This is a genomic window from Allobosea sp. 47.2.35, from assembly GCF_024655635.1.
Classification (GTDB): domain Bacteria; phylum Pseudomonadota; class Alphaproteobacteria; order Rhizobiales; family Beijerinckiaceae; genus Allobosea.
Genome location: NZ_JANLGI010000010.1, coordinates 1 through 53541, shown reverse-complemented (window position 1 = coordinate 53541; position 53541 = coordinate 1). Strand labels below are relative to the sequence as shown.

The 53541-nt window shown below is 67.2% G+C and carries 58 protein-coding genes (1 of these 58 only partly in view); 24 read left to right on the top strand and 34 right to left on the bottom strand.

Going from position 1 to position 53541, the window contains the following annotated elements; translation table 11 throughout:
• Positions 1-855 carry the 3' portion of a kynureninase gene (gene kynU, locus NUV79_RS14000; RefSeq protein WP_257733702.1) on the top strand. The gene continues 408 nt to the left of window position 1, outside the view, so only the last 855 of its 1263 coding nucleotides appear in the window; its start codon lies off the left edge, out of view; its stop codon occupies positions 853-855.
• Positions 856-865: 10 nt separating this feature from the next.
• Here the strand turns inward: kynU and NUV79_RS13995 are convergent, their stop codons facing one another.
• Positions 866-1228, bottom strand: a complete 363-nt coding sequence (locus NUV79_RS13995; RefSeq protein ID WP_257733701.1) for a gamma-butyrobetaine hydroxylase family protein — start codon at positions 1226-1228, stop codon at positions 866-868.
• Between the two features lie 160 nt (positions 1229-1388).
• On the opposite strand from NUV79_RS13995, the gene moaA reads away from it, so the two are divergent.
• From moaA to NUV79_RS13975, 4 genes are all read left to right on the top strand, one after another.
• On the top strand, positions 1389-2402 hold the full coding sequence (gene moaA / locus NUV79_RS13990) for a GTP 3',8-cyclase MoaA (protein ID WP_257733813.1): 1014 nt from the start codon (positions 1389-1391) through the stop codon (positions 2400-2402).
• 75 nt (positions 2403-2477) lie between these two features.
• Entirely contained in the window at positions 2478-3077 is a 600-nt protein-coding gene (locus NUV79_RS13985; protein ID WP_257733700.1) for a hypothetical protein, read from the top strand.
• A complete protein-coding gene (locus NUV79_RS13980) occupies positions 3067-4536 on the top strand; it encodes a hypothetical protein (protein ID WP_257733699.1) in 1470 nt (489 codons plus the stop codon). Before NUV79_RS13985 ends, NUV79_RS13980 begins: the two co-directional genes overlap by 11 nt.
• A gap of 10 nt (positions 4537-4546) precedes the next feature.
• The gene (locus NUV79_RS13975) at positions 4547-5311 is read left to right on the top strand and encodes a hypothetical protein (protein WP_257733698.1); all 765 of its coding nucleotides are present in this window, start codon (positions 4547-4549) and stop codon (positions 5309-5311) included.
• 147 nt (positions 5312-5458) lie between these two features.
• On the opposite strand, the gene NUV79_RS13970 is transcribed toward NUV79_RS13975, so the two are convergent.
• Positions 5459-7180 (bottom strand): methyl-accepting chemotaxis protein, encoded by a 1722-nt coding sequence (locus NUV79_RS13970; protein WP_257733697.1) that lies wholly within the window; start codon positions 7178-7180, stop codon positions 5459-5461.
• 207 nt (positions 7181-7387) lie between these two features.
• Here NUV79_RS13970 and solA point away from each other — a divergent pair, with 207 nt between their 5' ends.
• Genes solA through NUV79_RS13955 form a run of 3 tightly spaced genes read left to right on the top strand, consistent with a single transcriptional unit; the run spans position 7388 to position 10642 of the window.
• Positions 7388-8527, top strand: coding sequence for an N-methyl-L-tryptophan oxidase (gene solA / locus NUV79_RS13965; RefSeq protein WP_257733696.1), 1140 nt, complete (start codon positions 7388-7390; stop codon positions 8525-8527).
• A 25-nt stretch (positions 8528-8552) separates the two neighbouring features.
• Positions 8553-9455, top strand: coding sequence for a DMT family transporter (locus NUV79_RS13960; protein ID WP_257733695.1), 903 nt, complete (start codon positions 8553-8555; stop codon positions 9453-9455).
• On the top strand, positions 9452-10642 hold the full coding sequence (locus tag NUV79_RS13955; protein ID WP_257733693.1) for a multidrug effflux MFS transporter: 1191 nt from the start codon (positions 9452-9454) through the stop codon (positions 10640-10642). Before NUV79_RS13960 ends, NUV79_RS13955 begins: the two co-directional genes overlap by 4 nt.
• A 21-nt stretch (positions 10643-10663) precedes the next feature.
• Here the strand turns inward: NUV79_RS13955 and NUV79_RS13950 are convergent, their stop codons facing one another.
• On the bottom strand, positions 10664-11530 hold the full coding sequence (locus tag NUV79_RS13950) for an NAD(P)-dependent oxidoreductase (protein ID WP_257733692.1): 867 nt from the start codon (positions 11528-11530) through the stop codon (positions 10664-10666).
• A gap of 134 nt (positions 11531-11664) precedes the next feature.
• Here NUV79_RS13950 and map point away from each other — a divergent pair, with 134 nt between their 5' ends.
• Positions 11665-12417: a type I methionyl aminopeptidase gene (map, locus tag NUV79_RS13945; protein ID WP_257733691.1), complete on the top strand. Its 753-nt coding sequence runs from the start codon at positions 11665-11667 to the stop codon at positions 12415-12417.
• Between the two features lie 7 nt (positions 12418-12424).
• Here map and NUV79_RS13940 read toward each other — a convergent pair whose 3' ends face one another.
• The 4 genes from NUV79_RS13940 to NUV79_RS13925 all read right to left on the bottom strand — a co-directional run bounded on the left by NUV79_RS13940 (position 12425) and on the right by NUV79_RS13925 (position 16101).
• The gene (locus NUV79_RS13940; RefSeq protein ID WP_257733690.1) at positions 12425-13141 is read right to left on the bottom strand and encodes an ABC transporter permease; all 717 of its coding nucleotides are present in this window, start codon (positions 13139-13141) and stop codon (positions 12425-12427) included.
• Positions 13138-13848 (bottom strand): ABC transporter permease, encoded by a 711-nt coding sequence (locus NUV79_RS13935; protein WP_257733689.1) that lies wholly within the window; start codon positions 13846-13848, stop codon positions 13138-13140. The genes NUV79_RS13940 and NUV79_RS13935 overlap by 4 nt, the downstream gene beginning before the upstream one ends.
• A gap of 68 nt (positions 13849-13916) precedes the next feature.
• Positions 13917-14693, bottom strand: coding sequence for a transporter substrate-binding domain-containing protein (locus NUV79_RS13930; RefSeq protein WP_257733688.1), 777 nt, complete (start codon positions 14691-14693; stop codon positions 13917-13919).
• Between the two features lie 205 nt (positions 14694-14898).
• Positions 14899-16101 (bottom strand): MFS transporter, encoded by a 1203-nt coding sequence (locus NUV79_RS13925; protein WP_257733812.1) that lies wholly within the window; start codon positions 16099-16101, stop codon positions 14899-14901.
• A 180-nt stretch (positions 16102-16281) separates the two neighbouring features.
• Between NUV79_RS13925 and NUV79_RS13920 the strand changes: the two genes are divergently transcribed.
• Positions 16282-16956, top strand: a complete 675-nt coding sequence (locus NUV79_RS13920; protein WP_257733811.1) for a polyamine aminopropyltransferase — start codon at positions 16282-16284, stop codon at positions 16954-16956.
• Positions 16957-16974: 18 nt separating this feature from the next.
• Here NUV79_RS13920 and NUV79_RS13915 read toward each other — a convergent pair whose 3' ends face one another.
• From NUV79_RS13915 to NUV79_RS13905, 3 genes are read right to left on the bottom strand one after another with little or no spacing between them, the layout of a single operon-like run.
• Positions 16975-17754: a hypothetical protein gene (locus tag NUV79_RS13915; RefSeq protein ID WP_257733687.1), complete on the bottom strand. Its 780-nt coding sequence runs from the start codon at positions 17752-17754 to the stop codon at positions 16975-16977.
• Positions 17751-18803, bottom strand: coding sequence for an agmatinase (speB, locus tag NUV79_RS13910; RefSeq protein WP_257733686.1), 1053 nt, complete (start codon positions 18801-18803; stop codon positions 17751-17753). Before speB ends, NUV79_RS13915 begins: the two co-directional genes overlap by 4 nt.
• Before the next feature lie 22 nt (positions 18804-18825).
• Positions 18826-19338 carry a GNAT family N-acetyltransferase gene (locus NUV79_RS13905; RefSeq protein WP_257733685.1) on the bottom strand — a complete coding sequence of 171 codons (513 nt, stop codon included), beginning with the start codon at positions 19336-19338 and terminating at the stop codon, positions 18826-18828.
• A gap of 189 nt (positions 19339-19527) precedes the next feature.
• On the opposite strand from NUV79_RS13905, the gene NUV79_RS13900 reads away from it, so the two are divergent.
• From NUV79_RS13900 to NUV79_RS13890, 3 genes are all read left to right on the top strand, one after another.
• Complete coding sequence (locus tag NUV79_RS13900; RefSeq protein WP_257733684.1) at positions 19528-20613, top strand: TRAP transporter substrate-binding protein; 1086 nt, start codon at positions 19528-19530, stop codon at positions 20611-20613.
• A gap of 254 nt (positions 20614-20867) precedes the next feature.
• Positions 20868-21962, top strand: a complete 1095-nt coding sequence (locus tag NUV79_RS13895) for a TRAP transporter substrate-binding protein (RefSeq protein WP_257733683.1) — start codon at positions 20868-20870, stop codon at positions 21960-21962.
• Positions 21963-22101: 139 nt separating this feature from the next.
• Positions 22102-22485, top strand: a complete 384-nt coding sequence (locus NUV79_RS13890) for a porin (protein WP_257733682.1) — start codon at positions 22102-22104, stop codon at positions 22483-22485.
• 9 nt (positions 22486-22494) lie between these two features.
• On the opposite strand, the gene NUV79_RS13885 is transcribed toward NUV79_RS13890, so the two are convergent.
• The 5 genes from NUV79_RS13885 to NUV79_RS13865 form a co-directional block, all read right to left on the bottom strand.
• Complete coding sequence (locus NUV79_RS13885; RefSeq protein ID WP_257733681.1) at positions 22495-23121, bottom strand: uracil-DNA glycosylase family protein; 627 nt, start codon at positions 23119-23121, stop codon at positions 22495-22497.
• Positions 23118-23585 (bottom strand): hypothetical protein, encoded by a 468-nt coding sequence (locus NUV79_RS13880; protein WP_257733680.1) that lies wholly within the window; start codon positions 23583-23585, stop codon positions 23118-23120. Before NUV79_RS13880 ends, NUV79_RS13885 begins: the two co-directional genes overlap by 4 nt.
• On the bottom strand, positions 23585-24052 hold the full coding sequence (locus NUV79_RS13875; RefSeq protein ID WP_257733679.1) for a hypothetical protein: 468 nt from the start codon (positions 24050-24052) through the stop codon (positions 23585-23587). Before NUV79_RS13875 ends, NUV79_RS13880 begins: the two co-directional genes overlap by 1 nt.
• A complete protein-coding gene (locus NUV79_RS13870) occupies positions 24052-24663 on the bottom strand; it encodes a glutathione S-transferase family protein (RefSeq protein WP_257733678.1) in 612 nt (203 codons plus the stop codon). The genes NUV79_RS13875 and NUV79_RS13870 overlap by 1 nt, the downstream gene beginning before the upstream one ends.
• Positions 24664-24759: 96 nt before the next feature.
• Positions 24760-25311, bottom strand: a complete 552-nt coding sequence (locus NUV79_RS13865; protein ID WP_257733677.1) for a thermonuclease family protein — start codon at positions 25309-25311, stop codon at positions 24760-24762.
• An 87-nt stretch (positions 25312-25398) separates the two neighbouring features.
• Between NUV79_RS13865 and NUV79_RS13860 the strand changes: the two genes are divergently transcribed.
• Positions 25399-26922 (top strand): sensor histidine kinase, encoded by a 1524-nt coding sequence (locus tag NUV79_RS13860; protein WP_257733676.1) that lies wholly within the window; start codon positions 25399-25401, stop codon positions 26920-26922.
• 90 nt (positions 26923-27012) lie between these two features.
• Complete coding sequence (locus NUV79_RS13855) at positions 27013-28131, top strand: D-alanine--D-alanine ligase family protein (protein ID WP_257733675.1); 1119 nt, start codon at positions 27013-27015, stop codon at positions 28129-28131.
• 58 nt (positions 28132-28189) lie between these two features.
• Here NUV79_RS13855 and cobT read toward each other — a convergent pair whose 3' ends face one another.
• Positions 28190-29209 (bottom strand): nicotinate-nucleotide--dimethylbenzimidazole phosphoribosyltransferase, encoded by a 1020-nt coding sequence (gene cobT / locus NUV79_RS13850; protein WP_257733674.1) that lies wholly within the window; start codon positions 29207-29209, stop codon positions 28190-28192.
• Between the two features lie 115 nt (positions 29210-29324).
• Between cobT and NUV79_RS13845 the strand changes: the two genes are divergently transcribed.
• Both NUV79_RS13845 and NUV79_RS13840 read left to right on the top strand, forming a co-directional pair.
• Positions 29325-30170, top strand: coding sequence for an adenosylcobinamide-GDP ribazoletransferase (locus NUV79_RS13845; protein ID WP_257733673.1), 846 nt, complete (start codon positions 29325-29327; stop codon positions 30168-30170).
• Entirely contained in the window at positions 30167-30343 is a 177-nt protein-coding gene (locus NUV79_RS13840) for a DUF1289 domain-containing protein (RefSeq protein ID WP_257733672.1), read from the top strand. Before NUV79_RS13845 ends, NUV79_RS13840 begins: the two co-directional genes overlap by 4 nt.
• Before the next feature lie 3 nt (positions 30344-30346).
• Here the strand turns inward: NUV79_RS13840 and NUV79_RS13835 are convergent, their stop codons facing one another.
• From NUV79_RS13835 to rfbF, 11 genes are all read right to left on the bottom strand, one after another.
• The gene (locus tag NUV79_RS13835; protein ID WP_257733671.1) at positions 30347-30829 is read right to left on the bottom strand and encodes a GNAT family N-acetyltransferase; all 483 of its coding nucleotides are present in this window, start codon (positions 30827-30829) and stop codon (positions 30347-30349) included.
• A gap of 11 nt (positions 30830-30840) precedes the next feature.
• Positions 30841-31674, bottom strand: coding sequence for a sulfite exporter TauE/SafE family protein (locus tag NUV79_RS13830; RefSeq protein WP_257733670.1), 834 nt, complete (start codon positions 31672-31674; stop codon positions 30841-30843).
• A gap of 101 nt (positions 31675-31775) precedes the next feature.
• Complete coding sequence (locus NUV79_RS13825; RefSeq protein ID WP_257733669.1) at positions 31776-32498, bottom strand: DUF1428 domain-containing protein; 723 nt, start codon at positions 32496-32498, stop codon at positions 31776-31778.
• A gap of 94 nt (positions 32499-32592) precedes the next feature.
• A complete protein-coding gene (locus NUV79_RS13820; RefSeq protein WP_257733668.1) occupies positions 32593-33345 on the bottom strand; it encodes a DUF899 domain-containing protein in 753 nt (250 codons plus the stop codon).
• An 83-nt stretch (positions 33346-33428) separates the two neighbouring features.
• The gene (locus NUV79_RS13815) at positions 33429-33863 is read right to left on the bottom strand and encodes an SRPBCC family protein (protein ID WP_257733667.1); all 435 of its coding nucleotides are present in this window, start codon (positions 33861-33863) and stop codon (positions 33429-33431) included.
• A gap of 16 nt (positions 33864-33879) precedes the next feature.
• Positions 33880-34224 (bottom strand): ArsR/SmtB family transcription factor, encoded by a 345-nt coding sequence (locus tag NUV79_RS13810; RefSeq protein WP_257733666.1) that lies wholly within the window; start codon positions 34222-34224, stop codon positions 33880-33882.
• 116 nt (positions 34225-34340) lie between these two features.
• Positions 34341-36656, bottom strand: coding sequence for a glycosyltransferase family 2 protein (locus NUV79_RS13805; protein WP_257733665.1), 2316 nt, complete (start codon positions 36654-36656; stop codon positions 34341-34343).
• Positions 36657-36684: 28 nt separating this feature from the next.
• Positions 36685-37215 (bottom strand): dTDP-4-dehydrorhamnose 3,5-epimerase, encoded by a 531-nt coding sequence (rfbC, locus tag NUV79_RS13800; protein WP_257733664.1) that lies wholly within the window; start codon positions 37213-37215, stop codon positions 36685-36687.
• A complete protein-coding gene (locus NUV79_RS13795; RefSeq protein ID WP_257733663.1) occupies positions 37212-38447 on the bottom strand; it encodes a class I SAM-dependent methyltransferase in 1236 nt (411 codons plus the stop codon). The genes rfbC and NUV79_RS13795 overlap by 4 nt, the downstream gene beginning before the upstream one ends.
• A complete protein-coding gene (gene rfbG / locus NUV79_RS13790; protein WP_257733662.1) occupies positions 38444-39532 on the bottom strand; it encodes a CDP-glucose 4,6-dehydratase in 1089 nt (362 codons plus the stop codon). The genes NUV79_RS13795 and rfbG overlap by 4 nt, the downstream gene beginning before the upstream one ends.
• Complete coding sequence (gene rfbF / locus NUV79_RS13785; protein ID WP_308218207.1) at positions 39517-40296, bottom strand: glucose-1-phosphate cytidylyltransferase; 780 nt, start codon at positions 40294-40296, stop codon at positions 39517-39519. Before rfbF ends, rfbG begins: the two co-directional genes overlap by 16 nt.
• Positions 40297-40464: 168 nt before the next feature.
• On the opposite strand from rfbF, the gene NUV79_RS13780 reads away from it, so the two are divergent.
• From NUV79_RS13780 to rfbD, 4 genes are read left to right on the top strand one after another with little or no spacing between them, the layout of a single operon-like run.
• On the top strand, positions 40465-41298 hold the full coding sequence (locus tag NUV79_RS13780; protein WP_257733661.1) for an ABC transporter permease: 834 nt from the start codon (positions 40465-40467) through the stop codon (positions 41296-41298).
• A 7-nt stretch (positions 41299-41305) separates the two neighbouring features.
• Entirely contained in the window at positions 41306-42070 is a 765-nt protein-coding gene (locus NUV79_RS13775; RefSeq protein WP_257733660.1) for an ABC transporter ATP-binding protein, read from the top strand.
• The gene (locus NUV79_RS13770) at positions 42067-43068 is read left to right on the top strand and encodes a glycosyltransferase family protein (protein ID WP_257733659.1); all 1002 of its coding nucleotides are present in this window, start codon (positions 42067-42069) and stop codon (positions 43066-43068) included. Before NUV79_RS13775 ends, NUV79_RS13770 begins: the two co-directional genes overlap by 4 nt.
• A complete protein-coding gene (gene rfbD, locus NUV79_RS13765; RefSeq protein WP_257733658.1) occupies positions 43065-43961 on the top strand; it encodes a dTDP-4-dehydrorhamnose reductase in 897 nt (298 codons plus the stop codon). Before NUV79_RS13770 ends, rfbD begins: the two co-directional genes overlap by 4 nt.
• Positions 43962-43976: 15 nt before the next feature.
• Here the strand turns inward: rfbD and NUV79_RS13760 are convergent, their stop codons facing one another.
• Positions 43977-45134 carry a hypothetical protein gene (locus NUV79_RS13760; protein ID WP_257733657.1) on the bottom strand — a complete coding sequence of 386 codons (1158 nt, stop codon included), beginning with the start codon at positions 45132-45134 and terminating at the stop codon, positions 43977-43979.
• Positions 45131-45973 carry a DUF6502 family protein gene (locus NUV79_RS13755; RefSeq protein ID WP_257733656.1) on the bottom strand — a complete coding sequence of 281 codons (843 nt, stop codon included), beginning with the start codon at positions 45971-45973 and terminating at the stop codon, positions 45131-45133. Before NUV79_RS13755 ends, NUV79_RS13760 begins: the two co-directional genes overlap by 4 nt.
• 123 nt (positions 45974-46096) lie before the next feature.
• On the opposite strand from NUV79_RS13755, the gene NUV79_RS13750 reads away from it, so the two are divergent.
• Both NUV79_RS13750 and NUV79_RS13745 read left to right on the top strand, forming a co-directional pair.
• Positions 46097-46252, top strand: coding sequence for a hypothetical protein (locus tag NUV79_RS13750; RefSeq protein ID WP_257733655.1), 156 nt, complete (start codon positions 46097-46099; stop codon positions 46250-46252).
• Positions 46249-46503 (top strand): hypothetical protein, encoded by a 255-nt coding sequence (locus tag NUV79_RS13745; RefSeq protein ID WP_257733654.1) that lies wholly within the window; start codon positions 46249-46251, stop codon positions 46501-46503. The genes NUV79_RS13750 and NUV79_RS13745 overlap by 4 nt, the downstream gene beginning before the upstream one ends.
• A gap of 16 nt (positions 46504-46519) precedes the next feature.
• On the opposite strand, the gene NUV79_RS13740 is transcribed toward NUV79_RS13745, so the two are convergent.
• Positions 46520-47401 carry a PhzF family phenazine biosynthesis protein gene (locus NUV79_RS13740; protein WP_257733653.1) on the bottom strand — a complete coding sequence of 294 codons (882 nt, stop codon included), beginning with the start codon at positions 47399-47401 and terminating at the stop codon, positions 46520-46522.
• Between the two features lie 101 nt (positions 47402-47502).
• Positions 47503-48528, bottom strand: a complete 1026-nt coding sequence (gene dusA, locus NUV79_RS13735; protein WP_257733652.1) for a tRNA dihydrouridine(20/20a) synthase DusA — start codon at positions 48526-48528, stop codon at positions 47503-47505.
• A 275-nt stretch (positions 48529-48803) separates the two neighbouring features.
• Between dusA and NUV79_RS13730 the strand changes: the two genes are divergently transcribed.
• Positions 48804-50624 (top strand): ABC transporter ATP-binding protein/permease, encoded by a 1821-nt coding sequence (locus NUV79_RS13730; protein ID WP_257733651.1) that lies wholly within the window; start codon positions 48804-48806, stop codon positions 50622-50624.
• A 42-nt stretch (positions 50625-50666) separates the two neighbouring features.
• On the opposite strand, the gene NUV79_RS13725 is transcribed toward NUV79_RS13730, so the two are convergent.
• From NUV79_RS13725 to NUV79_RS13715, 3 genes are read right to left on the bottom strand one after another with little or no spacing between them, the layout of a single operon-like run.
• On the bottom strand, positions 50667-51497 hold the full coding sequence (locus NUV79_RS13725) for an ABC transporter permease (RefSeq protein ID WP_047580561.1): 831 nt from the start codon (positions 51495-51497) through the stop codon (positions 50667-50669).
• A 4-nt stretch (positions 51498-51501) separates the two neighbouring features.
• Entirely contained in the window at positions 51502-52392 is an 891-nt protein-coding gene (locus NUV79_RS13720; RefSeq protein WP_257733650.1) for an ABC transporter permease, read from the bottom strand.
• The gene (locus NUV79_RS13715; RefSeq protein ID WP_257733809.1) at positions 52389-53456 is read right to left on the bottom strand and encodes an ABC transporter ATP-binding protein; all 1068 of its coding nucleotides are present in this window, start codon (positions 53454-53456) and stop codon (positions 52389-52391) included. Before NUV79_RS13715 ends, NUV79_RS13720 begins: the two co-directional genes overlap by 4 nt.
• Positions 53457-53541 lie beyond the last annotated feature (85 nt).

Below are 53541 nucleotides of genomic sequence, written 5' to 3'. Positions count from 1 at the left end.
CTCTATGTCGCCGAAGGGGTGGTCGCGGGGAGGCCCGATCTCGCCCTGAAGCTTGAAGGCGTCGATGCCGCGAGGATCGAAGACCTGATCGACGAGGACACCGCGGTCGTGCTGGTCAACCATGTCGACTACAAGACCGGCACCCTGCGCGACATGGCCGCGCTGACCCGGCTGATCCACGACAAGGGCGCGATCGCGGTCTGGGACCTCTGCCACAGCGCCGGCGTCGTGCCGGTCGATCTCGATGGCGCGAAGGCCGATCTCGCGGTCGGCTGTACCTATAAATACCTGAACTGCGGCCCCGGCGCGCCGGCCTTCATCTATGCGGCGGCACGCCATCACGATGCCCTGAACCAACCGCTCTCAGGTTGGTGGGGCCATGCCGCGCCCTTCGCCTTCGAGCGCGGCTATCGGCCGGCGCGCGGCATCCAGCGCCTGCTCTGCGGCACCCAGCCGATCCTCTCGATGCGCGCGATCGATGCCGGGCTCGGCGCGATCGAGGACGTCCCGCTCTCTGCGCTTCGGGCCAAGAGCCTCGCCCTGACCGATCTGTTCATCGAACTAGTCGAGCCCGTCTGCCAGGCCCATGGTGCCACGATCGTGACGCCGCGCGACCATGCCGCGCGCGGCAGCCAGGTCTCGATCGCCTTCGAGAGCGGCTTTGCCGTGGTCCAGGCCCTGATCGCACGCGGCGTGATCGGCGATTTCCGGGCGCCGGACATCATGCGCTTCGGCTTTGCGCCGGCCTATCTCGGCCATGCCGACGTCCAGCGTGCCGCCGAGGCCTTCAGCGAGGTCCTGACCAGCGGGCTGTGGCGCGACGAGCGCTATATCAAGCGCCGCGCGGTCACCTGACGGGAGCGGCTCAGCGCTTCCGCTCGCGCGACAGGCCCTTCTCGGCCAGCGCCGCGAGATAGACGCGCATCTTCTCCTCGCCCTGCTCGCCGAGTTCGCGCAGGTAGTCCCAAGCGTAGATGCCGGTCTCGTGCATGTCGTCGAAGCCGAGCCTGACGGCGTAGTGGCCGACCGGCTCGACCCGGAGGATCTCGACCTCGGCCTTGCCGGGAACGATGGTCTTCTGGCTGGGATGGTGGCCCTGGACCTCGGCCGAGGGGCTTTCGACGCGCAGCAGCTCGGCCGGCAGTGCGAAGCTCGCGCCGTCCTCGAAGGCGACGTGCAGCGTTCGGCGGTCCTTGGAGAGGCGCAGTTCGGTCGGCCAGGATGACATGGGCGGTATTCGTCCTTCGCAGGCTACCATGATCAGGCGCTTGACCTTCACGGGCGTAGTGCCAATGTCATGCTATAGCAATGTGAAGGCGCGCCCGCATCCTGCGCGGACCGGCCGCTCCACAATGCGGGAACGTGAGGCAGACGTGCTGCTCGACGACATGAAGCCGCTGACGCGGTCGCCCCTGGTCGACCCGTTCGGCCGCAAGATTTCCTATCTGCGCATCTCGGTGACGGATCGCTGCGATTTCCGCTGCGTCTATTGCATGTCCGAGGACATGAAGTTCCTGCCGCGCAAGGAACTGCTGACGCTGGAAGAGCTCGACCGGATCGCCAGCGCCTTCGTCGCGCGCGGCACCCGCAAACTGCGCCTGACAGGCGGCGAGCCGCTGGTGCGCCGCGACATCATGAGCCTGTTCCGCTCGCTCTCGCGCCATCTCACCTCGGGCGCGCTGGACGAATTGACGCTGACGACCAACGGCTCGCTTTTACATCGCTATGCCGCCGAGCTCGCCGGCTATGGCGTACGCCGCATCAACGTCTCGATCGATACGCTCGACCCCGACAAGTTCCGTGAAATCACCCGCCGGGGCGATCTCAAGGTCGTGCTCGACGGCATCGAGGCGGCGCGCAAGGCCGGCATGCGGGTCAAGATCAACGCAGTGGCGCTCAAGGGCGTCAACGACGACGAGATCGAGCACCTGATGCTGTGGTCGCACGGGCTCGGCATGGACCTGACCCTGATCGAGGTCATGCCAATGGGCGAGATCGAGGCCGGCCGCGTCGACCAGTACCTGCCGCTCTCGGTGGTGCGCGGGCGCCTGATGGACAAGTACACGCTCGTCGACGACCCCTACCGCACCGGCGGGCCGGCGCGCTATGTCCGCGTCAAGGAGACCGGCGGGCTCGTCGGCTTCATCACGCCGCTGACCCATAATTTCTGCGAGAGCTGCAACCGCGTGCGTCTGACCTGCACCGGCACTCTCTATATGTGCCTCGGCCAGGAGGACGCCGCTGACCTGCGCGCCCCGGTCCGGGCCTCGCAGGACGACACCCTGCTCTTCCGCGCCATGGACGAGGCGATCGCGCGCAAGCCGAAGGGGCACGATTTCATCATCGACCGCCGCCATAACGGCCCGGCCGTCGGGCGACACATGAGCGTGACCGGCGGCTGAGCGCCGCTCCACACCGGCACTCGCTTGACCCTCCGGCCGAATGCGGTCACCGTCCGCCGCGACGGGTGGAGTTGCATGCGGTCACAGTTCAAGGCGATGGCCCGCCGGATCAAAGCGGCCGCGAGCGCGATCGATGATGCCATCAGGCAGACCCATGCGGCGCGGCTCGCCATCATGGCTGCGAAGCTGCGGCGCGCCCTGCCCCTGATCGCCATGCTGCTTCTCGCGACACTGCTGCTCTGCCTGTTCCTGGCCTGGTCCTCGGCGCGCGGTGTCTTCCTGGTGCTATCGCCGGCCTCCCCGACCGGAATCATGTCCTGCATCGCCGCTGTCGTCGCCGGGATCGCGGTGCTCGAGCTCTGCGCGGCCTTCGCCATCACCATCATGACCGCGGCCCTGCAACTCGCCTACGATACGGGGCGCCACTGCGTGCTCGCCCTGCTGGCCCTCGCGAGCGCGCTGGGACTCGCGTTGATGGTCTTGCACCTGTCTGCCGAGGGAATGCCGGCTCTTGCCGGTTCGCTCTTGCCCACACTCAGCCTCTGCGGGCTCATCGTGCTGACGCTCTGGTTCAAGCGCGCCTATCTCCGCCCGGCCTATCCCGGCTTCCGCGATTTCTGGGCCGATATCGTCGAGGCCCGCCATTTCCTGATGCGAGCCGCCCATGGCGAATGACGACGGCGCAACATCGCGGGTCGTCCGGATGACGCCTGCTCCGACCGCTCATCATCTGGCCGAGTCGGTCAAGGCCGGGCATCACGGCGCCAGTGACGCGGTCGAGAACCAGCCGCCGGCGCATGCGACGATGCTGTCGCAGACCGAGCAGACGCTGATCGCCCGGGCGCGCGAGCATTTCGCCACGCTGCGGCAGGAGGCGGCGGCAAGCCTCAACGCCATCCAGGCCGAGATCGTCAGCCGGCGCGAGCTGTTCACGCAGCAGCGCTTCGAGGGCCGCGTGCGCGGCGTCGAGGCGACCATGCGCGCGATGCTGAGCAAGCATGGCGGCGAGCTGGAGCAGCGCGTCTACGACGCGCTCCGGGCCAAGCGCGAATACGCTTTCTTCAATTACGAGAACAAGCGCCGGGCCGACCCCAAGCTCGACAAGTGGCAGTTCATCCTGTTCTTCCTGGTCGTGCCGCTGGTGATCGAGAGCCTGCTCAACGGCAACTTCTTCGCCGAAGCCAGCGATTTCGGCCTGGTCGGCGGCGCTGCGACCGCCGTCATCATCTCCGCGCTCAACGTCGCGCTTGGCTTCTTCATGGGTGTGGGTCCGGCGCGCTACTGCCAGCATGTGAAGAGCTCGCACCTGTTCTGGGCGCTGCCGGCCTATGCCGGAATGATTGCGCTGATCGTGCTGTTCAATCTCGCGGTCGGACACTACCGGGAGATGCTGATCGCCAATCCGGATGCGCGCTCCTTCCAGGTCATGCCGCGCATGATGGAAAACCCCTTCGCGATCTACGACATCAAGTCGGTCGCGCTGGTCATCATCGGCTGCCTCGTCGCCTTCGTCTCGGCGACGAAGGGCTATACCGCCTTCGGCACCTATCCCGGCCATGCCACCGCCTACAAGCGCTGGCGCCAGCGCTGGAGTGCAGTCGAGGAAGAGCGGCGCCGGCTCGACGCCGAATTGCTGCCGGAGCTGGAGGCGATCCGCACCCAGGTCGACGGCTTCCGCGAGGATTGCCGCGACGAACTCGGCAAGCTGCAGGGCGTGAAGGCGGCGGCCGAGAAGGCGCGCGACCTCTATCTCTCGCGGCTGGGGCAACTGCGGGCCGCCAAGGACGCCGCGATGATGCAGTATCGCGAGGCCAATCTCCGGGTTCGCACCGATCTCGCCCCGGCCTATTTCACGCAATCGCTCAATCTCGCCGAGATCGACCAGCCGGCGGAGCTGCCGGAATATGTCGCGGCGCGGCGCCAGATCGATGATTTCGAGCAGCAGCTCACCAGCATGCCGGCCCTGATCGAGGCCAAGCTCCGGGATCGACTGGTGCTACTGCGCGGCATCGATCTCGCCGGCGAGATCGAGCAGGTGAAGCTCAGGGCGGCACAGGCCGGGCGCGAAGCCTTCGAGCAGGACGAAGCGGCGCAGAAGCAGGCGGCGGAGGATTTCGCCGCAATGAAGCGCTAAAGGCTGACGGATGAAGACCGAGAACTGGGCGATCGTCGCCTCCGTGCTCGCCGGGCTTGGCCTTGTCGGCTTCTTCGCGGCGCCTTCCCTGCTGCGCGGCCCGCCGCGCGACCAGGAGACCCTGTGCCCGAAGACCGGGCCTGTCGGGCATACCATCATCCTTGTCGACAAGAGCGATCCGTGGAGCGAGGTGCAGGCGAAGCGATTGAAGACGCTGGTCAACCAGGTCGGCGATGAATTGCCGACCGACCGGATGCTCTCGATCTACGTCTTCAACGACGTGTTCGAGCCCGGCTTCCCGTCGCTGGTCTCGCTCTGCAATCCCGGCAAGACCGCGAGCGAGCTGATCGGCAATCCGCGGCGCGAATACGTCAAATGGGTCGAAAAATTCGGCCGGCCGCTCGATGAGGCGCTGACCGTGCTGACGCAGCCCGGCAAGGGCAACCAGTCGCCGATCGTCGAGGCGATCGGGGATGTCGCCTCGCGTCGCGAGAACCGCGTCCCGACCGGCGACCGCAAGATCATGCTCGTCTCCGACATGCTGCAGAACTCGAACCAGTTCACGATGTTCGGCAATGCCGCCGGCGCGCGTGACCCGGAGCGCCTGCGGCGCCTGCTCGGAAAGGTCTGGCAGGATTCGGGCGCCTCGGGCTGGGAGCTGAGCGTGCATCAGGTCCAGGGCGTGTACGACGCGGCGCGGCTCGAACAGGCGGCCACGTTGTGGAAGCAGGCGTTCCAGAAGCTGAGTATCAACGTGGGCTGGGATCGGTTGTAGAGCAGCACCGTCATCCCGTGCGCGGTGCAGCGCGAAGCGGTGCGCCGCAGACACGGCACCGCATGACGAAAAGGCGCCTTCTTCGGAGAACGGTCCCGTGTCTGCGCAGCGGCATTGCATGCCGCAGCGCGCACGGGATGACACGCGTCAGAGCCGATACGCCATCCGCACGCCGCCCCAATGACGCCCCCGGACGCGCAGCGGCGCGTTGACCTCGCTCAGCAATTCGCTGCGGCCGTCCTCGCTCTCGTGCCGGCTGACCTGGACGAGGAAGGGCCGGATCGAGCGACCGGCGCTAAGGCCTGCACGGCTGTCGATGATGCGCCGGTTGCGAGCATAGGCCGCATTCCAGGCGGGATCACCGGTGCGCTGCGGCAGGGACCATGTCGGGTGATGAACCGGCACATAGCCGTTGCGGTCGCTCGGCAGGGCGAAGACCAGGCGCGGATCGGAAGCAAGCGTGCCGGCCAGCAGTGGCGGCAGGACGGCTTCCAGCGCGGGTAGGCTGGGGCTCAGGTATTGCCTCGGCTCGCTGTCGAGCACCGGGACGTAACGCAGGTCGAAGAGATCGTTCTCGGAAAGCAGGCCCCGCTCGATCGCCTTCTCCATCGCGCCCGAGACCTCGCGGGCGAAATCCTGGGCGCGCTCGATCAGCGGGCGGTAGGAGCGCTCGATCTCCTCGATCATGCCCGCCAGCGCGCCGCAGCCGGCGGCGGCATCGCCCGCGAAGGCGAGGTGCAGGCCGAGATCGCTGGCGCCCGTCATGCGGCACGGCAGCGGCGGCAGGCCCTCGATCGTGACCACGCCTGCACCGCCGGTCGGCAGCCGGACCTGCGACGAGCCGGCCAGCAAGGCGCCGCCGCGGCCGAGATCGACCAGCCGACCGGGCACATCGACGCTGCCGATAACGAGATGCGCCTTGCGCGCCGTCGGGAAGCGGTCGAAACGGCGCCGGTCGGCGAAGGCCGAGTGGCGCAGCACGGGCTTGAAGCGCCTGAGCATGTTGCCGACGAGGCGGCTGCCCTTCTGCGTCGCCCGCCGGGCGCGTTCACTCTCTGCGACCGTATCATGGGCGATGCGGTCGATCTCGTCGGCGCGCCGTGCGACGCCCTCGACGAAAAGAGCCGCTTCCCGCGCATTGCGCGAGAGCTCCGCGGTGGAGCTTGCCTGTTCCTGCGAAGCGCGCCCGATCGTCACCATGATCGGATTGACGTCGCGTACGATCTGCAAGGTGTCGTTGACGATGCCGGTCGAGCCCTGCGCGGCACGTGTCAGACGGTCGACGCGCTCGCGGATATGGCCGACGGCCTCGCTGACCTCGACCGAAAGGGACTTCACCTCATGCGCGACGACGCCGAAGCCGCGGCCGGCCTCGCCGGCACGAGCAGCCTCGATCGCGGCGTTGAGCGCGAGAAGATTGGTCTGGCGGGCGATCTCGGCGATCGAATCGACGATGCCCCTGATCTCGCCGGTCGCGACGGCGAGGCCATCCAGCATCAGCGCCGCCTCGCCGGCGCGTGACACGGCGGCGTCGAGCTTGTCGCGGACATCGACCATCGCGCCGTCGACCTGCTCGGCAGCCTGCGAGACCTGATGGGTCGCGGCGGCCAAGGCGGACGCGTTCTCGCTGGCGGCACCGACGGCCATGCGCATGCTGCCGGCATTCTCCAGAATGGTGCGCGAACCGCTCTCGGATTCGGCCGAGCGTTGCTCGACCTCGCCCAACTCCTTCGTCAATCGCTGCATCGCGAGCAGGATGTCGCGTTCGATATCGTCGATGGCGTCATGGGCAGAGGGATCATAAGGCAGGATCGCGGCCGGCCGGGGCGTAGCCGCCGCCGGAAGCGGCGCCGCGGGGATGTCCTCCACCGCATGTCCGGCGCCCAGCCAGCGTCGTATCCTGCCTCGCATCCCCAGCCCAGTCTCACCATAGGTCAAGTCTTGCGTCCGGTTATGGTCCGGGCCCGTTAACAAAGGCTTCCACGCCGCCGCACGTCGCCCTTGCCGGAGACGCATTGGACCCCCGCCGCCAGCCCCTGTATGGCTGGGTCTCACGCGCCATCGGGACAGGCAGCCATGAGCCAGCACAGCTATGACGTCATCGTCGCGGGCGTCGGTGCCATGGGGTCCGCCGCCTGCTGGCATCTGGCGCAGCGCGGGCTCAAGGTGCTCGGGCTGGAGCGCTTCGATCTCGGCCATGCGATGGGCTCGTCCCACGGGCTCACCCGCATCATCCGCCTCGCCTATTTCGAGGGCTCGCATTACGTGCCGATCGTGAAGCGGGCGCACGAGTTGTGGGCGCAGACCGGCGAGCAGGCCGGCATGAAGCTGCTCCACGTTACGGGCTCGCTCGATCTGGCCCCGAAAGGTGGCGGGCCAGTCGAATCCTCGCTGCAATCCTGCCTCGACCACGGACTGAAGCACGAAGTGCTGGAAGGCTCCGAGGTGACGCGGCGCTTCCCGGCGTTCCAGCTCCCGGAAGGACATATCGGCCTGTGGCAGCAGGATGGCGGCTTCGTCGCCTCGGAGAAGGCGATCTATGCCCATGTCGGGCTGGCGCAATCGCGCGGCGCCGAGATCCGCACCAACGAGCCCCTGCTCGACTGGACGCCGACGGCGCAGGGCGGCGTGATCGTCCGCACCGAGCGCGGCACCTATTCCGCCGGGCGGCTTATCATCACCTCGGGCGGCTGGATCGCCGACGCGGTGCCGGCGCTCGCCAGGCAGGTCAACACGGTGAAGCAGACGATCGGCTGGTTCACGACGCGCCGGCCGGAGCTGTTCCGCGAAGGCGCCTTCCCGGTCTTCATCCTCAGCGTCGAGGAAGGCAATTTCTACGGCTTCCCGCTCTACGAGCACCCCGGCTTCAAGCTCGGCGGCCCGCATTTCGGGCGCGAGCCGATGGACCCGCGCGACCCCGACCGGACGCCAAGCGCCGCCCAGGTCGCACGCATCCGCGAATGCCTGGCGCGCTATATCCCCGATGCCGCCGGCGAACCGCTGACAGTGAAGGGCTGCATCTACACGGTCTCGCCGGACGAAGGCTTCATTATCGACACGGTGCCGGGTGTGCCGCAGGCGGTCTTTGCCTCGGCCTGCTCGGGCCATGGCTTCAAGTTCGCCAGCGCGATCGGCGAGATCCTCGCCGACCTCTCGACCGTCGGGCAGTCCCCCTTCGACCTGAAACCGTTCTCGCTATCGCGCCTGCCGGCCTGAAGCCTTCCGAACTGGATTCCATCCCTTGGCCAGTGCAGCCGAAAACCGCCGCGGCATCATCTTCATGCTCGCGGCGATGTCGCTTTTCGTCGTCAACGACGTGTTCATGAAGCTCGCGCGCGAGACTTACCCAGCCGGACAGGCGATCGCGCTGAGGGCCTGCTTCGCGGTGGTGATCGGGTTCGCGCTCGTCTTCCTCGCCCGCGAGGGCGACCGGCTGCGCCTGGCGTTCCGTCCTCGCGTGCTGCAGCGCGGCGTCATCGAGGCCTTCGGCGCGCTGACCTTCGGCTGGTCGCTCGGATTAATGCCGCTCGCCAATCTCACCGCGATCAACATGGCCTCCCCGCTGCTGATCGTCGCGCTGGCGGTCCTGCTCGGCATGGAACGCGTCGGCTGGCGGCGGGTGGTGGCGCTGGCCGTCGGCTTCGTCGGCGTGCTCTGCGTGGTGCGCCCGGGTGCCGAATCCTTCAATGCCGCCGCGATCGTCGCCGTGATCAGCGCCATCCTCGTCGCCGGTCGGGACCTGACGACCCGCACCATCGGCGACGACGTGCCCTCGACCGTGGTGTCGCTGACCACGACCATTCTCGTCGGTGTCGTCGCCGTGGCCTATGGCTTCACCGAGCAGTGGCTGCCCATCTGGCGCGTGGAGACCATCTATGTCGGGCTCGCCGCAATCCTGGTCACGGCCGGCACCTTCTTCATCATCAGTGCCTTCCGGCGCACCGATGTCGGCGTGATCTCGCAATATCGCTACGCCATCGTCGTCTTCGCGACCGTGCTCGGCTATCTCGTCTGGGGCGACGTGCCGGACCTCTACGCCTTCATCGGCGTCGCGCTGATCGTCGGCAGCGGGCTCTATACCATGCACAGGCAGCGCGTGCGGCCCGATTCCAACCTGAAGCTCACCCGAAAGCCCGCGGCATGACCGGGGCTGCGGTCAAGCCCACGCTGGCGATTCTGGTCGCGATCTCGGCACTACAGCCGATCGCGCTCAACCTGCTCGCCCCGGCGACGCCTGCGCTCGCCCGGCATTTTTCCTCGAACTACGCCACGATCCAGCTCACGCTGACGCTGTTCCTGGTCGCCGTCGCCCTGACGCAGCTGGTGATCGGGCCGCTCTCCGACCGCTTCGGACGCCGCCCCTGCGTCAATGCCGGTACCGCCCTGTTCGTGCTGGGCTCGGTGCTTGGTGCGCTCGCCCCCACGACGCATGTCCTGCTGCTGGCGCGGGTGCTGGAAGGCGCCGGCGGCGGAGCTGTCTTCGCCCTGTCGCGTGCCATCATCCGCGACACCGCCGACCGCGACCATGCCGCGAGCCAGATCGCCACCGTCACCATGGTGATGGTGGTGGCGCCGATGATCGCGCCCTGGCTCGGCGGGCAGATCGAGACCGCCTTCGGCTGGCGCGCGATCTTCTGGCTCATGACATTGTTCGGCGCGGCCGTGCTCGTCTTCACGCTGGCGCGCCTGCCGGAGACGGCGCCCAATCTCGGCCAGCAGAGCTCGCTGCTCGGCATCTTCCGCGTCTTTCCGGAACTGGTGCGCAACCGCGACTTCATGCTGAACGTCGCGGCGGGCTCGTCGGCTTCGTCGGCCTTCTTCGTCTTCATCGCCGCAACGCCCTATATCGTCGTCGAAACGATGGGGCGCGGCTCGGACGTCTACGGCACCTATTTCATCCTGAACGCACTCGGCTACATGGTCGGCAATTTCGCGATGTCGCGGCTGGCGGTGCGCGTCGGCACCCAGACGATGGTGCGGCGCGGCCTGGTGATCTCCTTCGTCGGGACCGCGGTGGCGCTTGCCCTATCGTTCTCGTCCTGGTGGTCGCCGCTGACGCTGTTCCTGCCGCTGGCCCTCAACGCGGTCGGCAACGGCATGACGATTCCCGGCGCGACGGCCGAGGCGCTCTCGGCCCGGCCGGAGCTGGCAGGCTCGGCGGCCGGGCTACTGGGCGCCACCCAGCTCGGCTTCAGCGCGATACTCACCGTGCTGATCAGCTGGCTCGTGACGCTCTGGCCGCAATCGATGAACCTGTTCGTCTGGCTTCTGACGACGGCGGGCCTCGCCGCCGTCTATTTCGTGCGGAAGCATCCCGACCCGGCGGCCTGAGCGCGCCGGCTCGGCACGACCTCAACCTTCGAGACGGGCGATCAGGCTCGACGTATCCCAGCGATTGCCGCCCATCTTCTGGACCTCGGCATAGAACTGGTCGACCAGCGCGGTGACCGGGAGCTGCGCGCCATTGCGGCGGGCTTCGTCGAGGACGATGCCGAGATCCTTGCGCATCCAGTCGACGGCGAAGCCGAAATCGAACTTGTTCTGGTTCATGGTCTTGCCGCGGTTCTCCATCTGCCAGGAGCCGGCGGCGCCCTTGGAGATGACCTCGAGCATGGTCTCGACATCGAGCCCGGCGCGCTTGGCGAAATGGACGCCCTCGGACAGGCCCTGGACGAGGCCGGCGATGCAGATCTGGTTGACCATCTTGGTGAGCTGACCGGAACCGGCCGGGCCCATCAACTTGCACATGCGCGCGAAGCTCGCGATCACCGGCTCGACACGGGCATAGGTCTCGGGCTCGCCGCCGCACATCACGGTCAGCACGCCGTTCTCGGCGCCGGCCTGCCCGCCCGAGACGGGCGCATCGACGAAGCCGAAGCCGCCCTGCTTCGCAGCTTCATAAAGTTCACGCGCGACATTGGCGGAAGCCGTGGTGTGGTCGACGAAGACCGCGCCCTTCTCCATCCCGGCGAAGGCGCCGTTCTCACCCGTCGTCACCGAGCGCAGGTCGTCATCGTTGCCGACGCAGCAGAAGACGATCTCCTGGCCCCTGGCGGCATCGGCCGGGGTCGGCGCCGAGAGGCCGCCATGGCGCGAGACCCATCCCTGCGCCTTCGTCGGGTTGCGGTTGTAGACGGTGACCTCATGACCCTTGGCCTTGAGATGGCCGGCCATGGGGAACCCCATGACGCCGAGACCGATGAATGCGACTTTGGCCATGCCGAACTCCCGCTTTATCTCCGAAGATGGTCACGCTTTAGCGTGCACGCGCCGGACGGGAAAGGCGATTGCGCGCCATCCGCCCATGCGGCTTTTCCCTTGCGGGCGTGAGGCGCGCGGCTTAGCTCCGGCGCATGACGATATCGAACGACGACGAATTGCAGGCACTGAAGGAGATCGGCGGCATCGTGGCCCGCGCGCTTGCGGCCATGGGCAAGGCGATCGAGCCGGGCATGACCACGGCCGAGCTCGACGCGATCGGCCGCGGCTACCTCAAACGCCATGGCGCGCGCCCTGCCCCGGAACTGGCCTATGAATTCCCCGGCGCGACCTGCATCAGCGTCAATGAGGAGATTGCCCACGGCATTCCCGGTGCGCGGCGCATCCTCGCGGGCGATCTCGTCAATATCGACGTTTCCGCCGAGAAGAACGGCTTCTTCGCCGATACCGGCGCGTCCTTCGCCGTGTCGCCCGTCAAGCCGAAGCTGGAGAGGCTGTGCCGCGACGGCCGGCGGGCGCTCTGGGCCGGCATCGGACAGGTCGGCGCCGGCAAGCCACTGGCCGGGATCGGGCAGGCCGTCGGGCGCTTCGCCCAGAAGAACGGCTATACGCTGGTGCGCAATCTCGCGAGCCACGGTGTCGGCCGCTCGCTCCACGAGGAGCCGACCGAGATCGCGACCTGGCCGGACCGTAAAGAGCGTCGGACCATGACGAACGGGCTCGTCTTCACCGTCGAGCCGTTCCTGTCGCTGGGCGCGGACTGGGCGGAAAATGCCGATGGCGATCGCTGGACGCTCTACAGCCACCCGTGTGCGCCGACCGTCCAGTACGAGCATACCGTCGTGGCGACGCCGCGCGGAGCGGTCGTGCTGACCCTGCCCGGCTGAGGCCAGGTCAACGCAATACCATGTGCCGGCTCAGCCTGATCTCGAGCCTGTCCCAGACGCGGCGGATGATCTCGACCAGCACGAGATAGATCAGCGCCGCGTAGAGATAGATCGTGAGGTCGAAGGAGCGGGCGAAGGCGAGCCGCGTCGCGCCCATCAGGTCGAACAGCGTCACCAGCGAGACGATCGCGCTCGACTTGATCATCACGATCAGTTCGTTGCCGAGCGGGCGCAGCGCCAGGATCATCGCCTGCGGCAGCACGACGAGGCGCAGCGTCGACCAGCGATGCAGGCCGAGCGAGAGCGCGCCCTCGAACTGGCCGCGCGGGATCGCCTGGATGGCGCCGCGCAGGATCTCGGCCTGATAGGCCGCCGTGTTGATGGTGAAGGTGAAGAGCGCGCAGAAGAACGGCTCGCGGAAGAACCACCACAGGCCGATGCCCTGCCAGAACTCGCGGAACTGGCCGAGGCCGTAATAGACGAGGAAGAGCTGGCAGAGCAGCGGCGTGCCGCGCAGGAAGGTGGTGTAGCCGCTCACCGCCATCCGGGCCCAGCGCGGGCCGTAGAGCCGGGCAATGGCGAGGCCGAGCGCCAGCGCGAAGCCGAGGGCGACCGAGATCGCGACGAGTTCGAAGGTGACCCAGAGGCCGTTCGCCATCCGGCAGCCGTAGTTCTGCAGGACCTCGCTGCCGACGAGATAACCGGGATATTCGCACCAGTTCATCGCGTCGCTCCGCCGAAGGCGGCCTGGCCGCGATTGGTGCGCTGTTCGAGCTTGTCGATGCCCCAGGCCGAGACCAGCGAGAAGAAGAAATAGAGCAGCATCGCGGTGCCGAAGAACAGGAACGGCTCCTTGGTCACGACATTGGCCCGCGTCGCGATGAACATGATGTCCTGCAGGGTGATCACCGAGATCAGCGAGGTCTCCTTCAGCAGCACCATCCAGTTATTGCCGAGGCCGGGCAGCGCCACGCGGATCAGCTGCGGGAAGACGACGAGCCGGAAGGCCTGCGCCTTCGACAGGCCGAGTGCGGCGGCGGCCTCGCGCTGGCCCTTCTGGATCGAGTTCAGCGCGCCGACCCAGACCTCGCTGGAGAAGGCGGCGAGCACCATGCCGAGCGCGACCATGCCGGCACCGAAAGGTGGAATCGAGAAACCCGACCAGACCTGCTGCACCAGAATCTGGATGCCGAAATAGATGATGTAGAGCGTGAGGAGCTCCGGCACGCCGCGGAACACGGTAGTGTAGATCGTCGCCAGCGCGCGCAGCAGGATGTTGTCGGAGCGCTTCAGGAGCGCGATGACGAGGCCGAGCCCCAGGCCGAATGGCAGGGTTGCGAGCGCGACCGAGAGCGTCGTGGCGGCGCCCTGAAGCAGCGCCGGCCCCCAGCCGGAAGGGCCGAAGCCGAGCAATGCGAATTTTTCGAGCATGGGGTGCCGTGCGGGAGAGAATGCTCGCCGGCGCGAAAGCGCCGGCGAGGGTCAGGCGTTTGCAGGCGTCACTTGGCGAATTTCAGCCACTTGTCCTGGATCTTCTGGTTCGAGCCGTCGGCGGTCGTCTCGGCGATCGCCTTGTCGAACATCGCCTTAAGCGCAGTATCGGACTTGCGGATAGCCGCACCGACACCCGGGCCGTGAATGGCGTCATCGCGCTTCACCTCGGCGACGAACTTGCAGCAATCCTTGCCCTTGCCGGTCAGGAAGTCCGAGAGGGCGAGCGCGTCGGCGACGATGTAGTCGAGCCGGCCGTTGATCAGGTCGAGATTGGCCTCTTCCTGGGTCGGATAGAGGCGCGGCGTCGAGTCCTTGTAGTATTTCTCGAGATAGTTGGCGTGGATGGTCGAGCCCTGGGCGCCGATCGACTTGCCCTTCAGCGCCGCCGGCGAGATGTCGTCCGACTTGGTGCTCTTCGGGCCGATCATCCAGATCGGGGTCTTGTTGTAGGGCGTGGTGAAGTCGACCTGCTTCTTGCGCTCATCGGTCGCGTTCATGCCGGCGATGATGACGTCATACTTGTTGGCGAGCAGCGCCGGGATGATGCCGTCCCAATCCTGCACGACCCAGGTGCATTTCACCTTCATCCGCTCGCAGAGCAGGTTGCCGTAGTCGATCTCGTAGCCTTCGAGCTCCTTCTTGGCGTTCAGGTTGTTGAAGGGTGGATAGGCGCCTTCCGTGCCGATCCGGATTTCCTTCCACTCCTTGGCCTGGGCGAGCGCCCCTGTCGCGCCGACGACCGTCAACGCCGCCGCCGCGATGAAACGAACGAAACTCTTCATGGGACCTCCGCAGTTCAGCCGGCCGGTCTTGCTGTTATCCCGGTCCGGTTCTGTGGCGACAGATTGGGCGCAGTTTCGTTCCGCTCGCAAGAGGGAGCGATGCAGCTTTTCGCAGCTTGCACGCCCAAACCGACGGCTGGCGCCCCAAAGCGGCCCAGACCAAAGGCTGAGAGGTTCTGTCCGGGCGGAAGGATCGGCGCCCGGCTCAGCGGCGGGCGTCGAGCACCGCGACGATCCAGATCGCGAGACCGCCGAGCGCCAGCGCCGCGCCGACCCAGCCGGTCGAGGTCCAACCGTAGCCGGCCGCGATCGCCATGCCGCCGAGCCAGGGGCCGAGCGCATTGGCGGTGTTGAAGGCGCTGTGGTTCAGCGCGGCAGCCAGCGTCTGGGCATCGTCGGCGACGTCCATCAGGCGGGTCTGGAGCATGGCGCCGAGCCCGCCGCCGCTTCCGATCATGAAGATGACCAGCGACACCGCCCAGATATTGCCGGCCGCGAAGGGAAAGGCCGCCAGCCAGAAGGCGCTCCAGAGCAGCATGGCCGCCGTGGCCGGAACGAGCGCACGATCGGCGGCCCAGCCGGCGACGAGCGTGCCGGCGGTCAGGCCCATGCCGAAGATCGCGAGCACGACCGGCACGAAAGCGGGCGAAACCTCGGTCACCACCATCAGAGTCGAGGCGACATAGGTATAGACGGCGAAGAGGCCGCCGAAGCCGATCGCTCCCGTCGCCAGCGTCAGCCAGACCTGCCGGCGCTTCAGCGCGCCGAGCTCCCTCAAGGGGCTCGCGCCCGGCTGGACGGTGTCGCGCGGCGCGAACAAGGCGATCAGGACGACCGTCAGCAAGGCGAGGCCAGCGACGATGGCGAAGCCCGAGCGCCAGCCCAGCACCTGCCCCATCCAGCTCGCGGCGGGCACACCAAGGATCGTCGCGACCGTCAGGCCGAGCATGACGCGCGCCACCGATTGCGCCCGGCGATTCGGCGCCGAAAGCGAGGCCGCGACCAGCGCCGCGACGCCGAAATAGGCGCCATGCGGCAGACCGCTCAGGAAGCGGAAGACCAGCATCCAGTGATAGGTCGGGGCGAGCGCGCTTAAGCCGTTGCCAAGCGCGAAGAGGCCCATCAGCCCGATCAGCAGCGTGCGTCGGGGAATGCGTGCCGCCAGCACGGCGATCAAGGGCGCGCCGACGACGACGCCGAGCGCATAGATGCTGATGACATGGCCCGCCGTCGGCTCATCGATGCCGAGCCCCGCTGAGAAATACGGCAGCAGGCTCATCGCCGCGAACTCGGTTGTACCGATGGCGAAACCGCCCATCGCGAGCGCGAACAGCACGAGCCCTGCCGAAACAGGCGCATGGGCGGACGTGGATACGTCCAGGCTGCGATCATTCGCGGCGAGCGTCATAGCGGGGCTTTCGCGGAAGGGCAGCGAATTGCTGCGTCGCAGCATGAAATAGCCATGCATGACTGAACGATCAACGCCGCCCATGGCGATATTTCATGCAATCAACGCATATCGTTTTGGCTGCCGGGCGTTCACGCCCGAATGCGCTATAAGGCGGCATCCCAGACAGGCGAGAGCAACGTGATACCCTGGACCACCCTCGACACCGCAGCCTTGCCGGATGGCAGCGGCGACCTCCGGCTGAGGCAGCGCGGCACCGAGTTCTCGATCATGCTCGGCAGCAACGAGCTGATGAACAGCCGCCTCAGCGGGTCGGAAGAGGCGCTGGCGACCCTGGTCTGCGAACGCCTCGGGCAGCGCCGGCAGCCGAGCGTCCTGATCGGCGGACTGGGGATGGGGTTCACGCTGCGGGCGGCGCTTGCCCATCTGCCTGGTGATGCGCAGGTGGAGGTGGCCGAACTGATCCCCGCCGTCGTCGCCTGGGCTCGTGGACCGATGGCGGCGGTTTTCGCCGATTGCCTCGACGACCCGCGCGTACAGATCAGCGTGACCGATGTCGCCGCGGCGATCGCGGCCGGCAAGGGGCGTTACGACGCCATCCTGCTCGATGTCGACAACGGCCCGGAAGGGCTGACCGTCGCCGGCAACGACCAGCTTTACGGCGCTGCGGGCTTGCAGGCCGCCAAGGCCGCGCTGCGGCCGGGCGGCATTCTCGCGGTCTGGTCCTCGGGGCCGGACCACGGCTTCACCCGGCGGCTGCGCCACGCGGGCTTTGCCACCGAGGAGGTGACGGCGCGCGCCCGCCGCACCGGCGGCGGGGCTCGGCATGTGATCTGGCTGGCAACGCGGCCCTGAAGGCCGCCGAAGAGCCGCTCAGTTGACGAGGCAGAAGCCCTCGCACGGCGCGGCCGCCACCGCCGTAGCAAAGTCAGAGATCGCCTTCTGCGCCTCCGGCTTCAGCGAGGGGCGGACCTGCTGGAGCGCCGAGACGAGCGCGTTGCGGTCCGGCGGAGCGAGCGCGGAAGCGATGCCGGCAGCGTTGTCGGCGAAAGCCTGCGCGATCAGCTGACGATTCGCATCGCGCAAACCGGGGGCTCGCAGCGCCAGAGCCGAGCCGACGACGATCTCCTGCAGGCCGAGCCGCATCTGCCGCAAGCCCTGCGCCCGGGCCTCGGTCTTGTCGTCGTCCTTCAACCTGAACGAGAAGTCGTTGATCGCCGAGAGGGCGCCGCCGGCGGCCTGGAGAAGGAAGACGCGTGCGCGGGTCAATTCGTCCTGGAATTCGACCGCATTCGCCGCCTGGTCAGCCTCCTTGCGGCCCGGTTGCGGCGAGAACAGCGCATAGACCTGCAGGATACCGGCCTGCTTCTGGACGATGTCGAGCAGCGTCGGGAGATCGTTGGCACCATAAGGCGCCTTGCCGAGGATGGCCGGCGCGTTCCAGACATCGGCCAGCACCTTGCCGTCGACTGGGTCCGACAGACGCGGCGGGGTCGGCTTGCCCTCGTAGAGCTTGAACAGCGACTCGACGGAGGCGAAGGCGGCGTCCAGGTAGACCTTGCCGTTCGCCGGCACCTCGGCGCGGGCAGCGGATGCCAGCAGGCAGAGCCCGCTTATCGCGGCAACCCGTGCGATCAATCGAATCCGAATCATGGTCTTCCTTTTCCCGAAGCGCGCGCCTCAGCCAACAGGCAGAGCTCGGTGAAGAGCACCTGCGCCGCGCACTGCGCCGTGTTGCTGGTCGCGTCATATTGCGGGGCGACTTCTACGACATCCGCGGCGACGATGTCGCGCCCCTTCAGCGCCCGCAGGATCGCCAGGGCCTCGCGCGGGCTCAAGCCGCCGACTTCCGGCGTCCCCGTGCCGGGCGCGAAACCCGGATCGAGCGAATCGACATCGAAGGAGACATAGGTTGGCCCGTCGCCGATCACGGCCAGCGCCTTGGCGATCACCGCATCGATGCCGAGATCGTCGACCTCGTTGGCGTGGATCACGGTCATCCCGGATTCGTAGGAGAACTCCCAGAGATATTCGGCGCCGCCGCGGATGCCGATCTGGATCACGCGCTCGGGATCGAGCACGCCATCGAGCACCGCCTGCCGGAACGGCCCGCCATGATGGAACTTCGACCCCTCATAGGGGCCGGAGGTGTCGCAATGGGCGTCGATATGGACCATGCCAACCGGGCGCTTCGCGCCGACAGCCTTCAGGATCGAATAGGTGATGGAGTGGTCGCCGCCGACGGCGAGCGGCGAGACGCCGGCCTCGACGATCGTCCTGAAGGTCGCCTCGATATCCTCGTGGCAGCTCTCCAGCGAATAGCGCGAGCGGAACGGAACATCGCCGATGTCGGCGGCCTTCAGCATGGTGAAGGGCGCGGTGCCCAGCGCATGGTCCATCGGCCCCATGCGCTCGATCGCGCGGACGGCGCGTGGGCCGAGGCGGGCGCCGGCGCGGTTGGTGACGCCAAGGTCCATGGGCACGCCGATGATCGCGACATCAAGCCCGCCGAGCCCGGGCGCCGTCAACGCGTCGGGGCGATAGGGAGCGCCGACGAATGTCGCGACATCCGCGAAGGGCCATTTGCGCTTGTCGCCGGTGAACTGCGCTGCCGCCACCTTGGCGAAATGCGGATCGTGAATATCGCCGCCTCCGGCCCCGGCATAACGCTGCCGCAGCTTCGCGAGCTTGCCCTGATCCATGCCAGCCTCCGCCTTACGCCTTTCAGCCGGGGATGCGTTCGAGCATCACCACCGGCCCGTTCTGATACTCGACCTGTCCGAAGCTCTTGTAGCCGAGCTTGTGCGCCACGCGGAAGGAGGCAAGATTTTCGGGCGCGATGATGCAGACGCTGCGGCGCTCGCCATGGGTTGCGGCGAACCAGCGATGGGCGGCGGCGGCCGCCTCCCCCGCATAACCCTTGCCATGCGCCGCGCTCGCCAGAATCCAGCCGGCTTCGGGGGCGTTGTCGAAATCGGAAGACAGGCCCCGGCAGCCATCGAACAGCCCGACTTCGCCGACGAGGGCCCCGCTCCGCTTCTCGACGACCGCGAACATGCCGTAGCCGCGCAAGGTCCAATGGCCGACGATGCGGGTCAGCCGGTGCCAGGCCTCCTCGCGATTGAGCGGACGGCCACCCAGGAAACGGACAACGTCGCGTTCGCTGCGCATCGCGTGGATCGCGTCGAGATCGTCGATCTCAGGGCGGCGCAACAGCAGGTTTTCGGTCTCGATCATGGCCGCTTTAACCACCCGGGCAGAAGCGCGCCAAGACGGGAGCGGAAACTAGCCGAAAGTCGCAAGAATCGACGATGAAATCCCTCGCGCTTCGAAAATCCATTCGCTACAACCCGACTCCGAACGCCGGGCGGCAGAACCTGTTTCGAAACGCCCGCATCCCCCCAGACATCCGAGGAGAGTGCCTAGATGAAGCGTCGTCAGTTTATCCAGACCGCCGCGGCCGGTGCCGCCGCGACCGCCGTCGCCATGCCGGCCGTCGCCCAGTCGAGCCCGGAGATCAAATGGCGCCTTGCGTCGAGCTTCCCGAAATCCCTCGACACGATCTATGGCGGCGCCGAGGTCATGGCGAAGATGGTCTCCGAGCTGACCGACGGCAAGTTCCAGATCCAGGTCTTCGCGGCTGGTGAAATCGTCCCCGCACTTCAGGCGGCGGACGCCGTGACCAACGGCACCGTCGAGATGTGCCACACCGTCTCGTACTACTATGTCGGCAAGGACCCGACCTTCGCCGTCGCCGCCTCGGTGCCGTTCGGCCTCAACGCCCGCCAGCAGAACGCCTGGCTGTTCCAGAACGGCGGCAACGAGCTGTTCAACGAGTTCTACAAGAAGTTCAACATCTACGGCCTGCCCTGCGGCAATACCGGCGCGCAGATGGGCGGCTGGTTCCGCAAGGAGATCAAGTCGGTCGCCGATCTCCAAGGCCTCAAGATGCGCATCGGCGGCATCGCCGGCTCGGTGCTGAGCAAGCTCGGCGTCGTACCGCAGCAGATCGGCGGCGGCGACATCTACCCGGCGCTCGAGAAGGGCACGATCGACGGTGCCGAATGGGTCGGCCCCTATGACGACGAGAAGCTCGGCTTCTCGAAGGTCGCGCCCTACTACTACTATCCGGGCTTCTGGGAAGGTGGCCCGTGCGTTCATGCCTTCGTCAACCTGGAGAAGTGGAACGCCCTGCCCAAGGCCTATCAGGCCGCGCTGACCGCCGCCTGCACCTATGCCAACACGCAGATGGCGGCGCGCTACGACGTGGTTAACCCGCCGGCGCTGAAGCGTCTGGTCGCGGCCGGCACCCAACTGCGGCCCTTCCCGCAGGACGTGATGGAAGCGAGCCTGAAGGCCTCGAACGAGCTTTATGCCGAAATCTCGGCCAAGAACGCTGATTTCAAGAAGGCGATCGACGCCATGGCCGCCTTCCGCTCCGACCAGTATCTCTGGTGGCAGGTCGCGGAGCTCAGCTTCGACGTCTTCCAGGTTCGCACCCGCGCTCGCTGATCGCGCGGACGCCACGACGGTTCATCGACGCAAGGCCCGGCTTTCGCCGGGCCTTGTTGCATTTCAAAGCCTGCTTCTGCCCCCTGCTCTCACATGATCGATCTGTGAAAAACGAGCTTCGGCGCCGACTCATGACGAATTTGCATGATTGCCATGCAAATGGCTCTTGCGCCCGCGGACAGACTGCTTTCCTCTCAGACGTTCGCGACGACCGGAAAACCGGCGTGCATTGCCTTTGAGGGAGGGCAGATTTTATGAAGCGTCGTCACTTTTTGAAGGTTGCCGGGGCCGGGGCCGCAGCGGGGACAATAGCAAGTCCGGCAATCGCGCAATCCATGCCCGAAGTGAAGTGGCGCGTCACATCGTCTTTCCCGAAATCGCTCGACACGATCTACGGCGCGTCCGAAGTGCTGGCGAAGGCGGTCTCGGAGGCGACGGACGGCAAATTCCAGATCCAGGTCTTCGCGGCCGGCGAGATCGTGCCGGCCTTGCAGGCCGCGGACGCGGTGACCAACGGCACGGTCGAGATGTGCCACACCGCTTCCTACTACTATGTCGGCAAGGACCCGACCTTCGCCTTCGGCACGGCCGTGCCGTTCGGGCTCAACGCCCGCCAGCAGAACGCCTGGTTCTACCATGGCGGCGGCAACGAGCTTTTGAACGAGTTCTACAAGAAGGCCAATATCTATGCGCTGCCGGGCGGCAATACCGGCTGCCAGATGGGCGGCTGGTTCCGCAAGGAGATCAAGACGCCCGCCGACCTGCAGGGCGTCAAGATGCGCATCGGCGGCTTCGCCGGGCAGGTGATGAGCAAGCTCGGCGTCGTGCCGCAGCAGATCGGCGGCGGCGACATCTATCCGGCGCTGGAAAAGGGCACGATCGACGCCGCCGAGTGGGTCGGCCCGGCCGATGACGAGAAGCTCGGCTTCAACAAGGTCGCGCCCTATTACTACTATCCCGGCTGGTGGGAAGGCGGCGCCTCGCTGCATTTCTTCATCAACACGAAGAAATGGGACGAACTGCCGAAGACCTACAAGTCGCTGCTCACCACGGCGGCAGCCCATGCCAATATCGACATGCAGGCGAAATACGACGCGCGCAATCCGGCCGCGCTGAAGCGCCTCGTCGCCGGCGGCGCACAATTGCGGCCGTTCTCGCCCGAAATCCTCGAAGCCTGCCTGAAGGCCTCGAAGGAGGTCTATGCGGAAACGTCCGCCAAGAATCCGGACTTCAAGAAGATCTACGATTCGATGTCGGCCTTCCGCGGCGATGCCTATCTCTGGTTCCAGATCGCCGAATACACCTTCGACAATTTCATGATCCGCTCGCGCATTTCGAATCAGCTCTGATCCAACGGAGCCCGTAGCGCGAGGGATACTCACCCCGGCGAAAGCCGGGGTTTTTCCGTTGCGGTGGCCGCGGTGCCGGCCTTGCCACAACTGCGCCTTGCTGGCTCACTAGCAAAGATGATCGCCACGGAACCCAGCCATGCTCCGCATCGCCCTTGCCCTGCTTCTGACCGGCCTTGCGACGGCCGCTGTGGCGCAGTCGATCGGCGAGCCGTTGCCGCGCAAGGCCTCCCCGTATGAATCCTCCGCCAAGCCCGCTCCCAAACCGGGCGCGGCGGCCCGCCCCTGCCCGGAATACGGTGCGGGCTTCGTCCGGATGGAAGGATCGTCGGTCTGCGTGCGGCTCGGCGGCGGCGTCCGCGCCGAGTTCGGTAAGAGTTCCCGCAACGGCTATGGCAGCCGGGCCGACGGCATGGTCTATCTCGAAAGCCGCGGCCAGACCGCGCTCGGCCCGGTCCGTTCGGTGGTCAGCGTGCGCGGGCAGATGAATCGCGGACTCGATTCCGGCCCGTTCCGCTACTGATCACCCGCATTACCGCAGCAGCCGCGCGACCTCGTCACGCAGCACTGGCAGCAGCTCCGACTCGAACCACGGGTTGCGCTTGAGCCAGGCATTATTGCGCCAGGACGGGTGCGGCAGCGGCAGGACACGTGGAAACACCGGCCGGGCAAGGATTTCGCGCCAGTTCGCGACCGTCACCGAGAGGTTGGCGGCTTCCTTAGGACCGAGATGCCAGCTCTGGGCATAGCGGCCGATCGCTAGCACGAGTTCGATGCGTGGCAGCGCCGCGAAGACGCGGGTTCGCCAGACCGGCGCGCATTCCCGCCGCGGCGGCTTGTCGCCGCCCTTGGCGTCGAGGCCGGGAAAGCAATGGCCCATCGGCACGATCGCGACCTTCGCCGCATCATAGAAGGCCGTCTCGTCGGTACCGAGCCAGTTGCGCAGGCGCACGCCCGAGGGATCGGTGAAGGGCCGGCCGCTGGCGTGGACACGCGTTCCGGGCGCCTGGCCGGCAATGCAGAGCCGGGCAGTGGCTGCTGCCTGGATGACCGGACGAGGCTGATGCGGCAATGGCGGCAGGTAAAGCGGCACATCGCGGCAGATGCGGCAGGCGCGCAGCTCGGCCAGTACCTCGTCGAGCGCCTCGGCGGCGCTCATCGGCGCGCCAGCTTCGACCGCCCCGGGACCTGCGAGATCAACCCGTCGCAGACCCAGTCGGACCGCTTCGCGGCATAGCTGTAGGGATCGCCCTTCTCGACTCGAGCAAGGCCGTTGATCCGGCCGCTCGGGCGGCTGCGGATAACGATGAGCTCGCCGCTGGTCTCGATCGCGAAGCAGTAGGTGCGGCGCTTCTCCTGCGGGCCATAATAGTAGCAGACGGAGTCCTGCGTCGTCGTCCAGCAGGCATCGGTGTTGGTTAGATGGCGATTATGCCCGCTCGCCCGGCCGTCCGGGTGATGATACTCGCTGAACGGCAGGTTGCTGCCGGAGTATCGGCCCGAGACGGTGTTGCCCTCGAAGAGCTGCTTGATCTGATCGCCGGTCAACCGCTCGACCGCTGATGCCTGGCTCGCGGCAAGCAGGCCCAGCATGAGCATCACGGTGCGCGCGAGCCGGGACATCAGCGCCGCGCCAGCTTCCGGCTCATCGGCGGCTCGGGCGCCCGCGAGATCAGCCCGTCGCAATACCAGGGCGTGCCGTTGTCGGTATGGTTGCGCGGGTTGCCGAGTTCGATCTTGGCGAGCGCATTGACCATGCCGTTGCCGCTGTTGCGCAGGACGTAGAGATCGCCGCTCATCTCGACCGAGAAGCAATGCACCGTCCGGTCGGTCTGCGGGCCGTAGTAGTAGCAGATGCGATCCGGCTTGGTGATCCAGCAGGCATCGGTATTGGGCTGCCAGCCGTTATGCCCGAGCGCCTGGCCATTGGGATCGTGATACTCGGTGAAGAAGCCGCCATTGGTGTAGCGACCCGAGACAGTGTTGCCCCGGAAGGCGCGCTCGATCGCCTCGCCGCTCAGCCGCTCAGCTGCTGGCGCGAGCGTCGGAATCGCGAGAACGGCGAGCAGGGCCAGGACGAACCGACGCATCAGACCTTCCAGCTCGGCCGGCCGGACAGTTCGCCATGCCAGCGGCGGATATGGACGAAGTCTTCCGGCAACGGGATGCGCGACGGCTTCATGAAATCGATGGCGATGCCGGCGGTGATATCGGCCACCGTCATGACCTCGCCGCAGACGAAGGGATTGGCGGCCAGCTGCAATTCGAGCAGCCAGAGATGGTCGTCCATCTGGTCGCGATTGGCCTCGGCCCATTCCGGCACCTGGTCTTCCAGCTCCGCCATCGAGGGATGGCTGTGGCGGAAGACGGCAGCGACGCTGGCGAACAGCCCGAGCTCGACGCGACGGTTCCACATCTCGATAGTCGCCTGCTCCTTCGCGTCGCGTCCGAAGAGCGGAGGCTGCGGATGAAGCGCCTCGACATAGCGGCAGATCGCGATCGTCTCGGCCAGCGCCGTACCATCGTCGAGTTCGAGGACCGGCAGGCGCTGGGCAGGGTTGATCCGAGTGAAGGCCTCGGTCTTATGCTCCTTCTTGGCGATATCGACCGGCACGAGCTCCGGCAGCGGCACACCCTTCTCCGCGAAGAAGATGCGAACCCGTCGTGGATTCGGCGCCCGCCCGCCGTCATAGAGCTTCATCAGATGTTCTCCGTCTTCGGCCGTACCCGATCACGGCCCACGCCGGAAGGTCAACCGGATTGCCGGCGCTTCATGACGCGATCATGGCGGAAAGCCTCAGCGCGATTGGCTGCGGCGCCAGGCTTCGGGACGCTCGAACTGCATGGCCCAGATGCCGCGGCCGGCAGCCCGGGCCTCGTCCTCCTCGGCGCGATAGGCGCCGTAGGAGACCGCATGGCCCTCGCGCACCATAATCGCGTTGATATCGGTGTCGCCCTGCCGGCAACGGGCGAGCCCGCGGCCATAGCGATCGGCCTTACCGATCTCGCAATGCGTCACGCCGCGCGCCAGCATCGCCTGCAAGGCGCGACGGGCCTCGCGTCCGCAGGCGACCGACCTGCCGTCGCGCGCCATGCAATTCTGCCGGTATTCGGGCGCGTCGATGCCTTCCAACCTCAGCTCCTCGCCGAGCAGCCGGACCGAATCGCCGTCGATCGCCTGGGCCGTGCCGACGAGTTCCCGGGCCGGGCCGAGCCGGTATTGCAGGATCGCACCAGCCAGTCCGAGAAAGCCAAGCAGGCCGAGCGCCACGACGAAGTCGACCGGCCGGCCGACGCGGCGCCAACCGAAGGGTCCATAGCGGGAGCGACCGAATCCGAAGGGTGCCATCAGGAAGAGCTTAACGATTTGGTGTCCATGATGGCGAGCCGGCCGCTGCATGCCGCAGCGGCCGAACGAGGATACACGCTCCCGATCATGACGGAAGTGACGGCCGAACAGGTGCAGCGCGGGCGCGGGCCCGACCCCTCGGCCGTGGCGCGCCGGAAGCTGGTCACGCGCGAGGTCAGGTCGGCGCGCGAACGGCTGACCTCCTCCACCGGGCTAGAGCGCGCCTTCGACAACGAATTGCTGCGCGTCTTCGCGCAATACCGGATCTCCGGCTCGGCCGGCACGCTGGTCCTGGCGCTCGGCATCGCCGCGGCCGCCTGCCTCTGGCTGCCCACGCCGCTGGTCGCCGTCTGGAGCGGCATCGTGCTGCTCACCACGATGATCATCGTGCTGATGGCGCGGCGTTTCCTCGCCAAGGCTCCCGACGAGGTCCGGCTGAAACTCTGGCGCCGGCTCTTCGCCTTCGCGGAGGGGATGCATGGCATGGCCTGGTCGCTGCTGCTGCTGCTGTTCGTCCAGGTCGATGCACCCGGCGCCAAGGTCTTCGTGACCACCGCCCTGCTGGTGGTCAGCGCACTCACCGTCATGCTCTCGGCCACGATCCCGCTCGCGGTCTATACCGGGCTGACCCCGATCATCCTCGGGATCATGGTCTTCTTCTGGGACCGGCGCGACATGGACAGCGTCACCATGGCGCTGATGGCGGCCTCGGCCCAGCTCTTCTTCATCTTCCTCGCCAACCGGCTCTATGCGAGTTCGGTCGCCTCGATCGTCTTCAGGGCCGAGAAGGACGCGCTGATCGCGGAGCTGGAGACCGCCAACGCCAATTCGGACGAGGCCCGGCGCAAGGCGGAAGAGGCCAATCTCGCCAAGTCACGCTTCCTGGCGACGATGAGCCATGAATTGCGCACCCCGCTCAACGCCATCCTCGGCTTCTCCGAGGTGATGAAGAACGAGATCTTCGGCGGGCACGCCAATGCCGCCTACAAGGAATACTCGGCCGATATCCACGGCTCGGGCCAGCACCTGCTCAACCTGATCAACGAAATCCTCGACCTGTCGCGCATAGAGGCTGGCAAATACGAGCTGAACGAGGAGGCACTGTCCCTCCCCAGCATCGTCGACGAATGCCAGCACATGCTGGCGCTGCGCGCCAAGGCCAAGGGCCAGAGCATCCGCGCGCTGGCGGAGCCCAGCCTGCCCCGCGTCTGGGCCGACGAGCGCGCCATCCGGCAGGCCGTGCTCAACGTGCTCTCGAATGCGATCAAGTTCACGCCCCAGGGCGGCGAGATCACCATCAAGGTCGGCTGGACGGCCACGGGCGGGCAATATGTTTCCGTGAGCGATACCGGCCCCGGCATACCCGAGAACGAGATCCCGATCGTGATGCAGAGCTTCGGGCGCGGTTCGCTCGCGATCAAGACGGCCGAGCAGGGCTCGGGGCTGGGCCTGCCGATCGTCAAGGGGCTGATCGACCTGCATGGCGGCGGCTTCCACCTGAAATCCAAGCCGCGCGCCGGCACCGAGGTGACGATCACATTGCCGGCCGAGCGCGTGATGGACACGCTTGCCGCCCTGCCCGAACCGAAGGCGAAGCCGCGCGCCGCCTGATCCAGCCGCCCGAATCTCGCCTCATCGCTCGGCGACATCCTGTCACAGCCTCGTTCAGGCATTTCCTCCAGCCTCTCGGACCATCGGACCATGAACCGGAAAACGCGCGTCGCCGTGCTCTATGGAGGTAAGTCGGGCGAGCATGAGGTGTCGCTGAAATCAGCGGCTTCCGTCCTGCGCTCTATCGACCGCGACCGCTTCGAGCCCGTGCCGGTCAGCATCGACAAGCAGGGCCGCTGGCAATGCCACGACCTGCGCCGGATCGAGGCGGCCAATACCGAGAGCCTGCCGATCCCGACGGATTCGCCGATGATCCGGCTGGAGCCGCAGGGCGAGCACACCGCGATCCTGCCGGCTGACAGCGCGGCAGCGGCGATCGCGCCGGTCGATGTCGTGTTCCCGGTGATCCACGGTCCGCTCTGCGAGGACGGTGCCGTGCAGGGCCTGCTGGAACTGGCCGGGGCAGCCTATGTCGGCTCCGGCGTGCTGGCCTCGGCGGTCGGCATGCACAAGGACATCGCCAAGCGGCTGGCGGCCCTCGCCGGCCTGCCGGTGGCGCCCTATCTCGCCCTGTCGCGCCGCGATTGGCGCCGCGATCCGGCAGGCTCGGCCAAGGCCGCGCAGGCAGCGCTCACGCTCCCCATCTTCGTCAAGCCCTGCAACATGGGCTCCAGCGTCGGCGTGCATAAGGTGAAGAGCTGGGCGGCCCTCGGCGCCGCGCTCGACGATGCCTTCCAATACGACACCAAGGTTCTGGTCGAGCAGGGCATCAATGCCCGCGAGATCGAGGTCGCGGTGCTCGACGGCGATCCGCCGGTGGCGAGCGTCGCGAGCGAGCTCAATGCCGGCCCGCAGCACGAGTTCTATTCCTACGAGGCCAAGTATATCGACCAGGACGGCGCCAGCGTCGACCTGCCGGCCAAGCTCGACGCCGAGCAGATGGCGCGCGTGCGGCAGCTCGCGATCGACGCCTTTCTCGCGCTGGAATGCAGCGGGCTGGCGCGCGTCGACTTCTTCCTCGATCGCCAGAGCGGCGCCTTCTACTTCAACGAGATCAACACGCTGCCGGGCTTCACCGCGATCAGCATGTATCCGAAGATGATGGAGGCCTCCGGCCTGCCCTACCCCGCGCTCATCACCCGCCTGATCGAGCTGGCGCAGGAGCGCCATGCCGAGCGGGCGGGCCTGAAGACGGATTACGCGGGCTGACGCGCTCGCTGTCGTTCCGGGGCGCGCCGCAGGCGCGAACCCGGAGTGACAAAGGGCCTCAATCCTTCCGCGCGACCTGGGCCTGCTCGAAGGTCGCCATGCCCGAATGGACCGCTGCCGCCGCCTTGACGAGGCCGGCGGCGAGTGCTGCGCCCGAGCCCTCGCCCAAGCGCATGTCGAGCGCCAGCAGCGGCACCTTGCCGAGGCGGGCCAGCACGTCGGCATGGGCACCTTCGGCCGAGAGATGGCCGGCGATGCAGTGGTCGATGGTCGAAGGCTCGATCGCGTGCAGGATCGCGGCGGCCGCCGTCACGACATAGCCGTCGAGGATCACCGGGATGCGCTGCGAACGGGCGGCGATGATGGCGCCGCAGATCGCGGCCACCTCGCGCCCGCCGAGGCGACGCAGCACTTCGAGCGGGTCCTTGAGATGGGCGCGATGCAGGGCGAGACCCGCTTCGACCGCCGCGAGCTTGCGCTTCAGGCCCTCGTCGTCGACGCCGGTGCCGCGGCCGCACCAATGCGCGGCATCGCCGCCATAGAGCGCCGCATAGATCGCCGCCGCCGAAGTGGTGTTGCCGATGCCCATCTCGCCGAGGCAAAGCAGGTCCGTGCCGCCGACGAGCGCTTCCATGCCGAAGGCCATGGTGGCGACGCAGGCGCGCTCGTCGAGCGCATCGCCTTGCGTGAAATCGCCGGTCGGCAGGTCGAGCGCGAGGTCGAAGACCTTGAAGCCGAGATCATAGGCCGCGCAGATCTGGTTGATCGCCGCGCCGCCGGCTGCGAAATTCTCCAGCATCTGGCGCGTCACCGCTTGCGGATAGGCCGAGACGCCCTGCGCCACGACGCCGTGATTGCCGGCGAAGACGCAGACCAGCGGTCTCCGCACCTCGGGCGGGGCCTTGCCCTGCCAGGCGGCGAGCCATTCGGCGATCTCCTCCAGGCGGCCAAGGCTGCCGGCCGGCTTGGTGAGGTTGGCGTCGCGGGTGCGTACCGCATTCGCCGCCGCCATGTCGGGGCCGGGCATCTGCGCGATGAGGTCGCGGATATCGTCGAAGGGCAATCCGGAGGCGGCCATGGCTGTTCCGTCTGGCAAGGGGGCTGCGGCCGGCGCGAGAGCGTGGCGGCAAAGTCTGCGCTGCTGCTATAGGGTCGGGAGCGTGAAGACAATCGAGCGAGACGACGCGGCAGGCATGGCAGAGGCCGAAACCACGACCGAGACGCGGCCGCCGGACTGGCCGGGCTGGGGAATCGCGACCGCGATCTGCCTGCGCTTCTGGTCGCGCCTGCCGGTGCCATTGCTGCCGGGCGAGAGCGACGGCCATGGCATCCCGGACTTCCGGGAGGTGCCGCGTGCCCTGCCCTTCGCGGCGCTGGTCATCGCCGCGCCGGCCGCGCTCGTCGCGCTGGGCGCAGGGCTGGCGGGCCTCAGCGGGTTCGTCGTTGCGGCGCTCGCGCTGACCGCGATGGCGCTGACGACCGGTTCCTTCCATGAGGACGGACTGGCAGACACCGCCGACGGGCTCTTCGGCGGGCATACGGTCGAGCGGCGGCTGGAGATCATGAAGGATAGCCGCATCGGGTCCTATGGTGCGCTGGCGCTGGGCCTGTCGCTGCTGCTGCGGGCGAGCCTGATCGCGATGATCCTCGACCGCTCCGGCGCCTGGGCGGCGGCTGCCGCGGTGCTCGTCGCGGCGCCCTGGTCCCGCGCCGAAGGGCTGTTCATGCTGGCGACCCAGCCCGCCGCGCGCAGCACCGGCGCGGCCGCGGCCGTCGGCCAGCCGACGGTGCTCACGGCGCGGATCGCGCTGGGCCTCAGTCTCTTCCTCGCGACCGGGATCGGGCTCGCGGCGCAATTGCCGATCGCCGGTTTGCTGATCGGCTTTGCGATGGCGCATGGCGCCGCGGCGGTGCTGTCGCGCATGGCGCGGGGGCTCATCGGCGGGCAGACGGGCGACATCCTCGGCGCCGCCCAGCAACTCGCCGAGATCGCGATCTATCTCGGCCTCGCGCTGGCACTCGGTTGGGCCGGGCGATGACTGCCGTCTCGACGCCCTGCATCAAGATCTGCGTGATCGATCCCGTCAGCAAGCTCTGCAAGGGTTGCGGCCGGACACTCGCAGAGATCGCGCAATGGGGTCGGCTGAGCGAGGCTGAGCGGCTCGCGATCATGGCGGTTCTGCCGAAACGACTGGCCGATCGCAGGGCCTGACGATCAGTCTTGATCCGCGCCGGCCAGCTCGACCAGCGCATCCCCCGTCAGGCGATAGAACACCTTCTTCGGGTACGGGACCGCGCCGAGGCCATCATAGAAACGCAGCAGCGACGCATCGTCGGCGTCGGCCGTCCAGTCGATGCGGCGATGGCCGCGCTCCAGCGCGAGCTCCGCAAGCGCCGCCATCAGCCTGCGACCGAGGCCGGCACCGCGCGCCGCATCCGCGACGTAAATCTCCTTGAGGAAGAAGCCTGTCTTCAGGCCCGGCCCCGGATAGAGATTGCAGGCGGAGGCGAAGCCGAGAACCGCCCCGCCCTTCATCGCAATCAGGATATCGACACCGGCCGGCAAGGCCGCGAGCCCGGCGAGAATGTCCTGCACCGGCGGACACGGCACGCTGTAATGCCCCTGCATCTCGACCATCAGCGCCGCCAGCGCCTTATGGTCTTCGGGCTGCAGCAGCCGGATCGCGATCTCGCTCATGGCCGAGGGCCTCAGTGGATGAGCGACCAGATGAAGCGGCTGGCGACGAAGAGCAGGAAGATGCCGAATGCGACTTCGAGGCGCCGCTTCGAGAGTTTGTGCGCGAGGCTGGCGCCGATCGGGGCTGTCCAGATCGAGGTCGGGATGAACAGAATCATGCCGATCAGCGAGACATAGCCGAGCGAGAGCGGCGGCAGGATCGCCATCTTCGGCCAGCCGGCATAGATGAAGCCGAGCGCGCCGGGGATCGAGATCAGCACGCCGAGACCCGACGAAGTCGCGACCGCCTGATGGATCGGCCGGCCATAGAAGGTCATGAACAGGCTGGAGAGCTGGCCGCCGCCGATGCCCATCAATGCCGAGAGCACGCCGATGACGCCGCCATAGGCGACCATCAACGGCTTGCCGGGCATGTCCTCGCCGAATTTCCAGCGATCGGCGGCGAAGAGCAGGCGGATGGCCGAGATCAGCGCGACGATGACGAAGATGATCTTGAACAGGTCGGCCGGCGCATAGCGGGCGATCCAGCTGCCGAAGATCACGCCGATCACGACGGGAACGGCCCAGACCTTGAGGATCGAGAGATCGACCAGCCCCTTGGCCCGGTGCGCGTTGAAGGAGCGGATCGAGGTCGGGATGATGACGGCGAGCGAGGTACCCACCGCGAGCGGCATGCGCACCTCGTCGGCGACCCCGATGACGCGAAAGACCTCGTAGAGCACGGGCACGATGACAGCACCGCCGCCGACGCCGAAGACACCGGCGAGAAGCCCGGTGACGGCACCAGCCAGCACGAGCGAGACGGCGAGGAAGGCGAGATCGCCGAGGGGAATGCCAGCAAGCATGACGAGAGATCCGGTGAAGCAACCCGATCTCTCGGCCATTTGGCCGGCGGGGGCAAGATGCCACCCCCGCATGGCCGCCGTGTATATGAGAGCCGCCCGCCTCAGCCGCGCGCGGTGTCGAGGATCGGCGCGAAGCCGCCATAGACGACGCGCTTGCCGTCGAAGGGCATTTCCAGCGCCGCCATGCGCGGGTCTTCCATCATCTTGCCCCAGGCGGCGGCGCGCACCTCCCTGGACGGCCACTCAACCCAGCTGAACACCACCGTCTCGCCGGTTTCGGCCTTCACCGCGCCCTTGAAGTCGGTGACCTTGCCGTCGGGCACGTCGTCGCCCCAGGCATCGACGACGCGGCGGGCGCCGTATTCCTTGAACAGGGCCGCGTGATTGGCCGAGAAATCGCGGTAATCCGCCTTGCGCTCATCCGGTACGGCGACGAGGACGCCGTCGAGATAGCCCATCGAACCGCCCTCGCCTTCGTCGAGGATCGAGGCGAAGCCACCATAGATCATGCGCTTGCCGTCGAAGGGCATGGTCTCTCCCCATTGCTTCATGCGTGGGTCGTTCATGATCTTCTGGTTGGCGGCATCGCGCGTCGCCCGGTCGGGATATTCGAACCAGGAGAAGACCACGACCTCGTCCGGCGTCGCCTTCACAGCGCCCTTGAAGTCCGTGACCTTGCCGTCCGGGACGTCGTCGCCCCAGGCCTCGACATGGCGCCTGACGCCGAATTCCTGGAACAGCGGCGCCGCATCGGCCGCCATCTTGAGGTACTCTTCCTTGTTCGCGGCGGGCACCGCGACGACGAAACCATCGACATAGGCCATTGCACATCTCCCTGTTCGCGGCTGCCGGGCGCAGCCCCTTCGCAAAATGTTGATATCAACGCGATCGACCCGGAATGGGTCCGTGAAATCGCCTTCAATCGCAGCAGGAACTCACCGCGAGCTCGGGCTGGAAGCTCGCCGCGCCGAGCGGCTTGCTGGGATAGCGATCATGATGGCGGACCCAGTCCATGATGCCGACCTCGTTGCGTCCCTTCGGGGTCATGTCGAGGAAGTTATGGGTGCCGATCAGGATGTCGCCGCCGCGGGCATAGGTCGAGTAGGTGTGGAAGATCTCGCCGGCTTCGTTGCGATAGAAGACGCTGAAGCCCGGCATCTCGCCGCCCTGCCCGTCATGCAGCGCGTAATTGTACTCGTAGCGCCCGGCCGCCCGCTCCTCCGGGCTCGGCGAGACGTGGAAGTCGTAGTTGAAGTCGCTGTTGGCCGAGGAGACCCAGGGGAAATCCCAGCCCATGCGGTGCCGGAAATTCTGGAACTCGGCGTAAGGAGCCCGCGAGACCACGACAAGGCTGACATCGTGATGCCTGAGATGCCGGTTGGCGCCGTCGAAATGATCGGCGAGGAAGGAGCAGCTCGGGCAGCCCTCCCGGGCGCCGGGCCCGAACATGAAGTGATAGATGATCAACTGGCTGTTGCCGGCGAAGAGATCGCCCAGCGACAGCGCGCCATCCCAACCTTCGAAGGTGTAGGTCTTCTCGATCCTGACCCAGGGCAGCGCGCGCCGCTCGGCCGAAAGGGCGTCGCGGCGGCGCGTCAGCGCCTTCTCGTTGGCGAGGTGGACCTTGCGCGCGGCAAGCCACTCCTCACGGGATACGATCCTGTGTTCCATCGTCTCCTCTCCTCCAATTCCCACCGGCACCGGGCCGGCGGCTGCTTCAGCGCGGCGCGGATCATGCCGCGGCGCGTGGTCGCTCAGGCGAAATAGGCCTCGAGCTTGACCATGGTGCCCGTCCAGCCATGGGTGTGGCCGCGGACGGCGGCATCGTCGGCGAGCTTCTCGTGCAGGAGCGTCAGGATCGTGCCGTCGCCGTCCGGCTTGAGCGTCACGGTGACACGCGAAACGCGCTCCGGCGTGGTGATCCAGGACCAGCTGAAGACCAGCCGCTCGTTCTCCACCACCTCGAGATAGCGGCCGAGAACCTCGTGGCGCTCGCCGGTGTCCTCGATCATGACGACCCGATAGGCCCCATCGACGCGCGGGTCGATCTGCGCCTCCTGCGCCACGACATTCTCGGGGCCGAACCAGCGCACCAGCAGGTCAGGATTGGTCCAGGCCTCGTAGACCTCCGCCGGCGACGCGTTGAGGCGGCGCTTCATCGTGAGGCTCGGTGTCACCGGCTGATGCATGTGCCCTCTCCCGCCCTCAGCCTTCGCCCTTGCGCCGCGCTTCGAGCAGCGCCTCCAGCGCGTCGAGCCGCTCGGTCCAGAAGCGCTGATAGCGCGCCAGCCAGCCCATCGCCTCCTCCATCGGCTCCGCATTCAGATGGCAGGACACGGTGCGCCCCGCCTTGGTCCGCGTCAGCAAACCGGCATCCGTGAGGACGTCGAGATGCTTCATGATGGCCGGGAGCGAGACCGGAAACGGCTTCGCCAGCTCGCTGACCGACAGCCCGTCCTCCCGCTCCAGGCGCGCCAGCAAGGCCCTCCGCGTCGGGTCCGCCAAAGCGGAGAAGGTCCGGTCGAGCTGCGCGTCTTGAAACTTAACCATTGAGTTAAGTGTAGACGACAGCATCGACGCCTGTCAAGGCAGAGCAAACCCACCCTGACCGACGCCTCCGTGCGCGGACCATGTGAAGAGCGATGGAGCGTTACGAGGCGGCGGCCTCACAGCCCGTAAGTCTCGGCAAGGGACCGCGGATCGGTCGTCAGCGCGAAACGTGCCGAGGTCTGGGACAGGTTGGGATTGTAGAACGGATCGCGCCCGACCGCGCTCGCCCACTGGCGGTTGAACCTGTCGAGCTCGCCGGCTTCTGGCTCTGGCCGGCTGACGGATTCGTGGTGCTCAAGGCAGGCATAGGGCGTGAACACGAAATGCCCGCCGGTGTGGACGTTGAGGCGCATGCAGAAGTCGATGTCGTTGTAGTTGATCCGATAGGCCGGGTCGAAACCGCCGACCGCCAGGAAATCCGTGCGCCTGACCATCATGCAGGCGCCGGTCACGGCGCTGTAGTCACGCGGGACGACGGCCGAGCAGACCTGCCCGATCTCCGAGGCAGGATGCAGGTAATAGGGATGCGACGGCCCCTGGCCGAGCAGCAGCACGCCGGCATGCTGAATCCGCCCGTCGGGGAAGAACAGCTTCGCGCCGACGCCGGAGATGCCGTCCTGCTGGCACCACATCAGCATCTCCTCGATCCAGCCGCGCGAGATGATCCGCATGTCGTCGTTGAGCAGGAGCAGGATGTCGCCCCGCGTCGCCTCGGCCAGCCGGTTGATCTTGTCCGAGAGGTTGAAGACCTCGCTTTCGTAGCGCACCAGTCGCGCGCCGAGATCGCGAAGCGCCTGTTCCAGCTCCGGGGCAAGATCGCCATTCTCGGCCACGACGATCTCGATATGCGCGTATGTCGTCAGCGCGTGGATCGACCTGATGAGGTCGAGCACATACCAGCTCCGGCCATCGTCGCTGCGGTAACCCGCCGTGGGGATCGCGATCGAGACCAGCGGTTCACCGGCAATGTCGAAGCGGACGCGATGCGTGCCGGGCAGCGGGCCGGGCAAGACCGAGCCACGATGCGGACCGTGATCGACGAAATCCTGCACCGCCCGCCGGGCTGCCAGTTCCGCCTGCGGCTTGGCCTCGCCACCCGAGGCGGTCGACTGCGGCAGCGTGCGCCAGTGGTAGAGAATGTCGGGTATATGGACGATCTGCTGCGTCGCTCCGGCAAAACGCAGCGCGAGGTCATAATCCTGCGCAAAATCGTAATCCGGGCGGAAGCCGCCGAGCTGCCGCGCCAAGCTCGTGCGATAGACGCCGAGATGGCATGAATACATGCAGGACAGGAGATACGCGGGCGACCAGTCCGGCTTGAAGAATGGGGCCGAGCGGCGGCCGGCCTCGTCGATCTTGTCCTCGTCCGAATAGAGCCAGTCCGCCTGCGGATGCCGGTTGATCGCCTCCGCGAAGGCGTGAAACGCGTGCGGCGCCAGCATGTCGTCATGGTCGAGCAAGGCGATGTAGTCCCCGCTCGCCTGCGCGAGGGCTGCATTGCTGGCCCGCGCGATGCCGCCATTCACGGGCAGGAAGGCCGGCCGGATGCGCGGGTCGCGGGCGGCGAACTCCCTGAGAATGCGATGTGTCGCAGGATCGGTCGAGCCATCGTCGACGGCAAGCAGCTCCCAATCCGGGTAGGTCTGCGCCAGCACGGATTCGACCGCCTTTTCGAGGAAGGCGGGCGGCGAATTGAAGGTGGGCATGATGATCGAGAAGCGCGGCCTGATCGAAAATTCAGTGGCTTTCGCGACGAAGCGATGGCGCAGCTCCTCGGTCACGGTTCGCTGGCGCTGCCAGTGGCCGTAGGCGGCCGCTTCTCCAGCCGCGCCCGAGGCGAGCCGCTGGCGCAGCGCCTGCCATTCGCCGCGCAGCAGCATGCCACCCGCCCGCACCAGCTTGCGCGCGAGCACGCCCCGCCGATGCAGATCCCGCAGCTGACCGAGTAGCGCGAACGAGCGCCGTTGCGGCACGGCGAGCGAAGACAGCGCCAGATCATGCAGCGCGAAGCGGCAGGGCGCCTCGCTGGGGTCGATGCGGAAGGCGCGGGCCGGAGCCGGCAGATCGATGATCGTGGCGATCTCGATCCTGCCGCCGCCCGTCGGGATGGCGACGCTGTCCTCCTGGCGGAAACCCTCGCCGATATCGAAGTAAAAGCGCCAGCAATCCCCGTGCTGCGCGTCCGCGTCTGGCAGGGTTGCGGAGAAGCGGATGGAGAGAAGGCCGGCAGGCGCGTGCTGGGGCACATAGAAATAGCAATCGAAGCCGTCGCTGCGCCAATGGCCTGCCATCGCGTCGGGGCGCAAGTTGCCTGCCGGGTGGAAAGGCTGACCGGCCTGCCGCTTCAGGAATGCGCGCAGCGAACCGAAGGCGCCATGCATGCTGGGCTCGGCGCCGTCCTGGCCGGCCGCCGTGGTCTCGATATCCGTCATGTCTTGATCCGTGCTCCGGAAAGGGAGGTCAGGCGCAGTGGTCGGGCCAGGCCGCGTCGCGCGCATTCAGGCGTGGCGCCGGGCCAGGCCAGTCGATGCCGAAGGCGGGGTCGTTCCAGCGCAGGCCGCGCGCCAGATCGGCGCGATAAGGCGCGCCCATCATGTAGAAGACCTCGCTGTCCGGCTTAAGCGTCTGGAAGCCATGGGCGCAGCCTTCCGGCACGAACAGCGCCCGTCCGTTTGCCGCATCCAGCTCGACGCCGACCCATTCGCCACGGGTCGGCGAAGCGTCACGCAGGTCGACCGCCACGTCGAAGACCGCGCCGCGCGTGCAGCGCACGAGCTTGGCATCCGCCTCCGGCATCGCCTGGTAGTGCAGTCCGCGCAGCGTGCCCCTGTGCGGGTTGAAGGACAGGTTGCACTGTGCCGGCGCGAAGCGGATGCCGTGCCGAGCGAAGACATCGGCGCAGTAGCAGCGGGCGAAATGCCCGCGTTCGTCCACGAGCGGCGCGAGATCGACGACGAAGACGCCGGCGATGCGGGTTTCGGCGAGGATCACGCGAGCACTTCGACTTGCGGGATCGGGACGACGAAACGCCCGCCCCAATCACGCAAAGCCGCCATCTGCTGCATGATCTCGCCCTTGAGGTTCCACGGCAGGATCAGCAGAAAGTCCGGCTTTTCCGCCAGGATCGCATCCGGGGACTTCACCGGGATGCGCGTGCCCGGCAGGAGCCGGCCCTGCTTGTGCGGGCTGCGGTCGACGGTGAAGGCGATGAGTTCCGGCCCGACGCCACAATAGTTGAGCAGCGTATTGCCCTTGGCCGGCGCGCCATAGGCCGCGACCCGTTTCCCTGTCCGCCTGGCGTCGATCAGGAAATCCAGCAGGGCGCATTTGGTCCGGGCGACCCGCTCGGCGAAGCCTGTGTAGGAATCGATCCTGTCGAGGCTGAACGCCTCCTCCTCCCGCCGCAGCGCCAGCACCGCTTCAGAGGGAATGCGCCCCGCGGCGCCGGCATGGCCGGCATAGACACGAAGCGAGCCGCCATGCGTCGGCAGCCGCTCGACGTCGAACATGGCAAGGCCATGCGCGGCGAGCACGCGCTCGATCGCGAGGAAGGAAAAATAGGAGAAGTGCTCGTGATAGATCGTGTCGAACTGGTTCTCGACCAGCATCCGCAGCAGATGTGGGAATTCGAGTGTCAGCACGCCCTCCGGCTTCAGCAGGAGCTCGAACCCGGCGACGAAATCGTTGAGATCGGGCACATGCGCGATGACGTTGTTCGCCGCGATCAGGTCGGCCTGGTGGCCCTGCGCCGCCAGTTCGCGCGCCGTCTTGCGGCCGAAGAAGCGTACCTGCGTCGGGATGCCCCGCCGCTGTGCGACAGCCGCGACATTGGCTGCCGGCTCGACGCCTAGGACCGGCACGCCCGCCCGCTGGAAATACTGAAGCAGGTAGCCATCATTGCTGGCGACCTCGACGACCTTGCTGGCGTCAGAGAGGCCGAAACGTTCGACCATCGCCACGGCATAGCGCTCGCTATGGTCGAGCCAGCTCTGGGAGAAGCCGGAGAAATAGGCGTAGTCGCTGAAGATCGCGCCGGGCGTCTCGACATCGCGCGCCTGCACCAGCTTGCAGGCATCGCAGACAAAGACCTGCAGCGGGAAGAAGGTTTCGGGTTCGGATGCATCGTCCCGGGCGACGAAGGCGTTGGCCAGCGGACTCATGCCGAGATCGGCGAAGACCGTGGTCAGGGGCGCGCTACAGAAGCGGCATTTGCAGGAGTTCATGAGCGAAAGGCTCCGCTTTCATAGGATTCGATATCGGCGGCGATCAGGTCGGCCGCCGGCGTTCCCAGGCGATGGCGCTGGTACCAGCATGCGGTCAGGGTGAGCGCCGCCTCGAAATCGAGGCGCGGGCGCCAGCCGAGATGCTGGCGCGCCTTGCCGGAATCGAGCGCAAGCCGGTTCGCCTCATGCGGGCCGAATGCCCCGTCGCTCGTCCAGGAGGCGCCATCGCCCCAGAGCCGGGCGAGCGTTTCGAGCACTGCCGCGACGGGCCGTTCGGCGCCGCTGTCGGGCCCGAAATTCCAGGCGTCCGCTAACCGGCCGTCACCTGTGTGAAGCCGCTCCGCCAGGAGCAGATAGCCGCAAAGCGCGTCGAGGACGTGCTGCCAGGGCCGCGTCGCCTGCGGATTGCGCAAGGCGAGCGGCTGGCCAGCGGCAAAGGCCCGGACGGCATCGGGCACCAGCCGATCCTGTGCCCAATCGCCACCCCCGATGACGTTGCCGGCGCGCACGGTTGCGATCGCGATCGGGCGATCCAGCGAGGCCGCGAAGGAATTTCGCCAGGAGGCGGCGAGGATCTCGGTGCAGGCCTTGCTGGCGCTGTAGGGATCATGCCCGCCGAGCGGGTCATTCTCGCGATAGGCCCAGGGCCATTCGCGGTTCTCGTAGCACTTGTCGGTGGTCGCGATGACCATGCTGCGCACGCTCGGCTGGAGGCGAACCGCCTCCAGCAGATTCAGCGTGCCCATGACATTGGTCTCGAAGGTCAGGTGCGGATCGCGATAGGACCGGCGCACCAGCGGCTGGGCAGCAAGATGCAGCACGATCTCCGGCGCGAACTGCTTCAGAGCCGCCTGCACCGCCTGCCCGTCGCGGATGTCGCAGGCGACGCCCGGCATGATGCTGCCCAGGAAGCCGAGCCGCTCGCCTTCCGCCTCATCCTGCGTCGGCAGCGACAGGCCAAGCGGCACGGCACCGAGCCGCGCCAGCCAGAGGCCGAGCCAGCTTCCCTTGAAGCCGCTATGCCCGGTGACCAGAACGCGCCGCCCGTACCAGAAATCGGGATCGGGATTCACCAGACCCGCCATGGTGCCTCGCCGGTTTCCCAGAGCTCTTCGAGGCGGCGCTTGTCGCGCAGCGTGTCCATAGGCTGCCAGAAGCCGTCATGCGGATAGGCCATCAGCTCGCCGTCGCGGGCGAGGCCCTCCATCGGGCCGCTTTCCCAGACGATGTCGTCGCCGGCGATCCGATCGAGCGCGTGCGGCTCCAGCACGAAGAAGCCGCCATTGATGAAGCCTGAATCGCTTGCCGCCTTCTCGCGGAAGCCGCTGACGCCGTTGCCGTCGAGATCGAGCACGCCGAAGCGGCCGGGCGGGCGCACCGCCGTCACCGTCGCGGCGCGGCCATGGCTTTCATGGAAGGCGACCAGCCGGTCGATTGGCACGTCCGAGACGCCGTCGCCATAGGTCAGGCAGAAGCTTTCGCCTTCCAGATAGGGCTTCACGCGGGCAAGGCGCCCGCCCGTCATCGTCTCCTGGCCGGTATCGACCAGCGTGACCTTCCACGGCTCGGCCCGGCCGGCATGGACGGTCATGCCGCCCTGCGTGAAGTCGAAGGTCACGTCCGAGGAGTGGAGGAGATAGTTCCCGAAATACTCCTTCAGGAAATAGCCCTTGTAGCCCAGGCAAACGACGAACTCGTTGATGCCGTAGCGCGAATACAGCTTCATGATGTGCCAGATGATCGGCCGTCCGCCGATCTCGATCATCGGCTTCGGGCGATATTCCGATTCTTCCAGGATCCGCGTGCCGCGCCCGCCAGCCAGGATCACTGCCTTCCTGATCTTCATCATCCGCTTCCGCCTTCGTACCTGACACCAGGCATGCCCGATTGATGTGAGAAATATTCCCACTCGATGTTGACGTGGGAATTATTCCCACTTATTCAACCTGTCAACCCGCCACTGCGTCGTTTCCCGCGGCTCGCGACAGGCGGGAGGTCCATTCGAGGAGATTGGCGGGTGTCAGCCCCTGCGATGCTTGTTCACGATGCGCGGTCGCGCGGCCGCCACCCCTGGCGCGGCGCGATCGCCGACGCCACTGAGGCCCTTAGGCTCGTCGAACTCTGGCTCACGATGGGCTGGTACGATGTCCGCCAGCGCTACAGCCGTTCGGTCTTCGGCCCGTTCTGGGTGACGATCAGCCTTGCCGTCTTCGTCGCCGGGCTCGGCGTCACCTATGCCGCGCTCTTCCGCGTGCCGGTCGTCGCCTATCTGCCCTATGTCACCGTGGGCATGGTGCTGTGGTCGCTGATCACTGCCCTGCTCAACGAAGGCGCGGCAACCTTCACGGCCGCGACGGCCGCGATCAAGCAGATGCCGGCGCCGATCGGCATCCATGTCCTGCGCGTCGTCTGGCGCAACCTGATCATCCTCGCCCATAACGCGGTGATCGTCCTCGTCGTCCTCGCCGCCTGCGGCGTCAGGCCTGGCTGGGCCGGGTTCGCCGCCCTGCCGGGCCTCGCGCTTCTCCTGCTCAACGGCATCGGCTGGAGCGTGACGCTCGGCCTCGTCGGCGCGCGCTTTCGCGACATGATGCCCCTCGTCGCCAACGCGACGCAGATGCTGCTCTTCGTGACGCCGGTGCTCTGGCGCGCCGACGACCTCGGTACGCGGCGCCTCCTCGCGGAGCTGAACCCGCTGTTCCACCTGATCGAGATCGTGCGCGCGCCCCTGCTCGGGGCCGGCGTCCCGATGGAGAGCTTCGTCGTCGCGGGCGGTGTCACCCTGCTCAACCTTGGTATCGCCTTCGTCCTCTATGCGAGGCTGCGCTGGCGCGTGGCCTATTGGCTGTGAGGCGGCGATGAGTTCGATCCGCCTCGACCGCGTCAGCGTGCAGTTCCCGCTCTATGGCGGCAGCGCCCGCTCCCTGCGCAACCGTATCGTCAGCAGCGCCACCGGCGGCCGCATCGGCTCCGACGCCAGGTCACGGACCTGCGTCGAAGCGCTGAGCGGCATCGATCTCACGATTGCCCATGGCGAGCGCGTCGCCCTCGTCGGCCATAACGGCGCCGGCAAGACGACGCTGCTGCGCGTGCTCGCCGGTATCTATGTCCCGCAAAGGGGGCGCGTCGCCGTCCATGGCAAGATCGCGCCGCTCTTCGATATCGGGCTCGGCATGGATGGCGAGGCGAGCGGCTACGACAATATCCGCCTGCGCGGGCTCTATCTCGGCCTGAGCCGCCGCCAGATTGAGGGCCGCATCGACGAGATCGCCGCCTTCACCGAGCTCGGCGGCTTCCTGGACATGCCGATCCGCACCTATTCGGCGGGCATGCAGACGCGCCTGTCCTTCGCGATCTGCACCAGCGTCAATCCCGAAGTGTTGCTGCTCGACGAGGGCATCCTCGCGGGCGACGCCGCCTTCATGGCGAAGGCGCAGATGCGTCTGGAGGCTTTCGTCGCCCGCGCCGGCATCCTCGTCCTCGCCTCGCATAGCGATAGCCTGCTCGCCAGCCTCTGCACGCGCGCGCTGCGGCTCGAACATGGCCGGCTCGTCGCCGACGGGCCGTTGCAGGACGTGCTGTCCCCTTCCCTTTCGTCTTCCCTCAGGAGAATCCCGGCATGATCGACCTCGCCGAAAGCCGGACGCGCTGTGTCGCCGGCATCGTGATCTATCGCCCGCAGTTCGAGGCGCTGGAGCGCCTCGTCGCCTCCCTCGCCAACGACGTCTCGACGATCGCGGTTTACGCGAATTCCCCCGTCAGCGGCGCGGAGCAACAAGCGCTTGAGGCCGCCGCCGGCCGGGCTGAACTCGTCGTACTGCGGCCCGGGCTGAACCGGGGGCTCGGCGCCGCCTACAACGCCCTGCGCCAGCTCGCGGAGGCCTGCGGCAGCGAATTCCTGCTCCTTCTCGACCAGGACAGCCAGCCAAGACCGGGGCTCGTCGGTGCTCTCGCCGCGACCCATCGCGATCTCGCGGCGCGAGGCGAGCGCGTGGCGGTCGTCGGGCCGCAACCGGTCGATGCCGCAGGCGAGGCCATGCGGCTTTCGACCGTAGAGGCGCTGCCGCACGCGCAGGCTGCTCCGGTCCGCACGCGGTTCGTGATTTCGTCGGGCTCGCTGATCCGCCTCGACGCACTCGCCGCCATCGGCGATTTCCGCAGCGACTATTTCATCGACGCCATCGATATCGAATGGTGCCTGCGCGCCGGGGCAGCCGGCTATTCGATCTGGGTCGATCCGGCGGTTTCGATGCCGCACCAGCTCGGCCGCGGAATCATCCGCCTGCCACTCGGGCTCCTGCTCACCGATCAGCCGGCGCGCCGCCTCTACACCTATATCCGCAACCAGCTCGCCATGCTGCGCCTGCCGCATGTCCCCATGTCGCACAAAGCCAAGTTCGTGGTTTCTCTGCCCGTCAGGCTCGCGGCCCATCTCGCCCATCACCGCTTCTCCCGCGATTGCGTGGCCGCCCTGCTCAACGGGCTGGCCGACGGAGCACGCAACCGGCTGGGGCCGCCCGACCGGGCGCTGATCCCGTGGTGGGGCCGCAGCACGCGCTTTCCTCGGGCGACCAATGCCGCAGGTTCCGCCCCTGCCGCAGACGGGCGGCACGCAGCATGAGCAAGCCGACCATTCTGGTGCTGGGGCGCTCCGGACAGCTCGCCACAGCGCTTGCCAATTGCGGCGGCGACAACGTCGTGACTGCGGGGCGCCCGGATTTCGATCTGGCGGAGCCGGGTGCCGCCGAACGGCTTCTCGATCGGCACCATCCGGCCATCGTCATCAATGCCGCTGCCTATACGGCGGTCGACAAGGCGGAAAGCGAGCCGGCCGCAGCATTCGCCCTGAACCGGGATGGCCCGGCCACACTGGCCAGAGCCTGCGCCCGCTCCAGGCTGCCGCTGATCCATGTCTCGACCGATAGCGTCTTCGATGGGGAGCTAGATCGCGCCTATCGGGAAAGCGACACCCCCCGACCGATCAATGTCTACGGCGCCTCCAAATATGCAGGCGAATGCGCCGTGCTGGATGCGCTGCCCTCCGCTCTGGTCGTGAGGACGTCGTGGATCTTCGGAGGTCACGGTGCGAGCTTCGTCAGCCGCCTGTTGAGCTGGGCCGAAGGGCGCGACCGGCTGACGATCGTCGGCGACCAATATGGCAGGCCGACCTATGCCCCGGCGCTCGCAAAGGCGCTGCTGATGCTGTCATGGCGGCTGCGCGACGGGGTGATGAGCGGCGGATTGATGCATCTCGTCGGAGGAAGTGTCCTGAGCCGGGCGGAGCAGGCCCGGATCATCCTGGAGTCGGCCGCCCGACGCGGGCGCGGCACGACCGAGGTCATCGCGATTCCGTCGAGCGCTCACCCCACGCCAGCGAAACGCCCGCTCAATGCGGTTCTGGACTGCGGCTTCGCCGAACGGCAGGGCGTTACGCTCGGGCCATTCGAGGCTGATCTCGACGAGACGCTCGACAGGTTGCTTGGACCGGCCACACCGGGGCGAGCCGCCTCCTGATCGCGCAAAGCGGCGTCAGCGGCTCGGACCGCCGCCGCCTCCTGGCCCGCTGCCGGGCCCACCCAGGCCGCCCGGACCACCAGGCCCTGCGCCTCCGGGACCCATTCCAGCAGGGCCTCCGAAACCAGCCGGACCGCCACCGCCTCCTGGACCTCCAGGGCCGCTCGGCCCGCCGCCGATCATGCCCGGGCCGAAGCCGTTCGGCCCGGGGGGTTGCGGGCCAGTGGGGCCACCGATACCCCCGGCACCTTCGCCATTCGTGCGTGCCAACCGCAGGTTGTCGATGCTCGGGATGCCATCGGGGCCGATGCGGCCATCCAGCACCGCACGCACATCCTGCCAGGGCGAGAACGCGTAACCGAAAGCCTCGCTGCGAACGGCGAGGCCCGAGCCGAGCAGAAGCTGGCCTTCGCCGCCGCGCACATAGCTCTCGACCGAGAAGGCACTGCCTGCCGGCAAGGGCGAGGCCTGCGCGATATCGTTCGGGCGGAAACCGCCTTTGGCGATCCGCCCCGCCACCGCGATGCGACGACCGATAAGAGCCGGATCGGCCTCAAGCAGCTTGAGGCCGCCGATCCAGAGACCGTCATCATCCTGCTCGACGACGCCGGTGACGCGCATGGCTTCCTTGCCGGAACGTTCGACCAGGCTGGCGACGATCGTTCCGTCCAGCCGGCGCAGGCCGCTGATTGCGACGTGCTCGCCCTTCCGCCAGCCCTTCGTCGGCTCGCCGGGGCGCATCTGGACGGCCTGGCCCAGCACGTCGATGCCGTCGCGGTAGACCGCGGTGACCGGCCCGACCACCTCTCGCTCGACGGCAATGGTGTTCGTGACGAGCCCGCCGGCGTCCGGCCGCGCAACCACACGCACGACATGGCCGATGCGAAGATCGCGGGCGCTGCGAACGAGGCCGTCGATGGTGACCGGCACATCCTGCGGATAAGCGATCCGACTGTCATTGACGATGATGCTGCCGAAGCGCTGGATCGTCCCGACGAAGCCGGTGCCACCGATGCCGCGATCCGAGCCGGAGCTGCCTTCCGGTGCGAAGCCGGTGCCGCCGATCCCGACATCGCGCGGCCGCTCCGGCGCAGCAACAGCCGGGCGCCAGGCCACAGCGCAGCCGAGAGAGGCCAGCAGCGCCCGGCGCGTCAATGCGAGGCGGCCGCTCATCCCTGGCTATCCCCGGCAGGAGCTTCACCGGGAACCTCCTCGCGGAAGACATAGACGCCGCAGTTCCAGCGATGATCGCCGCCCGCATCGCTCTCGCAGGCGGCGTTCGCCTCACGGTTGAGCTGCTGCAGCATCTCGAGGGCAAGCTCGCGCGAGCGTGCCTCCAGACGTTCGGCCAGCTCGGCCGAGAGCCCGTCATAATGCACCGAGCGTTCGACGAAAGGCGGCTTGCTGGCCAGCACATTGGCGACCGAAGCGGCGAGATGGTCGTGCAGGTTCCGGCCGAAATAATACAATTTGTCGTCGTCGCCATGCTGGGGAATGAAGGCCGCCTCGGCCAGTGCGATCCGGTCTTCGGCGTCGATTGTGACGATTCGGCGGTCGATCCATTCGTCGAGCACGGCGCGGGGACGCAGGTCGCGCGTCACCGACGCCACGAGTTCCTCGAAGGAGGGCTGCCCGGCATCCGCCGTGCGCGGCAGGGGGGCGGGTGTCCCGGCCGCGTCGCAGTAGCGCGGCGAGGCCAGCCAGCGCGCGATGATCGCGCCCGTGCGCGAGACCGAGGCCGGCACGGCATTGACCGGCGCGCCGGCGCCACGCAGGCGGCTGACCTCCTTGCGGTGGATCCCGGTCAGCAGGCTGACGCGGCTGTCGGTCTGCTCCTTGCCCGGCAGCGCGAAATCATACTCCGCCACATTGACGTAGAGTTCCCGGAGCAGCTGGCACAGCGCCGGAAACGTCATCCCGGCGCGGATACAAAGCCGCACGAGCGGGCGCAGCAGCCGCGCCAGCGGCGGATAGAGCTTCTCGGCGGTGGGGTCCTGGGCTGCGTCCGACATGTGGCGACATTTAGACTTTTCCAATGTGGGATACAATCCCACAAATTTTTACCCCACCCCTTGCCGCGGAGAGAAAGGCGGTTTATGTGGGAATAATTCCCACTAAATGAAACACCCTCTCACATGACGCTCATCTCCGCCCTGTCCCGGCGATCCCGTTTCATCACGTCCTTGCGGCGTTCCGAACTCGTTGTCGCGACCAGCCGGGCCCTCTGCTGCGTGGTGGCAATGTCTGTGCCCTATGCCCTGTTCGTGATCGAGAACGTGCTGCATCCATGAGCAGCCTAGCCGCCTCCAAAAACGCTGCGGAGACGCTCGATTCCCGCAAGGCCAAGACGCCTGGCGAGCGTCTAAGCGTTTCCGTTCCGCGCCTTGTCGGCTGTGCGTTGCTGATCGCGCTGGGGTTGATGATCGCCTGGCTTCTGGTTGCATCGGAAACGACGCGCGAGCGCGAGGCAGGCTGTCAGCACAGCAGCTATCGCGACCCGGTGACGGGGCAGCAGGTGATGCGCCCCTGCCGGGCCGTGTGAAGATAGCCGCGTTGCTTCAGGCGGTGTGATCGTCCGCCGGCATGACCTCGCCACCAAGCAGACAGCCGACGGGCCGGCCGTTGGCAAAGCCGATCCTGACGCGGATTTCCGAGAGCGCGTTCATCGCCCGGCCCTGCAGGATGGTGATACGACCGCTGTCGCGGGGAACGAGATCGTTCTTGAGCAGACCGAAGGCCAGCGCCGCCGCGGCGATGCCGGTCGCCGCGTCTTCCGGGTAGCCGGAGGATTTCGGGAACTGCCGCGCCTCGAAGACCCGCTCGGCCTGATCGGCGACGGCGTAAGGATAGAGCCCGGTCGAGGCGATGCGCTCGCAGCATTTTTCGGTGAGGGCCATGTCGGTCGTCAGCGCCTGAAGATGCGCGACGCTCTTCATCGGGATCAGCGTCTTGACGCGCGAGGTCACCGCATTCTGGATCGGCAGGTCGAGCAGGTCGCTGCGTGAAATCCGGAGCGTCGCGAGCACATCCTCTTCCTGCGCACGCTTGAGGTCGACGACCTTGCCGACCGGCTGGCTGATCTCGACAGACGGATTCTTGGACGTAAGGTTATCGACATAGCCGGTGACGGAGCCGCTGCGCGTCTCGATCCGCATCTGCCCGGCATCGAGACGACCCGCCGTCGCCAGGCACCAGAGCGCGCCGATCGTGGCGTGGCCGCACATCTCCATCTCGTGGCGCGGAACCCAGAACCGGAAGGTGAAATCGGAATCGGTGCCGGAGGGCGGCCGGACGAAGCCGGATTCGTGGCCGTAGCGGGCGGCGATCGCCCGCATGTCCTCATCCTGCAAAGCCGCCGCGTCGACCACGATCGGACAGGGATTGCCGCCCTGCCCCTGATGCGTGAACACGTTGACCAGCCTGATCCCGTCCTGCGCCATCGCCCTGCCCGTCCCGTCGAAGCTGGAATCGCCCCCCCCTGCTCCGAGGGGCCAGCCACGACTTCGCAGCAAATCGCGCTTCCCGCAACGAACCGGCGCGATCAGGCCGCGGCTGCGGCCTCGTGGCGCGACACATGGGCGATGGCGGCGCGCAGGTCGTCCAGCGTCGCCTCGGCGCCGACGCAGCGCTCGGCGAGATGGCGGCGGAACATGCGTGCGCCCGGACGGCCCGGGAACAGGCCGACGAGGTGGCGGGTGAAGGCATGCACGCGCCCGCCCCGCTCGATATGCGCAGCGATATACGGCTCCAGCGCCTCCAGCATGGCGAAAGCGTCCGTCACCGGCGCCTCCTGCCCGAAGAGCAGCGGATCAACCTGAAGGAGAATCTCGGGATTCTGATAGGCCTCGCGGCCGATCATCACGCCATCGAGCTTCTCCAGATGGGCAGGCCATTCGGAGGGCGCCTTGATGCCGCCGTTGATCGCGATCGGCAGGTCCGGATTGGCCGCCTTCAGGCGATAGGCGCGCTCGTAATCGAGCGGCGGGATCTCGCGGTTTTCCTTGGGCGAGAGCCCCTGCAGCCAGGCCTTGCGAGCGTGGACGGTGAGCGCATCGACACCGGCGGCGCGCACCGAAGCGGTCAGCGCATCGAGCGCGGCTTCCGGGTCCTGATCGTCGACGCCGATGCGGCATTTCACCGTGACGGGGATCGACACAGCCGCCTTCATCGCCGCAACGCAATCGCCGACCAGCGCCGGCTCGCGCATCAGGCAGGCACCGAAGGCCCCGCCCTGCACGCGGTCGGAGGGGCAGCCGCAGTTCAGGTTGATCTCGTCATAGCCGAAATCGGCACCGATCTTCGCCGCTTCCGCCAAAAGCTTCGGGTCGTTGCCGCCAAGCTGGAGCGCGACGGGATGCTCGACGGCGTCGAACCCGATCAGCCGCTCGCGATCACCGCGGATCACGGCCTGCGCCGTCACCATCTCGGTATAGAGCAGCGCATGACGCGACATCAGGCGGTGGATGACGCGGCAATGCCGGTCCGTCCAGTCCATCATCGGCGCCACGGAGAAGCGCCAGAAGCTCGCTGCGCGACCGGCTTCGGTTGTCGGGATTTCTGCGTTCAACTCTCGGCCTGCCGATGCCTGATTGCGGTGATGCGTCGTCGCCAGATAGGCCGCTCCCGGCGTCAAACGACGCCCAAACGGCAAAGCTGCGGCGTATATGGCGCAAATCGCCCCAACACGCGAGGGGCACGGCGAAAAATCCGAGCTCTACCCCGTTCTAACTGCCTCCGTAAGCCCATGGAACCGTGCCGCCGGGCTGCCGGTTGGAAGGGATGGAGGCTGCCTGTCGCAAACCTTTTCCGAATGGCGGCGGCACCTGAAAGGCGGAGTAGCATATGACCGAGGCTCCGCGTGTTTCACGCCGCTCCCGCATGCGGCAGTTCTTCCGCATCGCGCTGCGCTACTGGCGCGGCAGGGCGCGCTGGCAGGCGTGGGGGCTGACAGCCGCCGTCTTGATCTTCATCGCGGCGCAGACGGCCAGCGCCGTCGGCATCAATCGCTGGAACCGCTGGTTTTTCGACGCGCTCGAAAAGCGCGACGTCGAGGCCGTCTGGGCGACGACCGGCTGGCTACCCTTTCTCCTGGCAGCTTCCGCTCTCTCGGTTTCCGGCCTCGTCGTCAGCCGCATGCTGCTGCAGGTGCGCTGGCGCGAGAACCTGACGCGCCGCCTCGCCGGCTGGTGGATCGCCGATCAGCGCTATTATCGCCTGGGCTTCCTCTCCAAGAAGATGACCGCACCGGAATACCGGATCGCCGAGGATGCCCGGCTCTCGATCGAGCCGCTCGTCGAACTGGCGATCGGACTCATTACCGCCTTCGTCACGGCGGCGACCTTCGCCGCGATCCTCTGGCAGGTCGCCGGCTCCGCCGAATTCACGCTGGGTGGAACCACGATCGTGATCCCCAGCTATATGGCGGTGGCGGCAGTGGTCTATGCCACGATCGCCTCGCTCGCGGCCTATCTCGCGGGGCGCCCACTCGTCGCGCGCGTCGCCCACAAGAACGAGATGGAGGCGCAGTTCCGGGCCGAGATGACGCGTTTGCGCGAGAATGCCGAGAGCATCGCGCTGATCAAGGGCGATGCCGACGAGCGCAGTTCGGTCGGCGAGAATTACGGGCGCGTCGTCGCGGCCTGGCTCCGGATCGTGCGCCAGCAGGGCGTTATCGCGCTGGTGCTCAACACCAATGGCGCGCTGTTCCCGATCGTGCCGCTCCTGCTGATCGCGCCGAAATTCCTGGCCGGCGGCGTCACGCTCGGTGCCGTCGTGCAGGTCGTCGCGGCCTTCAGCGCCGTGCAGGCGGCGCTGATCTGGTTCGTCGATAATTTTGTGCGGCTGGCGGAATGGTTCGCCTCGGTCACCCGCGTCGACGAACTGGTGGAGGAGCTGGAGGCGCTGGATATCGGCACGATCATGGAGAAGGACGAGCAGATCGCGCTGGGCGAGAGCGACGATGGCGCGATCCATCTGGAGAACCTGTCGATCGCCCATAGTAATGGCCGTGTCGTGCTGGCCGATGCCACGGTCTCCATCCCGCAGGGCGCGAAGGCGCTGATCGCGGGCGAAAGCGGCTCGGGCAAGAGCACGCTGATCCGTGCGCTCGCCGGCATCTGGCCCTGGGGCTCAGGCACGATCCGCGTGCCGTCCGGCCAGACCATCGCCTTCGTGCCGCAGAAGCCCTATCTGCCGCGCGGCGCCTTGCGCGGCATCCTGCTCTACCCGGATTCAGACCGTGCCGTGCCGGACGAGGCAATCACGGCGGCGTTGCAGCGCTGCGGGCTGGGCTATCTCGCCAAGAAACTCGATGTCGAGGAAGAGGATTGGGACCGCATCCTCTCCGGTGGCGAGCGCCAGCGCGTCGCCTTCACGCGGCTGCTGCTGCAGAAGCCCGACATCATCGTGATGGACGAGGCGACCTCGGCGCTCGACGAGGAAAGCCAGGCTTCCTTGCTCAGCCTGTTCGACGAGGAGCTCGCCGAGGCGACGCTGATCAGTGTCGGTCACCGGCCGGGGCTGGAGGATTATCACGACCAGAAGATCACGCTGGAGCGGCGGCCGGCCGGCGCGCACCTGACGTCGAGGCGCCTACGCAAATCGCTGTGGCGGCTGTTCAGGAGCCGTAGCGCCGCCAATGAGGACGAGCGCCCGGAAACCTGAGAAAAGTGAGGGCGGCGCTCGTGGGAACGCCGCCCGACCTGGTTACCGCTTGGCGCGGGCGACGATCTGCGTCGGGTTGACGAAGCGCAGCGCGATCACGAGCCAGATCAGCGTCGTGACCATGTAGATCACCGCCATGGCATCGATCGACTGCACCGCGCGGACACCGGCGGCAAAGACTGCGTAGTAGAGCGCGACGACCAGCGTCTGGCTGGTCGGGCCGGCCGTGAGGAAGGTCAGTTCGAACATGGCGAGCGTCCTGACCAGCACCAGCAGCAGCGCCGCGAGGATGCCGGGCATGAGCAGCGGCAGCAGCACATGCACGAAGAGCTTGAAGGTGTTGGCGCCGAAGACGCGCGCCGCCGCCTCGATCTTGGTGTCGATCTGCTCGATGAACGGGATCATCACCAGGATGACGAAGGGCACGGTCGGCACGAGGTTGGCGAGCACCACGCCTGACATCTGACCGGCGAAGCCGGTCTGGTAGAGCACCGTCGCCAGCGGAATGCCGAAGGTGATCGGCGGCACCAGCAGCGGCAGCAGGAAGAGCAGCATGACGAGCTTCTTGCCCGGGAAATCCCGCCGCGCGAGCGCATAGGCCGCGGGCACGCCGATCAGGCCGGAGAGCGCCACCACCAGGAAGACGATCTGGAAGGTGACGAGCAGCACGTCATAGAGCTGGAATTCCGCCCAGGCGGCCGAGTACCAGCGCGTCGTCCAGCCGGCGGGCAGCCAGGTGCCGAGCCAGCGAGTCGAGAAGGACGAGGTCACCACCGTCGCGATCATCGCGAAGAGGTTGACGATGAAGAAGCCGATCAGCGTCCAGTTGGCAGCCGCCCAGAGCTTCGTCGAGAGACGGGTGTCTTTCACCATCGGATCAGCCCTTTCCGCCGCCGGCCGGGCCGCGATACAGCATGCCGCGTACGGCCAGAACCACGACGACGATGCTGAGCTGAACCACGCCCATGATCATCGCGACGGCCGAAGCCATGGAGTAGTCGTATTCCTCGAAGGCCGCCTGATAGGCCGCAATCGAGATCACGCGGGTCGGCCCCGAGGGCGCGCCGAGCAGCACCGCCGAGGGGAAGACCGAGAAGGCCTGCACGAAGCTCAGGCAGAAGGTGATCGCGAGCCCCGGCAGCAAGAGCGGGAAGAGGATGTGCTTGAAGCGGTCCCACGGCCCCGCGCCCAGCGTCGCACCCGCCTGCTCCAGCGCCGGATCGATGCCGGAGAGGTAGGACAGCGTCAAAAGGAAGGTGAAGGGGAAGCCGGTGATGACCAGCGAGAGCATCACGCCCCAGTAATTGTGGAGCAGCTTCACCGGCGAGGAGATGATGCCGAAGGTCATCAGCACGCGGTTGAACCAGCCCTGCGGCCCCAGATAGTTCAGCAGGCCCTCGGCGACGAGCACCGTGCCGAGCGTGATCGGGATCACCAGGATCGTGGTCAAGAGGCGCTGGTTGCGCATCAGCCGGACGCGGAAGGCGATCGGGATCGCCAGCAGCAGCGTCGCGATGGTGACCGGCAAGGCGAGCCAGAGTGTCGTCGCGATCGTCCCATAGAGAAAGCGATCGGAGAAAAAGCGCTGGTAATTGGCGAAGATGCCGCCCTGCTTCGGCTCGAAGGACAGGAAGAGCCCGTAGAAGAACGGGTAGATGAACAGCGCCAGCAGGAACAGCACCGCCGGCAGGACGAGCAGCGTCAGCCCGTCGAGCCCGCGCGCCGCCAGCCGCTGCTTCAGCGGGATGGAGGAGGTGTCGGTGCTCACGCCGCCCCTCCATAGACGAGGACGCGGTCGGGATCGGCGGCGAGCGTCACCGCCTCGCCCGGCGAGAGCTTGTCATGGGCGAGGAAGGACAGGTCGGTTCCGTCAGCCATGCGGGCGAAGCCGACGAATTCGCGGCCGCGGAACTCGGTCGAGACGACCTGCGCCTTAAGACCGGGCTGGCCGGCAGCGACTGGGTGCAGGTCCTCCGGGCGGATCGCCAGATAGCCGTCGGCGCCAGCGGAGACCGCCTCGCGGGCACGGCCGGAGAGCTGCGCATCGCCGACCGTGACGGCCGCCTTGCCGTCGCTGACCGAGGCGACCTTGCCCTTCACCTTGTTGCGGAAGCCCATGAACTCGGCGACGTCGAGATGGTCCGGCCGCATGAACAGGTCTTCCGGTGTGCCGACCTGACGAACCTGGCCGTCGCGCAGCACGACGATGCGATCGGCGAGCGAGAGCGCTTCTTCCTGATCGTGGGTGACGTAGATCGTGGTGGCGCCGAGCGTGTTGTGGATGCGGCGGATCTCCGCGCGCATCTCAAGACGCAGCTTGGCGTCGAGGTTCGAGAGTGGCTCGTCCATCAGCACCAGTGGCGGCTCGACGACGATGGCGCGCGCGATGGCGACGCGCTGCTGCTGGCCGCCGGAGAGCTGGCCGGGCAATTTCTCGGTCTGGCCCTGCAGGCGCACCAGCGCGGCGGCCTCGGCGACGCGCTTGTCGATCTCGGCGCGCGGCAGGCCGCGCATCTTCAGGCCGAAGCCGATATTCTTGTTCACGCTCATATGCGGGAAGAGCGCATAGCTCTGGAAGACCATGCCGAAGCCGCGTTCTTCCGGGCGCAGCGGATCGATGCGCTTGTCGTCGAGCCAGATGCCGCCGCCGGTCGCCGGCAGCAGACCCGCGATCAGGTTCAGCGTCGTCGACTTGCCGCAGCCGGACGGGCCGAGCAGCGCGATGAACTCGCCCTTGCCGATCGTCAGCGAGACGTCCTTGAGCGCGTTATGGGTGCCGAAGTCACGGCTCAGACGGTCGAGCCGAAGCTCGCGGAACGAGGCTGCGTTGATGGTCATGGCTTCCGGATGGATCTGAGAAACGGGATCGAAACGGCAGGCGGCGGGGGGCGGGGCCCCCCCCCCCCCCCCCCCCCGC

What these genes read in the sequence shown, in the direction of transcription:
- NUV79_RS13995 (WP_257733701.1), bottom strand. Translation starts at nt 1,228, where the DNA reads ATGTCATCCTGGCCGACCGAACTGCGCCTCTCCAAGGACCGCCGAACG.
- moaA (WP_257733813.1), top strand. Translation starts at nt 1,389, where the DNA reads ATGAAGCCGCTGACGCGGTCGCCCCTGGTCGACCCGTTCGGCCGCAAG.
- NUV79_RS13985 (WP_257733700.1), top strand. Translation starts at nt 2,478, where the DNA reads ATGCGGTCACAGTTCAAGGCGATGGCCCGCCGGATCAAAGCGGCCGCG.
- NUV79_RS13980 (WP_257733699.1), top strand. Translation starts at nt 3,067, where the DNA reads ATGGCGAATGACGACGGCGCAACATCGCGGGTCGTCCGGATGACGCCT.
- NUV79_RS13975 (WP_257733698.1), top strand. Translation starts at nt 4,547, where the DNA reads ATGAAGACCGAGAACTGGGCGATCGTCGCCTCCGTGCTCGCCGGGCTT.
- solA (WP_257733696.1), top strand. Translation starts at nt 7,388, where the DNA reads ATGAGCCAGCACAGCTATGACGTCATCGTCGCGGGCGTCGGTGCCATG.
- NUV79_RS13955 (WP_257733693.1), top strand. Translation starts at nt 9,452, where the DNA reads ATGACCGGGGCTGCGGTCAAGCCCACGCTGGCGATTCTGGTCGCGATC.
- NUV79_RS13950 (WP_257733692.1), bottom strand. Translation starts at nt 11,530, where the DNA reads ATGGCCAAAGTCGCATTCATCGGTCTCGGCGTCATGGGGTTCCCCATG.
- map (WP_257733691.1), top strand. Translation starts at nt 11,665, where the DNA reads ATGACGATATCGAACGACGACGAATTGCAGGCACTGAAGGAGATCGGC.
- NUV79_RS13940 (WP_257733690.1), bottom strand. Translation starts at nt 13,141, where the DNA reads ATGAACTGGTGCGAATATCCCGGTTATCTCGTCGGCAGCGAGGTCCTG.
- NUV79_RS13935 (WP_257733689.1), bottom strand. Translation starts at nt 13,848, where the DNA reads ATGCTCGAAAAATTCGCATTGCTCGGCTTCGGCCCTTCCGGCTGGGGG.
- NUV79_RS13930 (WP_257733688.1), bottom strand. Translation starts at nt 14,693, where the DNA reads ATGAAGAGTTTCGTTCGTTTCATCGCGGCGGCGGCGTTGACGGTCGTC.
- NUV79_RS13925 (WP_257733812.1), bottom strand. Translation starts at nt 16,101, where the DNA reads ATGACGCTCGCCGCGAATGATCGCAGCCTGGACGTATCCACGTCCGCC.
- NUV79_RS13915 (WP_257733687.1), bottom strand. Translation starts at nt 17,754, where the DNA reads ATGATTCGGATTCGATTGATCGCACGGGTTGCCGCGATAAGCGGGCTC.
- speB (WP_257733686.1), bottom strand. Translation starts at nt 18,803, where the DNA reads ATGGATCAGGGCAAGCTCGCGAAGCTGCGGCAGCGTTATGCCGGGGCC.
- NUV79_RS13905 (WP_257733685.1), bottom strand. Translation starts at nt 19,338, where the DNA reads ATGATCGAGACCGAAAACCTGCTGTTGCGCCGCCCTGAGATCGACGAT.
- NUV79_RS13900 (WP_257733684.1), top strand. Translation starts at nt 19,528, where the DNA reads ATGAAGCGTCGTCAGTTTATCCAGACCGCCGCGGCCGGTGCCGCCGCG.
- NUV79_RS13895 (WP_257733683.1), top strand. Translation starts at nt 20,868, where the DNA reads ATGAAGCGTCGTCACTTTTTGAAGGTTGCCGGGGCCGGGGCCGCAGCG.
- NUV79_RS13890 (WP_257733682.1), top strand. Translation starts at nt 22,102, where the DNA reads ATGCTCCGCATCGCCCTTGCCCTGCTTCTGACCGGCCTTGCGACGGCC.
- NUV79_RS13885 (WP_257733681.1), bottom strand. Translation starts at nt 23,121, where the DNA reads ATGAGCGCCGCCGAGGCGCTCGACGAGGTACTGGCCGAGCTGCGCGCC.
- NUV79_RS13880 (WP_257733680.1), bottom strand. Translation starts at nt 23,585, where the DNA reads ATGTCCCGGCTCGCGCGCACCGTGATGCTCATGCTGGGCCTGCTTGCC.
- NUV79_RS13875 (WP_257733679.1), bottom strand. Translation starts at nt 24,052, where the DNA reads ATGCGTCGGTTCGTCCTGGCCCTGCTCGCCGTTCTCGCGATTCCGACG.
- NUV79_RS13870 (WP_257733678.1), bottom strand. Translation starts at nt 24,663, where the DNA reads ATGAAGCTCTATGACGGCGGGCGGGCGCCGAATCCACGACGGGTTCGC.
- NUV79_RS13865 (WP_257733677.1), bottom strand. Translation starts at nt 25,311, where the DNA reads ATGGCACCCTTCGGATTCGGTCGCTCCCGCTATGGACCCTTCGGTTGG.
- NUV79_RS13860 (WP_257733676.1), top strand. Translation starts at nt 25,399, where the DNA reads ATGACGGAAGTGACGGCCGAACAGGTGCAGCGCGGGCGCGGGCCCGAC.
- NUV79_RS13855 (WP_257733675.1), top strand. Translation starts at nt 27,013, where the DNA reads ATGAACCGGAAAACGCGCGTCGCCGTGCTCTATGGAGGTAAGTCGGGC.
- cobT (WP_257733674.1), bottom strand. Translation starts at nt 29,209, where the DNA reads ATGGCCGCCTCCGGATTGCCCTTCGACGATATCCGCGACCTCATCGCG.
- NUV79_RS13845 (WP_257733673.1), top strand. Translation starts at nt 29,325, where the DNA reads ATGGCAGAGGCCGAAACCACGACCGAGACGCGGCCGCCGGACTGGCCG.
- NUV79_RS13840 (WP_257733672.1), top strand. Translation starts at nt 30,167, where the DNA reads ATGACTGCCGTCTCGACGCCCTGCATCAAGATCTGCGTGATCGATCCC.
- NUV79_RS13835 (WP_257733671.1), bottom strand. Translation starts at nt 30,829, where the DNA reads ATGAGCGAGATCGCGATCCGGCTGCTGCAGCCCGAAGACCATAAGGCG.
- NUV79_RS13830 (WP_257733670.1), bottom strand. Translation starts at nt 31,674, where the DNA reads ATGCTTGCTGGCATTCCCCTCGGCGATCTCGCCTTCCTCGCCGTCTCG.
- NUV79_RS13825 (WP_257733669.1), bottom strand. Translation starts at nt 32,498, where the DNA reads ATGGCCTATGTCGATGGTTTCGTCGTCGCGGTGCCCGCCGCGAACAAG.
- NUV79_RS13820 (WP_257733668.1), bottom strand. Translation starts at nt 33,345, where the DNA reads ATGGAACACAGGATCGTATCCCGTGAGGAGTGGCTTGCCGCGCGCAAG.
- NUV79_RS13815 (WP_257733667.1), bottom strand. Translation starts at nt 33,863, where the DNA reads ATGCATCAGCCGGTGACACCGAGCCTCACGATGAAGCGCCGCCTCAAC.
- NUV79_RS13810 (WP_257733666.1), bottom strand. Translation starts at nt 34,224, where the DNA reads ATGGTTAAGTTTCAAGACGCGCAGCTCGACCGGACCTTCTCCGCTTTG.
- NUV79_RS13805 (WP_257733665.1), bottom strand. Translation starts at nt 36,656, where the DNA reads ATGACGGATATCGAGACCACGGCGGCCGGCCAGGACGGCGCCGAGCCC.
- NUV79_RS13795 (WP_257733663.1), bottom strand. Translation starts at nt 38,447, where the DNA reads ATGAACTCCTGCAAATGCCGCTTCTGTAGCGCGCCCCTGACCACGGTC.
- rfbG (WP_257733662.1), bottom strand. Translation starts at nt 39,532, where the DNA reads ATGGCGGGTCTGGTGAATCCCGATCCCGATTTCTGGTACGGGCGGCGC.
- rfbF (WP_308218207.1), bottom strand. Translation starts at nt 40,296, where the DNA reads ATGATGAAGATCAGGAAGGCAGTGATCCTGGCTGGCGGGCGCGGCACG.
- NUV79_RS13775 (WP_257733660.1), top strand. Translation starts at nt 41,306, where the DNA reads ATGAGTTCGATCCGCCTCGACCGCGTCAGCGTGCAGTTCCCGCTCTAT.
- NUV79_RS13770 (WP_257733659.1), top strand. Translation starts at nt 42,067, where the DNA reads ATGATCGACCTCGCCGAAAGCCGGACGCGCTGTGTCGCCGGCATCGTG.
- rfbD (WP_257733658.1), top strand. Translation starts at nt 43,065, where the DNA reads ATGAGCAAGCCGACCATTCTGGTGCTGGGGCGCTCCGGACAGCTCGCC.
- NUV79_RS13760 (WP_257733657.1), bottom strand. Translation starts at nt 45,134, where the DNA reads ATGAGCGGCCGCCTCGCATTGACGCGCCGGGCGCTGCTGGCCTCTCTC.
- NUV79_RS13755 (WP_257733656.1), bottom strand. Translation starts at nt 45,973, where the DNA reads ATGTCGGACGCAGCCCAGGACCCCACCGCCGAGAAGCTCTATCCGCCG.
- NUV79_RS13750 (WP_257733655.1), top strand. Translation starts at nt 46,097, where the DNA reads ATGACGCTCATCTCCGCCCTGTCCCGGCGATCCCGTTTCATCACGTCC.
- NUV79_RS13745 (WP_257733654.1), top strand. Translation starts at nt 46,249, where the DNA reads ATGAGCAGCCTAGCCGCCTCCAAAAACGCTGCGGAGACGCTCGATTCC.
- NUV79_RS13740 (WP_257733653.1), bottom strand. Translation starts at nt 47,401, where the DNA reads ATGGCGCAGGACGGGATCAGGCTGGTCAACGTGTTCACGCATCAGGGG.
- NUV79_RS13730 (WP_257733651.1), top strand. Translation starts at nt 48,804, where the DNA reads ATGACCGAGGCTCCGCGTGTTTCACGCCGCTCCCGCATGCGGCAGTTC.
- NUV79_RS13725 (WP_047580561.1), bottom strand. Translation starts at nt 51,497, where the DNA reads ATGGTGAAAGACACCCGTCTCTCGACGAAGCTCTGGGCGGCTGCCAAC.